At 60.2% G+C, this 57,671-nt stretch carries 50 protein-coding genes (1 of these 50 running past the window's edge); 49 read left to right on the forward strand and 1 reads right to left on the reverse strand.

Annotation, left to right across the window (positions count from 1 at the left end; translation table 11 throughout):
• The first annotated feature begins 50 nt into the window (after positions 1–50).
• The 43 genes from PBDP_RS07790 (at position 51) to flhB (ending at position 49,209) form a co-directional block, all read left to right on the forward strand.
• Positions 51–752 (forward strand): WbqC family protein, encoded by a 702-nt coding sequence (locus PBDP_RS07790; RefSeq protein WP_109751327.1) that lies wholly within the window; start codon positions 51–53, stop codon positions 750–752.
• A 52-nt stretch (positions 753–804) separates the two neighbouring features.
• On the forward strand, positions 805–4,347 hold the full coding sequence (locus PBDP_RS07795) for a glycosyltransferase (protein WP_212802056.1): 3,543 nt from the start codon (positions 805–807) through the stop codon (positions 4,345–4,347).
• 45 nt (positions 4,348–4,392) lie between these two features.
• Positions 4,393–5,121, forward strand: coding sequence for a class I SAM-dependent methyltransferase (locus PBDP_RS07800; RefSeq protein WP_109751329.1), 729 nt, complete (start codon positions 4,393–4,395; stop codon positions 5,119–5,121).
• The gene (locus PBDP_RS07805; protein ID WP_109751330.1) at positions 5,118–5,966 is read left to right on the forward strand and encodes an NAD-dependent epimerase/dehydratase family protein; all 849 of its coding nucleotides are present in this window, start codon (positions 5,118–5,120) and stop codon (positions 5,964–5,966) included. The genes PBDP_RS07800 and PBDP_RS07805 overlap by 4 nt, the downstream gene beginning before the upstream one ends.
• Positions 5,963–6,940, forward strand: coding sequence for an ATP-grasp domain-containing protein (locus tag PBDP_RS07810; protein WP_212802057.1), 978 nt, complete (start codon positions 5,963–5,965; stop codon positions 6,938–6,940). The genes PBDP_RS07805 and PBDP_RS07810 overlap by 4 nt, the downstream gene beginning before the upstream one ends.
• The gene (locus PBDP_RS07815) at positions 6,921–7,598 is read left to right on the forward strand and encodes a metallophosphoesterase family protein (RefSeq protein WP_109751332.1); all 678 of its coding nucleotides are present in this window, start codon (positions 6,921–6,923) and stop codon (positions 7,596–7,598) included. The genes PBDP_RS07810 and PBDP_RS07815 overlap by 20 nt, the downstream gene beginning before the upstream one ends.
• A gap of 51 nt (positions 7,599–7,649) precedes the next feature.
• On the forward strand, positions 7,650–8,801 hold the full coding sequence (gene rffA / locus PBDP_RS07820; protein ID WP_116831744.1) for a dTDP-4-amino-4,6-dideoxygalactose transaminase: 1,152 nt from the start codon (positions 7,650–7,652) through the stop codon (positions 8,799–8,801).
• Positions 8,802–8,975: 174 nt separating this feature from the next.
• Positions 8,976–9,713, forward strand: a complete 738-nt coding sequence (locus PBDP_RS07825) for a flagellar basal body rod protein FlgF (protein WP_060738660.1) — start codon at positions 8,976–8,978, stop codon at positions 9,711–9,713.
• Between the two features lie 49 nt (positions 9,714–9,762).
• Entirely contained in the window at positions 9,763–10,548 is a 786-nt protein-coding gene (flgG, locus tag PBDP_RS07830) for a flagellar basal-body rod protein FlgG (protein ID WP_053146447.1), read from the forward strand.
• A gap of 72 nt (positions 10,549–10,620) precedes the next feature.
• A complete protein-coding gene (gene flgH / locus PBDP_RS07835; protein WP_212802058.1) occupies positions 10,621–11,316 on the forward strand; it encodes a flagellar basal body L-ring protein FlgH in 696 nt (231 codons plus the stop codon).
• 45 nt (positions 11,317–11,361) lie between these two features.
• Positions 11,362–12,432 (forward strand): flagellar basal body P-ring protein FlgI, encoded by a 1,071-nt coding sequence (locus tag PBDP_RS07840; RefSeq protein WP_162893896.1) that lies wholly within the window; start codon positions 11,362–11,364, stop codon positions 12,430–12,432.
• 10 nt (positions 12,433–12,442) lie between these two features.
• On the forward strand, positions 12,443–13,747 hold the full coding sequence (gene flgJ / locus PBDP_RS07845) for a flagellar assembly peptidoglycan hydrolase FlgJ (RefSeq protein WP_109751335.1): 1,305 nt from the start codon (positions 12,443–12,445) through the stop codon (positions 13,745–13,747).
• 10 nt (positions 13,748–13,757) lie between these two features.
• Entirely contained in the window at positions 13,758–15,824 is a 2,067-nt protein-coding gene (gene flgK / locus PBDP_RS07850; protein ID WP_109751336.1) for a flagellar hook-associated protein FlgK, read from the forward strand.
• Between the two features lie 13 nt (positions 15,825–15,837).
• Positions 15,838–17,403 carry a flagellar hook-associated protein 3 gene (locus PBDP_RS07855; RefSeq protein WP_109751337.1) on the forward strand — a complete coding sequence of 522 codons (1,566 nt, stop codon included), beginning with the start codon at positions 15,838–15,840 and terminating at the stop codon, positions 17,401–17,403.
• A gap of 110 nt (positions 17,404–17,513) precedes the next feature.
• Positions 17,514–21,095 carry a glycosyltransferase gene (locus PBDP_RS07860; RefSeq protein WP_163858887.1) on the forward strand — a complete coding sequence of 1,194 codons (3,582 nt, stop codon included), beginning with the start codon at positions 17,514–17,516 and terminating at the stop codon, positions 21,093–21,095.
• Positions 21,096–21,156: 61 nt separating this feature from the next.
• Positions 21,157–24,048 carry a glycosyltransferase family 2 protein gene (locus PBDP_RS07865; protein ID WP_212802059.1) on the forward strand — a complete coding sequence of 964 codons (2,892 nt, stop codon included), beginning with the start codon at positions 21,157–21,159 and terminating at the stop codon, positions 24,046–24,048.
• 330 nt (positions 24,049–24,378) lie between these two features.
• Complete coding sequence (locus PBDP_RS07870) at positions 24,379–25,305, forward strand: ketoacyl-ACP synthase III (RefSeq protein ID WP_212802481.1); 927 nt, start codon at positions 24,379–24,381, stop codon at positions 25,303–25,305.
• Between the two features lie 276 nt (positions 25,306–25,581).
• Positions 25,582–26,430 (forward strand): flagellin domain-containing protein, encoded by an 849-nt coding sequence (locus PBDP_RS07875; RefSeq protein WP_109751339.1) that lies wholly within the window; start codon positions 25,582–25,584, stop codon positions 26,428–26,430.
• 72 nt (positions 26,431–26,502) lie between these two features.
• Positions 26,503–26,868, forward strand: coding sequence for a flagellar protein FlaG (locus PBDP_RS07880; protein ID WP_109751340.1), 366 nt, complete (start codon positions 26,503–26,505; stop codon positions 26,866–26,868).
• Positions 26,869–26,950: 82 nt separating this feature from the next.
• On the forward strand, positions 26,951–28,381 hold the full coding sequence (gene fliD / locus PBDP_RS07885; protein ID WP_109751341.1) for a flagellar filament capping protein FliD: 1,431 nt from the start codon (positions 26,951–26,953) through the stop codon (positions 28,379–28,381).
• A 131-nt stretch (positions 28,382–28,512) separates the two neighbouring features.
• On the forward strand, positions 28,513–28,908 hold the full coding sequence (gene fliS, locus PBDP_RS07890; protein ID WP_212802060.1) for a flagellar export chaperone FliS: 396 nt from the start codon (positions 28,513–28,515) through the stop codon (positions 28,906–28,908).
• An 11-nt stretch (positions 28,909–28,919) separates the two neighbouring features.
• Positions 28,920–29,216, forward strand: a complete 297-nt coding sequence (gene fliT / locus PBDP_RS07895) for a flagellar protein FliT (protein ID WP_109751343.1) — start codon at positions 28,920–28,922, stop codon at positions 29,214–29,216.
• Positions 29,217–29,385: 169 nt separating this feature from the next.
• The gene (locus PBDP_RS07900) at positions 29,386–30,861 is read left to right on the forward strand and encodes a sigma-54 dependent transcriptional regulator (RefSeq protein ID WP_003199076.1); all 1,476 of its coding nucleotides are present in this window, start codon (positions 29,386–29,388) and stop codon (positions 30,859–30,861) included.
• A 110-nt stretch (positions 30,862–30,971) separates the two neighbouring features.
• Positions 30,972–32,180, forward strand: coding sequence for a sensor histidine kinase (locus PBDP_RS07905; protein ID WP_109751344.1), 1,209 nt, complete (start codon positions 30,972–30,974; stop codon positions 32,178–32,180).
• 5 nt (positions 32,181–32,185) lie between these two features.
• Entirely contained in the window at positions 32,186–33,580 is a 1,395-nt protein-coding gene (gene fleR, locus PBDP_RS07910; RefSeq protein WP_109751345.1) for a sigma-54-dependent response regulator transcription factor FleR, read from the forward strand.
• A 215-nt stretch (positions 33,581–33,795) separates the two neighbouring features.
• Entirely contained in the window at positions 33,796–34,122 is a 327-nt protein-coding gene (gene fliE, locus PBDP_RS07915; protein ID WP_109751346.1) for a flagellar hook-basal body complex protein FliE, read from the forward strand.
• A 15-nt stretch (positions 34,123–34,137) separates the two neighbouring features.
• A complete protein-coding gene (gene fliF / locus PBDP_RS07920; RefSeq protein ID WP_109751347.1) occupies positions 34,138–35,922 on the forward strand; it encodes a flagellar basal-body MS-ring/collar protein FliF in 1,785 nt (594 codons plus the stop codon).
• On the forward strand, positions 35,915–36,934 hold the full coding sequence (gene fliG, locus PBDP_RS07925) for a flagellar motor switch protein FliG (RefSeq protein ID WP_003199086.1): 1,020 nt from the start codon (positions 35,915–35,917) through the stop codon (positions 36,932–36,934). The genes fliF and fliG overlap by 8 nt, the downstream gene beginning before the upstream one ends.
• Before the next feature lie 7 nt (positions 36,935–36,941).
• Positions 36,942–37,787 (forward strand): flagellar assembly protein FliH, encoded by an 846-nt coding sequence (gene fliH, locus PBDP_RS07930; protein WP_176688406.1) that lies wholly within the window; start codon positions 36,942–36,944, stop codon positions 37,785–37,787.
• The gene (fliI, locus tag PBDP_RS07935) at positions 37,777–39,135 is read left to right on the forward strand and encodes a flagellar protein export ATPase FliI (protein ID WP_109751349.1); all 1,359 of its coding nucleotides are present in this window, start codon (positions 37,777–37,779) and stop codon (positions 39,133–39,135) included. The genes fliH and fliI overlap by 11 nt, the downstream gene beginning before the upstream one ends.
• Positions 39,136–39,141: 6 nt before the next feature.
• Positions 39,142–39,591 carry a flagellar export protein FliJ gene (gene fliJ, locus PBDP_RS07940; RefSeq protein WP_003199091.1) on the forward strand — a complete coding sequence of 150 codons (450 nt, stop codon included), beginning with the start codon at positions 39,142–39,144 and terminating at the stop codon, positions 39,589–39,591.
• Positions 39,592–39,693: 102 nt separating this feature from the next.
• Positions 39,694–39,999, forward strand: a complete 306-nt coding sequence (locus tag PBDP_RS07945; protein WP_014337164.1) for an STAS domain-containing protein — start codon at positions 39,694–39,696, stop codon at positions 39,997–39,999.
• A gap of 5 nt (positions 40,000–40,004) precedes the next feature.
• The gene (locus tag PBDP_RS07950; RefSeq protein WP_116831747.1) at positions 40,005–41,711 is read left to right on the forward strand and encodes an ATP-binding SpoIIE family protein phosphatase; all 1,707 of its coding nucleotides are present in this window, start codon (positions 40,005–40,007) and stop codon (positions 41,709–41,711) included.
• A gap of 31 nt (positions 41,712–41,742) precedes the next feature.
• Positions 41,743–42,087 (forward strand): Hpt domain-containing protein, encoded by a 345-nt coding sequence (locus PBDP_RS07955; protein WP_109751351.1) that lies wholly within the window; start codon positions 41,743–41,745, stop codon positions 42,085–42,087.
• An 88-nt stretch (positions 42,088–42,175) separates the two neighbouring features.
• Positions 42,176–43,558 carry a flagellar hook-length control protein FliK gene (locus PBDP_RS07960; RefSeq protein ID WP_109751352.1) on the forward strand — a complete coding sequence of 461 codons (1,383 nt, stop codon included), beginning with the start codon at positions 42,176–42,178 and terminating at the stop codon, positions 43,556–43,558.
• Positions 43,559–43,789: 231 nt separating this feature from the next.
• Positions 43,790–44,293 carry a flagellar basal body-associated protein FliL gene (gene fliL / locus PBDP_RS07965; RefSeq protein WP_013692537.1) on the forward strand — a complete coding sequence of 168 codons (504 nt, stop codon included), beginning with the start codon at positions 43,790–43,792 and terminating at the stop codon, positions 44,291–44,293.
• A 9-nt stretch (positions 44,294–44,302) separates the two neighbouring features.
• Positions 44,303–45,271, forward strand: coding sequence for a flagellar motor switch protein FliM (gene fliM, locus PBDP_RS07970; RefSeq protein WP_003184019.1), 969 nt, complete (start codon positions 44,303–44,305; stop codon positions 45,269–45,271).
• Positions 45,272–45,343: 72 nt separating this feature from the next.
• Positions 45,344–45,802 carry a flagellar motor switch protein FliN gene (gene fliN / locus PBDP_RS07975; protein WP_109751353.1) on the forward strand — a complete coding sequence of 153 codons (459 nt, stop codon included), beginning with the start codon at positions 45,344–45,346 and terminating at the stop codon, positions 45,800–45,802.
• The gene (fliO, locus tag PBDP_RS07980; protein ID WP_116831749.1) at positions 45,803–46,240 is read left to right on the forward strand and encodes a flagellar biosynthetic protein FliO; all 438 of its coding nucleotides are present in this window, start codon (positions 45,803–45,805) and stop codon (positions 46,238–46,240) included. It begins immediately after the preceding gene.
• A complete protein-coding gene (gene fliP, locus PBDP_RS07985; RefSeq protein WP_053120292.1) occupies positions 46,240–46,989 on the forward strand; it encodes a flagellar type III secretion system pore protein FliP in 750 nt (249 codons plus the stop codon). The genes fliO and fliP overlap by 1 nt, the downstream gene beginning before the upstream one ends.
• A 23-nt stretch (positions 46,990–47,012) precedes the next feature.
• Entirely contained in the window at positions 47,013–47,282 is a 270-nt protein-coding gene (gene fliQ, locus PBDP_RS07990; RefSeq protein WP_038858957.1) for a flagellar biosynthesis protein FliQ, read from the forward strand.
• 4 nt (positions 47,283–47,286) lie between these two features.
• Positions 47,287–48,069: a flagellar biosynthetic protein FliR gene (gene fliR, locus PBDP_RS07995; RefSeq protein ID WP_109751355.1), complete on the forward strand. Its 783-nt coding sequence runs from the start codon at positions 47,287–47,289 to the stop codon at positions 48,067–48,069.
• Between the two features lie 3 nt (positions 48,070–48,072).
• Entirely contained in the window at positions 48,073–49,209 is a 1,137-nt protein-coding gene (gene flhB, locus PBDP_RS08000; protein WP_109751356.1) for a flagellar biosynthesis protein FlhB, read from the forward strand.
• 38 nt (positions 49,210–49,247) lie between these two features.
• On the opposite strand, the gene PBDP_RS08005 is transcribed toward flhB, so the two are convergent.
• On the reverse strand, positions 49,248–51,173 hold the full coding sequence (locus PBDP_RS08005) for a hypothetical protein (protein WP_212802061.1): 1,926 nt from the start codon (positions 51,171–51,173) through the stop codon (positions 49,248–49,250).
• A 257-nt stretch (positions 51,174–51,430) separates the two neighbouring features.
• Here PBDP_RS08005 and flhA point away from each other — a divergent pair, with 257 nt between their 5' ends.
• The 6 genes from flhA to PBDP_RS08035 form a co-directional block, all read left to right on the forward strand.
• Positions 51,431–53,560: a flagellar biosynthesis protein FlhA gene (flhA, locus tag PBDP_RS08010; protein ID WP_109751830.1), complete on the forward strand. Its 2,130-nt coding sequence runs from the start codon at positions 51,431–51,433 to the stop codon at positions 53,558–53,560.
• Positions 53,561–53,571: 11 nt separating this feature from the next.
• Positions 53,572–54,921, forward strand: coding sequence for a flagellar biosynthesis GTPase FlhF (gene flhF / locus PBDP_RS08015; protein ID WP_095973956.1), 1,350 nt, complete (start codon positions 53,572–53,574; stop codon positions 54,919–54,921).
• A 116-nt stretch (positions 54,922–55,037) separates the two neighbouring features.
• Positions 55,038–55,868 (forward strand): flagellar synthesis regulator FleN, encoded by an 831-nt coding sequence (gene fleN, locus PBDP_RS08020; protein WP_003184001.1) that lies wholly within the window; start codon positions 55,038–55,040, stop codon positions 55,866–55,868.
• A complete protein-coding gene (fliA, locus tag PBDP_RS08025) occupies positions 55,865–56,611 on the forward strand; it encodes an RNA polymerase sigma factor FliA (RefSeq protein WP_109751358.1) in 747 nt (248 codons plus the stop codon). Before fleN ends, fliA begins: the two co-directional genes overlap by 4 nt.
• A 167-nt stretch (positions 56,612–56,778) precedes the next feature.
• Complete coding sequence (locus PBDP_RS08030; RefSeq protein WP_003199125.1) at positions 56,779–57,150, forward strand: chemotaxis response regulator CheY; 372 nt, start codon at positions 56,779–56,781, stop codon at positions 57,148–57,150.
• An 18-nt stretch (positions 57,151–57,168) separates the two neighbouring features.
• Positions 57,169–57,671 carry the 5' portion of a protein phosphatase CheZ gene (locus PBDP_RS08035; RefSeq protein WP_060738635.1) on the forward strand. 283 nt of this gene lie beyond the right edge of the window, so only the first 503 of its 786 coding nucleotides appear in the window; its start codon is at positions 57,169–57,171; its stop codon lies beyond the right edge, outside the window.

Raw genomic sequence — 57,671 nt, forward strand, 5'->3', positions numbered from 1 at the left:
TTTTTGACAAGGGCAGAGCCCCGATTCCCGCTGCGTATGTGAGGTTCAGGATGCAAAAGAAGATAGCTGTGGTGCAGTCGAATTACATTCCCTGGAAGGGCTATTTCGATCTGATCCGCAGCGTCGACGCGTTCATCCTGTACGACGATGTCCAGTACACCCGGAGTGACTGGCGCAACCGCAACAAGATCAAGACTGCCCAGGGTGAGCATTGGCTGAGTATTGCGGTCAGGAAGAAGGGCCGTCTCGGACAGTTGATCAACGAAGTCCAGGTCAGCAGCCCGGATTGGGCCGCGGCGCACTGGAAGACCATTGAGCAGAGCTACCGGCGCGCACCGTGCTTTACCCAGATGGAGGCGCCGATTCGCGCGCTCTACGAGCAGGCTGCCGACCTCACCCATCTGTCCCGCATCAACCACCTGTTCATCGCCGGTTTGTGCCCCCTGCTGGGCATCCATACGCCGCTTCACCGTTCCGAGGATCTGGGGGGCGTAGAGGGCAAGAATGAACGCCTGATCCATCTATGCCAGGCCCTCGGGGCCAACGAATACCTCTCTGGGCCGGCGGCCAGTCACTACCTCGACGAAGCGGCGTTCGCCGCCGAAGGGATTGCCGTGTCGTACATGAGCTATGCCGGCTATCCCGAGTATCCGCAGGTGTACGGCGACTTCCAGCACGCGGTCAGCGTCATCGACCTGTTGTTCAATACCGGCGCGGATGCATCGGCTTTTCTGAATAAAAGGGCTGCCTGAGCGGGCCTTGCCACTGACAACCCTTTTGACTTGATTCTGGAGACTGCACCCGATGTCGAACCTTTCGCAGATGGACGCTTACTCGTTCGAACAGGCGTTGGCGCGTCTGCGGCTGATGTATGCCAAACCCGAGCATCCTTACTACTTCCTGGCGCCTGCTTACCGTGAATCGTCGTCGGGCGTCGTCTCGCTGCACTACCTCTGCCATATGCTCAATCTCAGTGGGCGTGAGGCCTACATCTGCGGCACCGAGGTAGTCAATCCAAACCTCAAGACCCCGGTGATCAATTCGGCAATCAAACAGCGCCATATCGCCGCGGGCAAGGTGCCAATCGCGGTTTATCCCGAGGTGTTCCCCGGCAATCCGCTCAACTGTTCGGTCGTGGCGCGTTTCCTACTGAATTTCGAGGGGTTTCTCACGGGAAAAGGCATGGACGCCGCGCCCACCGACTTGTTTTTCTATTACGCAGCCCGACTCGCCGAGCACCGTGGCGACCATGACGGTGATTTGCTGTGCCTGCCGGCGATCGATATCGAAATGTTCTCGACGGTGGGCGCTGGCGCCGTGCGCAAGGGCAGCTATCTCTACCAGAACCGCCACCCGTTGGATCAGATCGACTACTCGCAACTGCCGGCGGATATCCGTCTGCTGAGCATGGCCAATCCCCTGGCCCTGCCTGAGCTGGCCGAGCTGCTGCGCAATGCCGAGGTGATGTACAGCTACGAGTGGTCAATGACCTGCGTCATGGCCGTGCTGTGTGGCTGTCCGGTGATCTTCATTCCGGGGCATGGCGTCGACCAGCCACTGCTCGACACCAGTTTCTTCGGCAGTGTCGGTTTTGCCATGCTCGATCAGCCGGACCCGTTGGGACATGCGCGGGCAAGTCTCGGTGACGCGCTGCAACGTTACGTTGAACGCACCGCGTCTTTCTGGCAGCAACTGGACGTATTCATTGCCAAAACCCAGGCGACTGCCGCTCGTGAGGCGGTCGGCAACCGTCTGGGGGCGCTCGACTGGTTGCGCCAACGCTACCCTACGGCGCAGCAGTTGCGTCTGGTCAATGAACGGTTGGCGAACCCGGCGGCACCTGCCTTCACGGTCCTGGTTCGCGATGACGGCAATCAATTGGCCCTGGCTCACACCCTGGACAGCCTGGATCGACAGTTGTACCAACGCATCCATGTGTGCGTGATGGGTGATGCTGACCCGGGACGTGCCAACGTTCAATGGTTGGCGTGTGATCCGAAGCTACCTGCGGCCGCGATCAATGGTTTGCTCGAGAGCGTCCAGAGCGACTGGTTCATGTTGGTCGAGGCGGGGGAGGAGTTTGTCGCGGCGGGGTTGCTGGTGACGGCTCAGAATCTGCTTGAAGCGCCTGACAGTTGCCTGGCGGTATACGCCGACGAGGCGCTGCGCATGGGAGGGGTGGTCAACCTCTCGTTGCGGCCCGATCTGAATCTGGATCTGCTCTTGGCGTTCCCGGCCAGTCTTTCCCGGCACTGGATGTACCGCCGTGAGTCGCTGGTGCGCTTGAGCGGTTTTGACAATGCTTGCGGTGACGCCTTTGAATTGGCCTACCAACTGCGCCTGATCAGCGAGCACGGGGTGGCGAGTATCGGACATGTCAGCGAACCCCTGCTGATCGCCAACGACGTGCGGCAGTCACAATGCGCTGATGAGCGGGCGGTCATTGATGCGCACCTGCAAGAGCGTGGCTACGCTCAGGCGCAAGCGATTGCACTGGAAAAGGAGCCGGGCCGCTATCGCATCGACTATGGCCACGAGCGGCAGGCCTCGGTCAGTATTCTGATTTACCTGGATGGACAATTGGGACAGTTCCAGCGTTGCCTGGAAAGCCTGTTGATACAGACCAATGCTGTGGACTTCGAAGTCTTGCTGATTGAGCCGGGCGGCGACGACCCCGCGTTGCTGGAGTGGCTGGGGCTGGTCGAGGAGATGGGGGAAGGCCGCTTCCAGGTGTTGCGATTCATGCCGGGGCAGTCTCGTGCGGCCATGTGCAATGCGGCGGCGCAGGAGGCACGTGGCGAGTATCTACTCTGGCTCGATGCGCAAAGCACTGTGCTTGAGCCAGGGTGGCTGCAAGCTTTGCTCAATCATGCCCAGCGCCCGGAAGTCGGCGCCGTGGGAGGCAAGCTGCAGGATAGCCAGGGGCGCATACGCCAGGCGGGCCTGGTGTTGGGGCAGGGGGGGATTGTCGGTCGGGCTTTTGAAGGCTTGTCGTCCCTGGCGGAGGGTTACATGGGACGGCTTGAGCTTGAGCAGAACTGCTCCGCCGTGGGCGGTGAATGCCTGATGCTGCGGCGAGCGCTTTTCCTTGAGGCCGATGGCTTCGACACCGATCCGTTGCTGGCGCCCTGGGCACACGTTGACCTGTGTCTGAAGCTGCAGCAGGCGGGTTACCTGAACGTCTGGACGCCTTACGCACGTCTGTTAATCGACGCTGTGCCAGATACCCGTGCAAGTAGCGAGCAAGAGGACGCCATGCTCGCGCGCTGGTTGCCGCAGTTGGCCCGCGACCCTGCCTACAATGCCAACTTTTCGCTGCGCGCCGGCGAGGGTTTTGCCCGGGAAAACACCGACCTGTGCTGGTATCCGCTACAAGGCAGCGTGCCAAGGGTGCTGGTCTGCGTCACTGAACAGCAGGTGGGGGCATACTCGCGACTGGTTCAGCCGTTCAGCACATTGCTTGAAACGGGGCAGATCGAAGGCGCGGCTGTTTCGAGTTTGCTGTCGCCGGTGGAGATCGAACGCCTGGCGCCGACCACCGTGGTGTTGCAGCGCCCTCTGGATGACGCCGGGCTATTGGCCCTGAGCCGCTTGAGAGCGTTTTCCAAGGCGTTCACGGTCTACGATCTGGACGGTTATCTGCCGCAGATGGAATTGAAAGGCGATTACTCCACCGATGAGCTGCTGGAGCGCCTGCGGTTCGGGATGTTGCATGCTGATCGGGTGTTGGTCCCCACGCCGGCGCTGGCCGAGCTGTTGCAGGGCCAGCATGACGACATCCGCGTGCTGGAAACCCTGCTGCCGGCCGCCTGGGGGCGTGTACAAAGCAAGCGCCGCACGGGGGCCAAGCCGCGCCTGGGCTGGCTGGGCGGCAAGGATACCCAACTGCTGGCCGACGTGCTGCCCGCGTTCGCTGGCGAAGTTGACTGGGTGGTGCTCGGCGAGTGCCCCGCGTCACTGCAGCCTTTTCTGAAGGAACTGCACCCAGCTGTCGCGCAGCAGCAGTTGGCTGGGGCCATGGCAGCCTTGAATCTGGATCTTGCGCTGGTACCCATGGCTGAAACCCTGGGCAATGCCTGCTCGGGTGACCTGCGTGTCCTGCAGCATGCCGCGTGCGGCCATCCGGTCATTTGCAGCCGGGTGCCGGGTTTTGTCGGCGGCGAGGTATTGCCGTTGTCCCGGGTCAGTAATGAGGCGCAAGACTGGATTCGGGCGATTCGCTTGCATCTGGAAGACCGTGAGGCCTCCGCGACGCTGGGGGATGCCTTGCAGTCGACGGTGCGGGCGCAGTGGCTGCTCGAAGGCGAGCGCCTGGACGCCTGGCGACGGGCCTGGTTGGCCGATTGATGTGTACTAATGACTACCTTGGCCGCCCAGCGGAGTGCATGTGACATGAGCAACGATCTCGATACCTTCATCGCGGCCTACAGCGACAGCTTTGGCTACTCGTATGACAACAACATCATTCTCAATTGGTATCCCCAACGCATCATGGCGCTGTGTACCCAGGGGGAAAGCCTGCTGGAACTCGGTGTTGGCCATGGTTTCAGCACCCACCGCTTCTCGCAGTTCTTCAGTGAACACACAGTCATCGATGGCTCCGCATCGGTGATCGCCCAGTTCAAGGCCCAGTACCCGGACAATACGGCTGCGGTCGTCGAAAGTTATTTCGAGACATTCGACACCGACAAGCGTTTCGATCTCATCGTGATGGGGTTTGTCCTTGAACATGTCGATGACCCTCAAACCGTACTGCAAAGGTTCAAGCGCTTTCTTGCACCGGGTGGTCGTTGCTTCGTGCTGGTGCCGAATGGCGAGTCCCTGCATCGGCGGTTCGGTCATGCCGCCGGACTGCTTGACGACATGATGGCGCTGGGGCGTGGCGATCTGGAACTGGGTCATGTGCGCAGCTACTCGCTACAGACCTTGACCGCTGAACTGGAAGCCGCCGGGCTCCAGGTAGTGCGCAAGGAAGGTGTGTTTCTCAAGCCCTTCACCACTGGACAATTGAAAGACTTGAACTTGGGCCCGGACATCATTCAAGCCATGTGCACCGTGGGCATCGATTACCCAGAGCTGAGTTGTGCGCTGATGCTCGAAGCGACAGTCGCCGATTTATGAAAAGCCTGGTCATCGGAAGTACCTCGGTCGTAGGCAAGGCGGTCGCCCAAGCGTTGTCGCGCTGTGGGCCGGTCAAGTTGGCGGGGCGCCGGGAGGCGGATATCACCTTTGACTTGAGCAGCCCGGTGCCCTGCGCTTGCGACGAGCACTTCGACGTCGTCGTGCTGGCCGCTGCCGATTTCGGCGGCCGTCAGCCAGATGACCTGGTTCGCGCCGAACTGGTCAACAGTGTCGGTGCATTGGCGGCCTGCCGCCTGGCCGAACAATGCGGGGCGCGTCATTTTATTTTGTTGTCGTCGCGTTCGGCCTGCGACCAGACGACGGATCCCTACTTTGGCATCTACTCGCTGTCCAAGCGCCATGCCGAGGAAGTAGCGAGCCTGTATTGCCAGGAACGCGGTATGGCGTTGACTGTCCTGCGTATCAGTCAGGTCTACGATGACGGTGGGCAGTGCAGACTTCATCAGCCGTTGTTATACGCCATCGCCGACAAGGCGCAGGTAGGGCGAACCGTCGAGCTGTATGGCAGCAACGACGCCAGGCGCAACTACGTGCATCTGAGTGATCTTGCCGAGGTTTGCGCGCGGCTGGCAGAACGGGGCGTTGCTGGTTTGTACAACTGCGGCCATCCCGAATCTCTCCGTCTTTCCGAAATTGCCCAGGCCGCATTCGAGGCGTTTGGCAAGCCGGTGGATGTCCGCTTCCTACCGGAAAAAAGCGATATTCCCGATCTGCCGCCCTTTGACTGCGCGCATCAGCTGTACGAGCAAATAGGTTTTACTCCGCGAATAGATGTTCGCCGGGGCTTTGAGCTGATGAGGGCGCACCGGGAGAATCTGTCATGAAGACCGTCATGGTGACTGGCGTAGGCGCCATCATGGGCTACGGCCTGCTCAAGTCGTTGCGCGAGGAGGCCCCCTCTGTTCGGCTGGTCGGCACGGATATCTACGACGACGCTGTCGGCCGCGGCTGGAGCGATGTGTTCGTGCAGGCCCCTTTGACCGCTGACCCAGGCTACGGCCAGTGGTTGGGCGATACGCTGGCCAGGCACAAGGTTGACCTGCTGATTCCCGGGATTGAACAGGATGTCCATTGGCTGTCGGACAACCGTGCGTTGTTGGCGGCATTCGATTGTCAGGTCGTGCTCAACAACCAGGAGTTGATCGACCTTTCCAAGGATAAGTGGGCGATGCACCAGGCGCTGCTGGCGCTGGAGGATGCCAGTCGTATTCCTACCTTGCTGTCGGGTGATTTTCACTCACTCAAGGCTGCCCTGGGCCTGCCGTTTCTGCTCAAACCGCGTAGAAGCTACGCCTCCAAAGGGTTGGTCTGGGTTCGCGACGAGCGTGATTTTACGCCTCACGCGGCACTGCTCGGTGATTACCTCATGGCGCAACCCATCATTGGCAGCGCGGCCGACGAATTCACCGTGGCAGCGTTTGGCGATGGCCGTGGCGACACGGGGCCGATCATCGCTTTCCAGCGCAAGCTGGCCTCAGACGGCTCCACCGCCAAGGCTTGGGTGTACCAGGATGACTCACTGGACCAGGTGGTTAGCAGACTGTGCCGTGCCTTCAAACCGGTGGGGCCGACCAACTTGCAGTTCCGGCGTGGCAGCGACGGCTCCTGGAGCCTGCTTGAGATCAATCCACGAATATCCTCGACCAGTTCGATACGTCGCGCATTTGGTTACAACGAAGCCGCCATGTGCCTGGATTACTACCTCGATGGCAAGACACCGGCCCAGACAACCATTCGTAGTGGTTTCGCTGTTCGTTATATAGAGGATTTCATTGTCTATGATCGGAATCATTTCTGACGTACATGGCAATTACAGTGCCCTGCGGACAGTGCTTGCCAAGCTAGATGAACTGGGTGTGTCGCAGATTATCTGTCTGGGTGACACGGCCGGTTATTACAGCCAAGTCAACGAGTGTTGCGAGGCCCTGCGCGAGCGAAACATCTTCTCCGTAATGGGCAATCATGACTGGTATCTGGCCAGGAATGAGCGATGCCCCCGTTCCAATAGCGCCAATGCTTGCCTGGACTATCAACAGGGCATCATCACTGCGCGGAACCTGGCCTGGTTGGGATCGCTTCCGGAGCGCTCGATCCAGCATGGATTGAGCATTGTCCACGGCGGCTGGAACGATCCGCTGGATGAATATGTGCGGCCATCACTAGCGTATTTCGCGCCGTTGCCTGGCCGGTACTTCGCATCCGGCCATACCCATGTCCAGTACTTGTGGCGTGGCGAGGACAAGGTCTATTGCAACCCCGGTTCAGTCGGCCAGCCACGTGATGGTGATGCGCGGGCAGGTTTCGCGACCTGGGACGGTGAAGTCTTCGCCCTGCATCGGATTGAATACGATATTGGTGAAACCCAGCAGGCAATGCAGAGGGCCGGGTTCACCCCGTACTTCTACGAAAATCTTGATACAGGCAGTCAGATAGGTGGCCGGATCAGTGCGGTTTGAGGTTTTGTGCTGTGCGCCACTAATTACCATGCCCACCCAGGGAAGTTTGCAATGAGCAATGAAACGATATTATTCAACCGCCCGTATATGACCGGCAAAGAGCTGGATTACATTGCCCAGGCCAAGTTCGGCAACATGCTCGCCGGTGATGGCCCATTCACCAAGCGTTGTCACCGCTGGCTGGAGTCGCAAACGGGATGCAACAAGGCATTGCTCACCCACTCCTGTACCGCTGCGCTGGAAATGGCGGCCTTGCTGCTGGACATCCAGCCGGGCGACGAAGTCATCTTGCCTTCCTATACCTTCGTCTCCACGGCCAATGCTTTCGTATTGCGTGGCGCGGTGCCAGTCTTCGTCGATATACGTCCCGATACCCTGAACCTGGACGAGCGCCTGATCGAGGCGGCGATCACGTCACGGACCAAGGCGATCGTGCCTGTCCATTACGCCGGTGTGGCCTGCGAGATGGACACGATCATGGCCATTGCGCGCAAGCACGGACTGGCCGTGGTCGAAGATGCTGCGCAAGGAGTGATGTCAACCTATAACGGCCGAGCGCTGGGCAGTATCGGTGACCTTGGGGCGTTCAGCTTCCACGAAACCAAGAATGTCATTTCGGGGGAGGGCGGGGCCTTGCTGGCCAATGACCCAGTCATGGCATTGCGAGCCGAGATCATCCGGGAGAAAGGTACCGATCGCAGTCGATTCTTCAGGGGCGAGGTGGACAAATATACCTGGCAAGAGGTGGGCTCCTCGTTTCTACCCGGAGAAATGACCGCGGCCTTCCTCTGGGCCCAGTTGGAAGACGCTCAAGCCATCACCAATCGCCGCCTGGCGATCTGGGACAATTATCATGCGGCTCTGGCAGGGCTTGAGCGGCAAGGGGTATTGCGACGTCCGATAGTGCCTGAAAATTGCCAGCACAACGCGCACATGTATTACGTACTCCTCGCCCCTGGAGTGGAGCGCCAGGCTGTTCTCGAGGTACTCAAGAGCCACGCAATCTACGCAGTGTTCCATTACGTGCCGCTGCATTCATCGCCTGGGGGCGCACGCTATGGGCGTGCGCACGGCTCGATGGATATCACTGATGGTTACTCCGAGCGCCTGTTGCGTTTGCCAATGTGGCTCGGTTTGACCACTGAGCAGCAGGACCGGGTGGTGGATGTTCTCGGCAGTGCTTTGGCAGGCCTTGCCACTTAGCGGCATGACACCGCCGGTTTTTCGTCTTCGACACAACTCGACAGTGCCCCCTGAATACCCAGAGCCCTTTGTTTTTAGGGCCTGGGCCCGCCAGAAAAAAGTTGGTCTGCAAATTGCTTAAGGCTGTGCAACACAGCAGTGGGCGGCAAACGTCCGGCATGCAGAGGAACGACAGTGGACAAGTACCTTTATGTGGCAATGACCGGCGCCAGCCAGAACGCACTGGCGCAACGGGCCCATGCCAACAACCTGGCGAACATCTCCACCAATGGTTTTCAGAAAGACCTGGAGCAGGCTCGCTCGATGCCGGTGTTTGGCGACAGCTTTCCGGCGCGGGCCTTTGCCCTGTCCGAACGGCCTGCCACGGATTTCACCCCGGGGGCGCTGGTGGAAACCGGTCGTGACCTCGACGTCGCGGTCAGCGGCCCAGGCTGGATGGCCGTGCAGAACCCTGACGGCGGCGAAAGCTACGTGCGCACAGGAAGCCTCAACGTCGACGCCCTGGGCGTGCTGCGGGCCGGCAACGGCATGCCAGTGATGGGCAACGGCGGTCCGATCGCCGTGCCGCCCGAGCAGAAAATCGAAATCGGCCAGGACGGCACCATCAGCATCCGCGCCATGGGCGAAGGCCCGCGCGTGATGGCTGAAGTGGACCGCATCAAGCTGGTCAATCCGGATCTCAAGAACATGACCAAGGGCCTGGACGGTTCGATCCGTACCAAGGATGGCCAGCCGGCGCCCATCGATGCCAACGTGCAGTTGGTGTCGGGCTTCCAGGAGGCGAGCAACGTCAATGCCGTGGATGAAATGACCTCGGTGCTGGCCCTGGCCAAGCAGTTCGAGCTTCACGTCAAGATGATGAACACCGCCAAAGAAGGCGACGAGGCCATGGCTCGGGTCTTGCAGATCTAACCATTAATTAAAGCGTCGCGCCGAAAAACAGGCGTACGAGGAGAATCGAATGCTTCCGGCTCTATGGGTTGCCAAAACAGGTCTGTCCGCCCAGGACACCAACCTGACGACCATTTCCAACAACCTGGCGAACGTCTCGACCACGGGTTTCAAACGTGATCGCGCCGAGTTCCAGGACCTGCTGTATCAGGTAAAACGCCAGCCTGGTGCCCAGTCGACCCAGGACAGCGAATTGCCGTCGGGCCTGCAAGTGGGTACCGGTGTACGCATCGTCGGCACCCAGAAAAACTTCAACGCCGGTAGCCTGCAAACCACCGAGCAGCCGCTGGACATGGCCATCGACGGTCGCGGTTTCTTCCAGATCCTGCAGCCGGACGGCACCACGTCCTACACCCGTGACGGTACGTTCCACCTCGACTCCAATGGCCAGATCGTCAACGCCAGCGGTTTCGCCCTGGAGCCGGCCATCATCATCCCGAACGATGCCCAGACCTTTACCGTGGGCCGTGACGGCACCGTATCCATCACCGTGGCGGGCAACCCGGCCGCCCAGGTGATCGGCAACCTGCAGACCGCCGACTTCATCAACCCGGCCGGCCTGCAAGCGGTGGGCAACAACCTGTTCCTGGAAACCGCCGCAAGTGGCGCGCCGCAAGTCGGCACCCCGGGCCTGAACGGTTTCGGCACCACGCTGCAGAACACCCTGGAAACATCCAACGTGAGCACCGTCGAGGAGATGGTCAACATGATCACGACCCAGCGTGCCTACGAGATGAACTCCAAGGTGATTTCCACCGCCGACCAGATGCTCTCGTTCGTTACGCAGAACCTGTAATCGCGTCGCAACGTCCGTCATTACGTAGACAGGGCGGCCCCAGGGTCGCCTGCAACACCAAGAGGTAGGGTCATGAAACGCTTCGCATCTGTTCTGGCACTGAGTGGGATCACCGCACTCGCGGGCTGTGTCGCACCGACACCCAGGCCCAATGACCCGTATTACGCCCCGGTGTTGCCGCGTACGCCGTTGCCGGCTGCGGCCAACAATGGCTCGATCTACCAGGCCGGTTTCGAACAGAACCTGTACAGCGACCGCAAGGCCTTCCGGGTCGGTGACATTATCACCATCACCCTGAACGAGCGGACCCAGGCCAGCAAGAACGCCAACTCGCAGATCGACAAGACCAGCGAGACCAGCGTCGGCCTGACCTCGCTGTTCGGCTCCAGCCTGACCACCAACAACCCGATCGGGAGTAATGACCTGAGCCTCAACGCCGGTTACAGCGCCGACCGGGCTACCAAGGGCGATAGTCAGTCCGGCCAGAGCAACAGCCTGACCGGTTCGATCACCGTGACCGTCGCCGACGTGTTGCCCAACGGCATCATTGCCGTGCGGGGCGAGAAGTGGCTGACCCTCAATACCGGCGACGAACTGGTGCGCATCGCCGGTATGGTCCGTGCCGATGACATCTCCACCGACAACACTGTTCCGTCAACCCGTGTGGCCGATGCTCGCATCACTTACTCGGGTACCGGCGCCTTTGCCGATGCGAGTCAGCCGGGTTGGTTCGACCGTTTCTTCCTTAGCCCGAAGTTCCCTTTCTAGGTGGCCCAGTTGAATCTTAAGCAGCTGTTGATCGGAGCCCTGCTGATGTCGGCGGCCTTTACCGCTCAGGCCGAGCGCTTGAAGGACATCGCCAGCATTTCCGGCGTGCGTTCCAACCAGTTGATCGGCTACGGCCTGGTCGTGGGCCTGAACGGCACCGGCGACCAGACCACCCAGACCCCGTTCACCCTGCAGACCTTCAACAACATGTTGTCGCAGTTCGGCATCAAGGTGCCGGCCGGTTCCGGCAACGTACAGCTGAAGAACGTCGCGGCGGTGTCGATCAGTGCCGATCTGCCGGCGTTCGCCAAGCCTGGCCAGCAGGTGGATATCACCGTCTCGTCCATCGGTAACTCCAAGAGCCTGCGCGGCGGCACCTTGCTGCTGACGCCACTCAAGGGTATCGACGGCAACGTCTACGCCATCGCCCAGGGCAACCTGGTGGTGGGTGGTTTCGATGCCGAGGGGCGCGATGGTTCGAAGATCACCGTCAACGTTCCGTCGGCGGGTCGAATCCCTGGTGGTGCGATGGTAGAGCGTTCGGTGCCGAGCGGTTTCAACCAGGGCAACAGCCTGACGCTGAACCTCAACCGTTCCGACTTCACCACCGCCAAGCGCATCGTCGACAAGATCAACGACATGCTTGGCCCGGGCGTGGCCCAGGCCATTGACGGTGGCTCGATCCGCGTCACTGCGCCGCTGGATCCGAGCCAGCGAGTCGACTACCTGTCGATCCTGGAAAACCTTGAGGTCGATCCGGGCCAGGCGGTGGCGAAAGTCATCATCAATTCGCGCACCGGCACCATCGTGATCGGCCAGAACGTCAAGGTATCTCCGGCCGCCGTGACCCACGGCAGCCTGACGGTGACCATCACCGAAGACCCGATCGTCAGCCAGCCGGGGCCGCTGTCCAACGGCCAGACCGCCGTGGTCCCGCGTTCGCGGGTCAATGCCGAACAGGAAGCCAAGCCGATGTTCAAGTTCGGCCCGGGCACCACCTTGGATGAAATCGTCCGGGCGGTGAACCAGGTCGGCGCGGCGCCGGGCGACTTGATGGCGATCCTCGAAGCCTTGAAGCAGGCCGGCGCGTTGCAAGCCGACCTGATCGTGATTTGAGGGGCGAGCCATGGATATGCGCAAGGGCGCTTTGATCAGCGGGGATTCGGGTTCCTACTCGGACCTGAACCGCTTGAACCAGCTCAAGGTTGGCGACAAGAACAGCGACGGCAACCTGCGTAAAGTGGCGCAGGAATTCGAGTCGCTGTTTCTCGGCGAAATGCTCAAGTCCATGCGTTCGGCCACCGAGGCCCTGGGCAAGGACAACCCCATGAATACGCCCGAGGCCAAGCAATACCAGGAAATGTACGACCAGCAATTGGCCGTTTCCATGTCCCGCGAGGGCGGCGGTATCGGCCTGGCCGATGTGCTGCTGCGCCAGATGTCCAAGAACAAACCGCTGGCGCCCGGTGAGGCGGCCACGTTGTCGGCTGCCAAGCAACAAGAGGCGCTGGACAAGGTCGCCAAGGCACCGGTGCCGACACCGGTGGCTGCCGGGACCCTGCCTACTGACGGTCCATTGTCGCGTACCAGCGGCCAACGTCCATTGTGGGCGTCGCGGGCCGTGAGTGCGCCGCAAGGGGCCGAGGGTGTCCACCGCAACGACATGGAATTGCTCAACCAGCGCCGCCTGGCCTTGCCGCCGAAACTGGCTGACCGTCTGCTCGCCGGCCTGGTGCCTTCGGCGTCGGCCAATACCGATGTGCCCGCACAGAACCTGCTGCCGGATCGCACCATCGCCGCCGTCAAGCCGGCCACCGGCGAACTGGCCAATGGCGACTGGCTGGCCGCGCTCAAGGCTGCCGAGCCCAAAGGCGACATGCAGGTCTATGGTCGTGCCGTGGCCCAGCCACCGCTGGCCCCGGCGCGCAAGGCCTTCCGCGATGCCGATGAATTCGTCAACGCCATGCTGCCAATGGCCAAGGAAGCCGCCGACCGCATCGGTGTCGACCCGCGTTACCTGGTGGCCCAGGCTGCCTTGGAAACCGGTTGGGGCAAATCGGTCATGCGCCAGCCCGATGGCAGCAGCAGCCACAACCTGTTCGGCATCAAGGCCAGCGCCAATTGGAAGGGCGATTCGGCGCGGGCGATCACCAGCGAATTCCGCAATGGCGCGATGGTCAAGGAGACGGCCGAGTTCCGTTCCTATGCCTCGTATCGCGACAGCTTCCACGACTTGGTCAACCTGCTGCAAAGCAACAGTCGCTATCAAGATGTGTTGAAGTCGGCCGATAACCCGGAACAGTTTGTACGCGAGTTGCAGAAAGCCGGTTACGCCACTGATCCGCACTACGCCAGCAAGATTTCGAACATAGCCCGGCAGATGACGAGTTATCAAAACTACGCTTCCGCAGGCGCCACCACGACTTTATAAGGTCTGAACCATGAGTTTGCTCAATATAGGGATGTCGGGTCTGTCAGCAAGCCAGACTGCGTTGGTGACCACGGGTAACAACATCGCCAACGTCGATACCGCCGGTTATTCGCGCCAGCAGACCGTGCAGACCACCAAGGCGTCGAATCAGTACGGCAACGTGTTCATCGGTTCCGGCACGACCTTGGCCGATGTACGTCGGGTGTATAACTCGTATCTTGAAGCGCAACTGAAAACCACCACGTCGCTCAACAGTGACGCGGCGGCCTACCAAGGACAGATCACCCCGTTGGACTCCCTGCTGTCGGACAGCGGTACTGGCCTCAATGGCGCACTGACCAAGTTTTTCGCCTCGGTGCAGAACGTCAATGCCAAGCCCGGTGACGATGCGTCCCGTCAACTGCTGCTCAGCGATGCCCAGGCCCTGAGCAACCGTTTCAATTCGGTTGCCAGCCAGTTGACGGAACAGAGCCAGAACATCAACGGCAACCTGTCGAACATGGTCGACCAGGTCAATAACCTGGCCGCCACCGTTGCGCAGTTGAACAAGAAAATCGCCGAGGTCTCCAACGCCGGCGGCGCGCCGAACGACCTGCTAGACGCCCGCAGCGAAACCATCCGCCAACTGTCCACGTTCACCGGCACCCAGGTCGTCGAGAACGGCAGCAGCCTGGACATCTACCTGGGCTCCGGCCAGCCGTTGGTGATGGGCAATATCGTCAATACCCTGGAAGCGGTGCCGGACAAGAACGATCCGGGGCGTATTGGCATCCAACTCAACAGTGGTTCCAGCTCCATGGACCTGACTTCGGTGCTCACTGGCGGCGAAATTGGCGGTCTGATGCGCTACCGCAGTACCGTGCTCGACCCGGCCATGAACGAGCTGGGGCGCGTGGCCCTGGTGGTCGCCGACCAGATGAACAGCATCCAGGCCTCGGGCATCGACATGAACGGGGCCTTCGGCTCCAACCTGTTCAGCAACATCAACAGCGCCGCGCAGATCAGCCAGCGCAGCGTCGCCTCGTTGAACAACAGCGCTGGCTCCGGCAACTTCAACATCGCCATCGAAGACTCCGGCAAGTTGACCACCAACGACTACAAGGTGACGTTCACCAGCGGCACTGACTACACCGTCCAGCGCCTGCCCGACGGCACCTCGATGGGCGCGTTCAACACCGCCACCACGCCGCCACCGGTGATCGACGGTTTTTCGATGACGTTTGCCAACGGCACCGCAGCCGCCGGCGACTCGTTCAGGCTCACCCCGACCCGAAACGCTGCGGCCAACATCAAGACCGAGATGACCGACTCCAAGCGGCTGGCGATTGCCGCGCCGTTGGGTGCCGCCATCGTGCCAGGTGGCAGCGGTACGCTGACCATCCCGGCCAGCGGCCAGCCGAGCATGACCACCAAGCTGGACATCTACGACGCAGCCACCACGACCATCATCCAGAACGGCATCAAGAACTCCATGCCGGTCAAGGTGGTGTTCGGCGCGACGTCCGCCGATGGCACCAGCCAGGCTTACCAACTGCTCGATGCCAAGGGCTCCCCGATCAGCAGCGGGACGATCAAGCCCGGCGAAAGCAACACCCTGAGCCTGAGTGTTCCGCTCAAGGACGCCAGTGGCAACCCGATCATGGATTCGTCCGTACCGCCGGTGCAACGCACCGTCACGTTCGACATGTCCATTGCTGGAGCCCCGTCCAACGGTGCCTCCATCAATATCAGCCTCAGCCAGGCCGGTAGCCTGGACAACCGTAACGGCACCGTCCTGGCCGGCTTGCAGACTGCCAAGACCGTCGACACCGGTTCCTCCAGCAAGGGTATTTCCCTGAATGATGCCTACGGCAAGCTGGTGGAAGGCGTCGGCGCCAAGGCCGCCCAGGGCAAGCTCGACAGTGCCGCCACCGGTGCGATCCTGGACAACGCCAAGACCGCCCGCGATTCGTTGTCGGGCGTGGACCTGGATGAAGAAACCGGCAATCTGGTCAAGTTCCAGCAGTACTACACGGCGTCTTCGCAGATCATCAAGGCGGCGCAGCAAATCTTCAACACATTGATCAGCAGTCTTTAAGGAGCCGTAGCCCATGCGCATTTCTACCTCGCAGTTTTACGAATCTTCGGCTGCGAACTACCAGAAAAACTTCTCCAAGGTGGTCAAGACCAGCGAAGAGGCCAGCAGCCTGGTGCGGGTGAACACCGCCGCTGATGATCCGGTGGGGGCTTCGCGCCTGCTGCAACTGGGCAACCAGGCTTCGATGCTGTCCCAATATGAAGCCAACGTCACCACCATCAAGGCGACCCTGGGCACGACCGAAGCGGTCATGACCAGCATCGGCAACGTGCTGCAGCGCGCCAAGGAATTGGCTGTGAGTGCCGGTAACGCCGCTTACACCGACGCGGACCGTAAAGCGGTCGCTTCGGAATTGGGCTCGATCGAAGATCAGTTGCTGAGCCTGATGAACACCAAGGATGAAAACGGCAAATATATCTTTGCCGGTTCCAAGGGCGATGTCGTACCGTTCACCCGCAACGGTGATGGCACCTACAGCTACAACGGCGACCAGGTCACCCTTGACCTGCCGATCGGCGACACCATGACGATGGCCACCAACAGCACCGGCTGGGAAGCGTTCCAGCAAGCCGTCAACACCAGTCGTAGCCAAGTCACCATGACCGCGCCGGCGGTGGACGATGGGCGTGTTGTGTTGACCAACGGCCAAGTGTCGTCCAGCGTGACCTACAACAGCCAGTTCCGCAGTGGCGAGCCGTACACGGTGGAATTTGTCAGCGGCACCCAGTTGAAAATCACTGATTCGGGCGGCAACGATGTGACCGCCGAAGCCAGCAAGGGCGGTGTCATCGAGCCTAATAACCAGGTCGGGCAGACCGTGAGCTTTCGCGGCGTCGACCTGACCTTGAACGTCAACCTTCATGCGGGCGACGTTGCCGGCACGATACTGCCCGGCCATACCTTCACCCTGGCCGCCAAGCCCGATACGTTCACTCCGGCCCGCAGCCCGGGCAACGCCACCGCGACTCAGATCACCGGTAGCCAGATCACTGACCCGGTGGCCTACCACGCCAGTTTCCCGACGGGGGCGGCGGTGCTGAAGTTCACCAGTGCCACGGATTTCGACCTGTACGCAGCGCCCTTGAACGCGGACAGCAAGCCGGTGTCCAGCGGCACCCTGGCGGGCAACGTTGCCACCGCATCCGGCGTGAGTTTCACGCTCAACGGTGCTCCGGCCGCCAACGACCAGTTCAGCATTTCGGTCAATACCCACGAGACGCAGAACATCCTGGACACCGTGAACCAGTTGCGGACTGCTTTGAACACGCCGGCAGATGGCGACAACATCGCCATCCAGAAACTGAATGCGTCATTGGCTTCGGCTATAGGTAACCTGGCCAGCGGTACTGACCAGTTGACCAGTGCATTGAGTTCGGTTGGTGGTCGTGGCCAGTCGCTCGATACCCAGAGCGATACCAATCAGAGCTTCGTCCTTGCCAACTCGCAGACCCAGTCGGCGATTCGTGATTCCGATCCGGCCGAAGTGATGACGCGCCTGACCTTGCAGCAGACTATGCTGCAGGCGTCACAGTTGGCGTTCAGCAAAATCACTCAATTGGGATTGTTCAACAAAATCTGATCCAGGGCAGGGACCGTGACGCTATAAGCGGTCCCTGACCCGTTCCTTTATACGATTCAGGACGTCCTGCTCTCGCCTGAGTTGACGCCCGCCGGTTGAGAGCCATGCGTGTGAAATCAGCTCCTCTTGTCAGTATTGCCATCCCCGCGTTCAATCCACGCTTTTTCCGTCTCGCTTTGCAAAGCGCGCTCGAGCAGACCTACGAGAACCTGGAGATTGTCATCTGCGACGATTGCCGCAGCGATGAAATCGAGCAGATCGTCCAGGAACTGAGCGTTGGCGCCAATGTGGCGGTGCGTTACCTGTGCAACCCGACTCGGCTGGGGTTCCAGCAGAACCTGTTGCGCTGCCTTGAAGAGTCGCGGGGCGAGTACATCAAGTTCCTGTGTGATGACGATCAGTTGCTGGCGTTCTGCGTCAGTCAGCAGGCGGCCATCCTGCAGGAGCATGCGCAAGTATCGTTGGTGGTCAACAAGCATCACTTGATCGATGCCGACAATTACGCCTTGCCGATCCGCGTGGAAAACACGGGCATCACGCAGTTCGATGCGCTGTTCAACGGCACTGACATGCTGGCGTATTTTGAAAAGACCACCCGGAATATTCTCGGCGGTTTGAGTGGCGCATTGATGCGCCGCACCGATGTCGAGGCCTTGCTGCCGGCTTTGGCGCGGCCGGGTGAAGGCTTCGAGGCAGTGCTCGATTTTGCCTTGTTCATCTGCCTGTTGCGCCGGGGTAATCTGGTCCAGCTCTACGCCGAGGGAAGTGGCCAACGGTTGCATCCGGAGCGCTTGGCGCGTCAGGCCAAGATGCTTGATGCGGCTACGGTGGAGCTGACATGGCTCAAGGAAATGCTGGCCCAGCGCAGTGGCGAGCCGGCGCCCGCCAGTGGCTGGGTGCGCTACCAGACGCTGGGGCAGCCCAAGGAGCCAGGGGCATCGGAGTGGGAAGAAATCAACGTCTACTCGGTCATTGCGACTCGGCAGGGCGTCATCGGCTCGCAAGTCGGCACTGACATCGAAAGCTACGCGGACCTCTATGCCCAGTGGTTGACGTGTCGACGTTTCAGTCCATTGCGCAAGCAAGTCTTGTCCCGGCAGATCTCCCGCTGGGCCTATCGTCCGATGATCATCCCTATCATCATCGACGCGCAGGACGATCCTTATGCGTTGAGTATTACCCTGCAGAGTATCGCTGCCCAGGCCTATGCCTGCGAATCGGTGCTGCTACTGTCCAACGGTCGCCAGGCTGTGGACAACCATGTCCTGCGCCTTGGCCTGCAAGCGGACTGGGCACAACAGCTCAACGGGCTGTTGCCTCAACTGGACGGCGCCGACTGGTTCTACCTGCTGCGTGCCGGCGATCGCTTGACCGAGTCCGCGCTCCTGATAATGGCCGATCGGATTGTCAGCTCGCCGGCCGTTGCCTGTCTCTACAGCGATGAAGGTGCGCTGGTGGATGACAAGTCGGTGGAGCCGATCTTCAAGCCAGACTTCAATCTCGACCTGATGCGCGGTTATCCCTATGTCGGTCGGACACTGGCTTTCGAGCGTGCCCGATTCCTGGCCTCCGGTGGGTTCGATCCGAGCCTGGGCGAACTGGCGCCCCATGACTTGATCTGGCGACTGGTGGAGACGGATGGGCCGCAGGTCATCGGTCACATTCCGGAAGTCCAGGTCGAGTCGACGTTTTCGTTTGCCCAGTGGCTGTCGTTGCCGCAAGTCATCGAGCAAAACGCCGGGCTGATCGGCGCTCATCTACAGCGTATCGGCGTGCCGCACCGGCTTCATCCGGGGCCGATCCTGGCGTTGGTCCCGCGCATCGAATACCTGTTCGCCGAGCGCCCCCTGGTGTCGATCGTCATCAGCGTCAAGGATGACCTGGGCGCGCTGGAGCGTTGCGTCAACAGCCTGATCAGCACGACCGCGTATCCGCACTACGAAATCATCATTGTCGATAACGCCAGTGAAAACGCCGAGCTGCAGCATTGGCTGCGGGCCATGGCCGAGCTGGGCAGTGAAAAATTGCGAATATTCCTGCACCCGGCAAGCGGCAGCGAAGCCGTGATTCGCAATTTCGCCGCGCAACAGGCCCGCGGCGAATACCTGTTGTTGCTCAACCCCAATTGCATCGTGCTGGAAGCCACCTGGCTGGAAGAACTGCTCAATCATGGACAACGTCCCGAGGTCGGTATCGTTGGACCTCGCACACTCAACCAACAGGGCCGGGTCATTGACTCCGGCATGATCATGGGACTGGGTGGGTTGGCGGGCAGGGCTTTCGTCAACGAATCGGTAACGTCTGGCGGCTATATGCAACGCTTGCAGACGGTGCAGAACTGGAGCGCCGTCGGCGACCACTGTCTGTTGATACGCAAGCAAGTCCTGGAGGAGGCCGGTGGGTTCGATGAGTCGATCACCACGCAGCGCATCAACTCTCTGGAGTTATGCCAGCAGGTCGGAAAAAACGGTTACCTGCTCGTCACCACACCTTACAGTGATGTCGTGCTGGCATCCGGCGTGGAAACGAGTCGTGATTCTTCGTGGAAGCAGCGGTTGGAGCACGAACAAGAGGCGTTCTATCAGCGCTGGTTGCCCAGGATCGCCAACGATCCGGCCTACAACCGTAACCTGACCCTGACCGGGAAAAGCTTCAGTCTCGAGCCCGGGCCACGCACCGGATGGAATCCGTTGATTACCCGCAACGTACCTTCGATCCTGGGTATGGCGGTCAATACCTCGGCGGTGGGGCACTACCGGGTCAGCCAACCGTTATTCGAACTGGAAGCGGCTGGGCGAATCGTGGGGCGTGTTGCCTACGATACACCCTCGATCATCGACATCGAGCGCCAGTCACCGGATGTGATCATCCTTCAGGGTCGCTATAACGTGGGTAAGTTCAAGGACATCACTCAAGTCAAGACTTACTCCAACGCCATGCGCATCTACGAATTGGATGACTACATCGCCAGGGTCCCGGAAAAAAACGAACACCGCCGCAATATGCCGGACAACCTTGAGGACTTGCTGCGCCAAGGGATCGGCCTGTGTGATCGGGTCGTGGTGTCCACCCATCCGCTGGCGGACGTCTTGTCCAGCATGCACCACGACATCCGAGTGGTGCCGAACATGCTGGCTGCCGGCCTGTGGCACCAGCTCAGAAGCCAGCGTGCCACCTCAAGCAAACCGCGTATCGGTTGGGGCGGCGGCACCAGCCACCGTGGCGACCTGGAGCTCATTGCTGATGTCGTGCGCGAACTGGCTGACGAAGTCGAATGGGTGTTCTTCGGCATGTGCCCGGATCTGCTCAAGCCCTATGTCCATGAGTTTCATCCTGGCGTGAGCCTGGCGGCTTATCCGGCGAAGCTGGCCAGCCTGAATCTCGACCTGGCCCTGGCGCCGCTGGAATTCCATATTTTCAACGACTGCAAAAGCAACCTTCGCCTGTTGGAATACGGTGCGTGCGGCTATCCGGTCATTTGTTCGGATACCGAGGCTTACCGGGGGCACCTGCCTTGCACCCGGGTCCTTACCAACAGCACCGAAGAATGGCTGGAGGCCATCCGTATGCACCTGGCGGATCCGATTGCCAGTTATCGGATGGGCGATGAATTACGTGAAGTGGTGCTGCGCGACTTTGTATTGCGCGGCGATAACTTGCAGTACTGGGCCAATGGTTGGTTGCCGGATTGATGAGTTCGACCTCGAACTCCCGGTGTCGCTGATACGGCCATCCACTCGTTAAGGAATCAATATGCTAAGCAATGTCTCAACAGGATCGACTGCGCCGTTGAATGAACGGTTCACCCTGGTGCTGCTCGCCCACGACCAGTCGACTGCCCTGCGGCGGGCGTTGCGCTACTACAGCGAGAGTTCGTTCGCCGTATTGGTTATCGACTCATCGAGCCGGATCGACGCTGATATCGAGGCAGCATTCCCCGCTGTGCAGTATCTGCACGTGCCTGAGGCGAGTGGTTTCGGTGACAAGGTTCGCCAGGCTGTCGAGCGAGTCGCCACGCCTTACCTGGCGATTGCCGATGTCGAGAGTTTCCTGCTGCCCCAGGCACTCGAACAAGCGCTGAGTTTCCTGGACTCGCACTCCGAATACAGTGCCTGTCAAGGCTATAGCCTGGCGTTCGAAGCCCATGCCGACCGTATCGACTATTACTTGCTCGATCGCAAAGGGGCTGAAGACTACTGCGGAGGATCGGCCGATGCCCGGCTGGCCGTGTTTGCCGAGGATTGCCCATGGTTGGTGAGTGCACTCACGCGTACTGAAGCCTTGCGACGCAGTTGCGCTTCGCTGCCCGCCGGTTTTGATTCGCGGTTGCAGGAGGCCGGCCATTGCTATGGGCTGGTGGCAGATGCAAACGTCCGTTTGCTGGCCATTCCTTATGGCCTGCATGAACGCAGTCGCGTGGCGAAGCCGCCGAGCCTGGTCGCTACGGCGCCCGGCTCTCCGGACTTGCGTGCGGTCGCTGAACAGGAGCGTTTTGCCACGGCGTTGGCCAGTGCCTTTGGTACGGATCCTGCGCGAGAGTACGCCAGGGCCATCATCAAAAAGCTGGATGAGCGTTCGGTGCCGCAGACCCAAAAACTGCTTGAGTCGACCTGGGATTCGCGACGTGGCGAACCGGTTCGTCGTTTCGAACCAACGCAATACGTTGAAATGCCTTTCTATAACCAGGCTTTTTTTGACGTGCTCGCCACTCTGGAATTCCTGCTTCATGCGGCGCCAAGCGGGCTGGTGCAGTTGAAGGAGCTGGAAGCAGTCATGCTCAAGCAGAAAGAGCTGTCTCGCCCCCAGCGCAACACCAGCGCCGAGCCGCTTGATGAACAACTGGCGAGGGCTTTCCTGAGCTATGCCTTCAACCAGGATCTGGTGAAGCAACTGCTCGAGGTCATGCAGGCCAAGGGTGACACGCGCTACGTGCAAATGCTCCAGGCCTGGGAGCCACGGCTCAAGGCAGCGGCGTTTGAAAATACCGCAAGGTTGTTCGACGCTACGCGCTCCGGACAATTGCTGCACTGGCTCGAGGCGCGTGAGCCGAGCGCCAGTGAAGCCCAGAAAGTGTCTAAATACCTGGCCGCTCGCAACGGTGGCCCCACGTTTGGCATTTTGATCCTGGACCTGGACGCCGACGTCTTCAAGATGCAGGCCACTTTCGACAGCATCATTAATGGCTATTGCCGGGCGTTCAAGATCATCGTGTTTACCACCGGCGACCTGCCCGCCGAGACGACGCCACAGAACGTCCTGCATTTCGTCAAGGTCAACGAAAGCAATTACGTCGACAAGATCAATCAGGTGGTCAGCCACAGCGATTGCGATTGGATGGTATTGGCTGAGGTCGGTGACGAATTGACGCCGACCGGCCTGTTCCGCGCGGGTGTGGAATTGCTGGCCGCTCCACAGTGCCAGGCTGTGGCAATGGATGAGTTCCAGCGCCAGCCTGACGGGACGCTGGCCGATGTCTTCCGGCCAGGGTTCAACCTTGACTTGTTGCAAAGCGCCCCGGCCTTGATGGCCCGTCATTGGCTGGTACGCCGCGAGACATTGGTAAGGCTCGGCGGTTATTCGCGCGAGTTCAGGAACGCGATGGAGTTCGACCTGCTGTTGCGTTTGATCGAGCAGGACGGCCTGGAGGGGCTTGCCCATCTGGATGAGCCCCTGCTGATTTGCCAGGCGCCTGCGGTGGAAGATAACGCCGATGAGCGCAAGACATTGCTGCGTCATCTGGCGGTTCGGGGTTATCAGGCTGACGTGAGTGCGGTCGTGCCGGGCACGCACAAAATCGACTACCGCTTTGCCGAGCGCCCCCTGGTGTCGATCATCGTCCATGGCGTTGGCGATCTGCCGACGCTACAGCGTTGCCTGCTCAGCGTGCTGCAGCGCACCCGCTATCAGCGCTACGAGGTATTGCTCGGCGCCGTTGCGGCAGACAGCGCCGTGCTGCGCACCTGGCTTCAGGGGCAGGGGCACCAGGCCAGTCGCGTTCGCTTGTTGGATATCGAGCCGGACATGGCAACCGGGTCCTTGATCAACGCTGCCAGCCAGGAAGCCAAGGGCGAGTATCTGGTTACCCTGGCGGCGGACAGCGAAGTGCTCAACGTCAACTGGATCGAATCGTTGCTCAATCAGGCCTTGCGTCCGGAAGTGGGCGTGGTCGGTGCCAAGCTGACCGAACGCGATGGCCGTATCACCCAGGCCGGCCTGATCCTGGGCTTGAATGACGTCGTTGGCTCGGCTTTCATCGGCGAGCCGAAGACCGCCAGAGGCTACATGAACCGGTTGGTCGTCGAGCAGAATTGCTCGGCGGTGTCTTTTGCCTGCTTGATGATTTCCAAGCAGTTGTTCAATGCTGCTGACGGCATAGACAGCGATTTGTTCGACGCGGCCTTGGGTGACGTGGACCTGTGCCTCCGAGTCGGCCAGGCCGGGTACCTGACGGTATGGACGCCACACGTGCAGGTAATCCAGTCCGGCGTGCTGGCGAGTACGCCGCAGGCGCGTGCGGCGCTGCGTGAGAAGTGGTTCGAGGCACTCGCCCAGGATCGTTTCTACAATGGGAACCTGGCGTTGCAAGGTGCTGGTTTTACCCTGGGGCCGGTGCGCAACGTACCCTGGACCGAATTGCTGGCATAACTCCGCCTTGCAAGGCGTTCCATTGACGCCGGCAGGTAAGACTGCCGGCGTTCTTGCCCAATTGCACCGCCATCCTCAAGATTCCTGTCCAGTGTCCAATACCGTCGCGGGAAATGACATGGCTTCGTTTGTCATGAAAAAATGCCTTTCCAGAACAAAACGGCGTGACGCATAGGTCATAAAGTGCATCTTCACTGTATTGTATTCCCCGGAGTGGAGGCCTGTTCGTTTGCTGGACAAGGCGTCCGCCCCTTGGAAAATCAACTATTTTGAAGCGCCCCTGAGCTTTTGGGGGTGAACCTAGTCGCAGTACATGATCGGGAAGCCATGATGATTGGCATAAAAAGCATAGCGAGTTATGTGCCGACCGCTGGTGTGGATAACTACGCTCAGGGTGCCAAATTCGAGAAGGATGAAGAATTCATCCTTGGCAAGATTGGTTCGGCGTTCCTGCCGCGCAAAGACGCTGACCAGGAGACCTCGGACCTGTGTGTCGAGGCGGTGAATGCATTGTTCGCCAACAACCCGCAGCTTTCGCGCGAATCTATCGACGCGTTGATCGTTGTCACCCAGAACGGTGATGAAGAGGGGTTGCCGCATACTGCCGCCATCGTGCAGGACAAACTCGGGCTGCCGACCCATGTGGCGGCGTTCGATATATCGCTGGGCTGCTCGGGCTACGTATACGGCATCTATGCCCTGAAAGGCTTCATGGAGGCCGCAGGGCTGAAGAACGGGCTGCTGGTCACCGCCGACCCGTATTCGAAGATCGTCGATCCTGAAGACCGCAACACCACCATGTTGTTCGGTGACGCCGCCACGGCCACCTGGATGGCCGACGACGCGGCCTGGCAGTTGGGCAAGGCCAAGTTCGGCACCGATGGTTCCGGCGCGCCACACCTTAAGGTCAGCGACGGGGTGTTTTTCATGAACGGTCGCCAGGTCTTCAACTTTGCCTTGTTGAAAGTGCCCGCTCATTTGCACGAATTGCTGGACGAGTCGTCACTGCAAGCCAGTGATATCGATGCGTTCTGCATCCACCAGGGCAGCGCGGCGATTGTCGATGCCGTGGCGCGGCGTTTCGAGGGTGAGCCTGAGAAGTTCATCAAGGACATGGTCGAGACCGGCAATACCGTGTCGTCGAGCATTCCGCTGCTGCTGGAAAAGCACGTTCTGGATGCTGACTGGAAACGCGTGGCAATCAGCGGTTTCGGTGTGGGCCTGTCGTGGGGCTCGGCGATTCTTTATCGCGATTGACCGAATTACGTTTTTCCCAATAGCGCTTCAGGCTGGCCTGTGGCGCTTTTTTTTTGCCCGTGACTTTGTTTCGCGGTTTCTTGACGCCATTTTTCGGGCCTTTGCCCGCGGCTAAACCCTTGTTTCGCAAGGGGTGGCAGTCTGCTAGCAAATTTTTTGAAAAAAGCCCTCAAGCAAGTGCCTAACCCGACGATAACTATTACGAAGGTTCTCTAGGCCACACCCGGCGGTTGCCAGGGCCGGAAGCCGCAGTACCCAACCAACGAGGAATTCGTCATGGCTTTAACAGTAAACACTAACGTCACATCGTTGAACGTTCAGAAGAACCTGAACAAGGCTTCCGATGCTCTGTCCACTTCGATGACCCGCCTGTCTTCCGGCCTGAAAATCAACAGCGCCAAAGACGACGCCGCCGGCCTGCAGATCGCTACCCGCATGACCTCGCAAATCCGCGGTCAGAACATGGCGATCAAGAACGCCAACGACGGTATCTCCATGGCGCAGACCGCTGAAGGCGCGATGCAGGAGCAGACCAACATTCTGCAGCGTATGCGTGAACTGGCCATCCAGGCTCGTAACGATAGCAACAGCGCAGATGACCGTATCGCTCTGAACAAAGAGTTCTCGCAGATGAGCGACGAACTGACCCGTATCGCCAACAGCACCAACCTGAACGGCAAGAACCTGCTTGACGGTACCGCCAGCACCATGACCTTCCAGGTCGGTTCCAACAACGGTTCTGACAACCAGATCACCCTGACCCTGAGCGCCAGCTTCGACGCTGCTACCCTGGGTGTTGACTCGGCAATCACCATCGTTGGTTCCGACAGCGCTACTTCGGAAACCAACTTCTCGGCCGCCATGGATGCAATCACCAGCGCGATCGACACTATCAACAGTGCTCGTGCCGACCTCGGTGCTGCTCAGAACCGTCTGAACAGCACCATCTCCAACCTGCAGAACATCAACGAAAACGCCAGTGCTGCACTGGGTCGCGTACAAGATACCGACTTCGCTGCTGAAACTGCACAACTGACCAAGCAGCAGACTCTGCAGCAAGCGTCTACCTCGGTTCTGGCCCAGGCCAACCAACTGCCGTCCGCTGTACTGAAGCTGCTTCAGTAATAGCTGGATGAGTTTTAGCGGGGGAGTGCGCTTGCGTGCTCTCTCGCTTTTTCCGTTCAAGAGGTGATGGACATGGATATGAGCGTGAAGCTGAACTTGTCTTATCCAGCGGCGAAGCCAGCTCCCACGGTGGTCGACAAGCCGGTGGAGAAGCCTCAAGCCGACGCTGCTATCGTGGCTCCGGTGAAGGAAACTCCCAAAGACGCTGCCGCCGAGCAGGACAAACTGAAGAAGGCCGTTCAGGAAATCGAGAAGTTCGTCCAGTCGGTAAAGCGCAACCTGGAGTTCTCTATTGATGAGCCTTCAGGCAAAGTAGTGGTCAAAGTGATTGCCAGTGGTTCCGGCGAAGTGATTCGCCAGATCCCGAACGAAGAAGTTCTGAAGCTGGCCAACAGTTTGAATGATGCAAACAGCTTGTTGTTCAGCGCCGAAGCCTGACAACCGGCACGAATTTTGTTGTTATGTTCTTTTGGGCGTTGTAAAGGTCAAAAGGCCGGCGACACACTGAAGGGAGTCCCACATGGCAAGTCCAATTCTACCTGGCTTGGGTCTAGGCTCTGGCCTTGACACCACCGCGATCGTCAAGGCGCTGGTCGATTCCGACAAGGCCGCCAAGCAAGGTCAGATCACCCGAGCGACGACGACGACTACCAACAGCATCTCCGGGGTGGGAACCCTGAAGTCGCTGTTGGCGGCTTTCAATACCGCGATGAAGGACTTGTCCAGCACAACGACCCCGCAATTCTCGGGTTTTGCTGCGACTTCCTCGACCCCAACTGTTTTGACGGCAACCGCCAGCAACTCTGCGGTGGGCGGTACCTATGCAATCAAGGTCGAGAATATCGCGACGGCTTCCAAGGTCACCTCGGCGGCCTTCGCCGGTGGCGCTAGCAGTGCCATCCCGAGCGGCACGCTGACCATCGCGCAGAACGGTGTCAACTACAACCTCAATGTGGGGGCCGGTGCCACCCTGCAATCGGTTCGTGACGCGATCAATGCCGACACGTCGCTCAAGGCTGCGGGTTTCAGTGCCAACATCATCACCGACTCTTTCGGTTCGCGCCTGGTACTGGGTTCAAGCACGACCGGCGCTGGTTCCGACATCTCGGTGAGCGGCATTGCCGGGCTAGAGATCGATGGGACGAACGTCGTGGGTGCTGGTGGAGCTGCTCTGACGGCCACTTCGGCGGGTGCCATCGGTGCCCTGGCCCAGGATGCCAAGTTCTCCGTCGATGGCATGGCGCTGACCAGCAAGAGCAATACGGTCAGCACGGCGATTTCTGGGTTGACCTTGAATTTGCTCAGTGGCGGGCCGAGCGCCAGCTCAACCGTCACCGTCGCGCCAAACAACGATGGCCTGAAAGCCTCGATCCAGAAATTTGTCGATGCCTATAACGCGATCGCCAATAGCATCACCGCACTGACCAAGCCGTCGCTCGACGATGATGGGAAGCTGACGGTGTCGGCAAAATTGACCGGTGACGCGTTGCCTCGCTCGCTGCTGGCGGCGATTCGAACGCCCTTGTCTGAAACCGGCGCTGGCGACAAGCTGACGTCGTTGGCCCAGTTGGGTATTACCACTGATCAGAAGACGGGTGCGTTGAACTTCGATACCGTCAAATTCACCGCAGCGATGAACGATAAAAAGCTCAGCGGTGAAGTCCAAACGTTGTTCACGGGCACCAATGGCCTGCTGGAGCGCATGGGCAAGGCGATCGAACCCTATAGCCAGACCGGCGGCATCCTGGATCAGCGCACTAGCACGCTGACCAAGACCCAGACCCGCCTGAAGAACGATCAGGAGGCTCTGGATCGCCGGGTTGTGACCCTGACCGCCACACTGACCAAGAAGTACAATGACATGGATACCCTGGTCGGCAAGCTGAAGGCCACCGCCAGCAACATCACCTCGATGTTCGAAGCATTGACGGCACAACAGAAAAACAGCTGATTTTCGACCGATGCAAAAAGCCCGGCAACGTTTTGACAACGTTCCGGGCTTTCGGCTTTTCGACCTAAAGTTTTTTGACGCAGCGTCGATACGCTGTTTATACGAACCGAAGTTTTTTGATGAGGTAGAACATGAATCCGATGTTAGCCCTTCGCCAATACCAGAAGATTGGCGCCCAGGCGCAAACCTCCGAAGCAAGTCCCCATCGTCTGGTGCAGATGCTCATGGAAGGCGGGCTGGATCGTATTGCCCAGGCCAAGGGCGCGATGGAGCGCAAGGATATTGCAAACAGAGGCATTCTGATCAGCAAGGCCATCGGCATCGTCGGTGGTTTGCGTGAAGGCCTGGACCTGGAAAACCAGGCCGAGTCGGTCGCTGAGTTGGATACTCTTTACGCTTACATGATGAAACGTCTGGCCGAAGCCAACGTCAAGGCCGATCCGAAGATCCTCGACGAAGTCACCGATCTGCTTCGCACGGTCAAGGAAGGCTGGGATGCCATTGCCGCGCCTGGTCCGCAATTCTAAGGAGTGCTCTCATGAGTCTTGTCCTGCAGCGAATCGAACAAACCCGTGACGCCCTGGTTGATGCCCTGGCCGAGCGTAACTGGGAAGCCATCGGTCAGTTGGACCTGGCTTGCCGTTCCTGCATGGAAGACGTCCTGGGCGAGCCTCAGGTGGATGAGGCAGCCTTGCGAACAAATCTTGAGGAGTTGCTGGGGGTATATCGGCAATTGCTGGAGGCGGCGACGGGGGAGCGTCAGGCGATCGTCGACGAGATGCAACAGATCCATCAAGCACAGAACGCGGCAAAGGTTTACCATCTGTTCGGTTAATGCTCAGTTAATCCGAGCCCGTTGCGCCATAAATTTGACTGTGCACGGTTTTTTGACTTAACTAGTAGCTGTTTACAGATTTAAGGCGTCTACAGGCATGACAAGTCTGCAAGCGTCTAGCTTGCCCCCTAATTTCGGGCATTGGGTTGACTAGGGAAGTTGCTATTGCATGTGGCGTGAAACCAAAATTCTCCTGATCGATGACGATAGCGTCCGCCGCCGCGACTTGGCGGTGATCTTAAATTTTCTTGGCGAAGAAAATTTACCCTGCGGAAGCCATGACTGGCAGCAGGCCGTCGGCTCTTTGTCGTCCAGTCGTGAAGTCATTTGTGTCCTTATCGGGACCGTGAATGCTCCCGCAACGCTTTTGGGCTTGCTAAAGACACTCTCAACCTGGGATGAGTTCCTTCCGGTTTTGTTAATGGGCGAAAATTCTTCCCTTGACTTGCCTGAAGACCAGCGCCGACGGGTACTTTCCACGCTCGAAATGCCGCCCAGCTACAGCAAGCTGCTCGATTCGCTGCATCGCGCGCAGGTTTATCGCGAGATGTACGATCAGGCCCGCGAGCGCGGCCGGCATCGCGAACCCAACCTGTTCCGCAGCCTTGTCGGCACCAGCCGGGCGATCCAGCATGTGCGCCAGATGATGCAGCAGGTCGCCGATACCGACGCCAGCGTGCTGATCCTGGGCGAGTCGGGCACCGGCAAGGAAGTGGTCGCGCGCAACCTGCATTACCACTCCAAGCGCCGCGAAGCGCCGTTCGTGCCGGTCAACTGCGGCGCGATCCCGGCCGAGTTGCTGGAGAGCGAGCTGTTTGGTCATGAGAAGGGTGCCTTCACCGGCGCGATCACCAGCCGCGCCGGGCGTTTCGAACTGGCCAACGGCGGTACGCTGTTTCTCGACGAAATCGGCGACATGCCGTTGCCGATGCAGGTCAAGCTGCTGCGAGTGCTGCAGGAGCGCACCTTCGAACGCGTGGGCAGCAACAAGACCCAGAGCGTCGATGTACGAATCATTGCCGCCACGCACAAGAATCTCGAGAGCATGATCGAGGTCGGCAGTTTCCGCGAAGACCTCTATTACCGCCTCAACGTTTTCCCGATCGAAATGGCGCCGCTGCGTGAGCGGGTCGAAGACATCCCGTTGCTGATGAACGAGCTGATCTCGCGCATGGAGCACGAAAAGCGCGGTTCGATCCGCTTCAATTCGGCGGCGATCATGTCCCTGTGCCGCCATGGCTGGCCGGGCAACGTCCGTGAGCTGGCCAACCTGGTGGAGCGCATGGCGATCATGCACCCGTACGGGGTGATCGGCGTGAACGAGCTACCGAAGAAATTCCGCTACGTCGACGACGAAGACGAGCAAATGGTCGATAGCCTGCGCAGCGATCTGGAGGAGCGGGTGGCAATCAACGGCCACACGCCGGATTTCACTGCCAATGCCTTGCTGCCGCCCGAAGGCCTGGATCTCAAGGATTACCTGGGAGGCCTGGAACAAGGGTTGATCCAGCAGGCGCTGGACGATGCCAACGGTATCGTGGCCCGCGCCGCAGAACGCCTGCGCATCCGTCGTACCACCCTGGTGGAGAAGATGCGCAAGTACGGCATGAGCCGTCGCGAAGGAGATGAACAGGCGGATGATTGACGCCTGTTTTCCAACCGCCTGATTTTCAGGCGGTTTTTTTTCGGCACGGGTATTGCTATAGCCCTCGCAACGTTCCGTTTAACTGACGGTCAGCCAAGCGAGAGAGCCCGATGACCCAAGTCGCCCAGATGTCTCCTGTCCCCGAGCTGGAACACAGGCCGTCCGCCGAGCAGGCAAGCCGGCTTGGACTTGAGCAGGCATTTTCGCTGTTCAACCAGATGTCCAGCCAACTGACTGATTCCTACAGCCTGCTCGAAGCCCGGGTCACCGAGCTCAAGGGTGAATTGGCCGTGGTCAGCGCCCAGCGCATGCAGGAGCTGGCGGAAAAGGAACGCTTGGCCAATCGCCTGCAAAATCTCCTCGACCTGTTGCCCGGTGGCGTGATCGTCATCGATGCCCACGGCCGTGTGCGCGAAGCCAACCCGGCGGCTTGCGAATTGCTCGGCCTGCCGTTGGAGGGGGAGCTGTGGCGGCATGTCATCGCCCGTTGCTTTGCGCCCCGTGAAGACGACGGCCATGAAGTGTCCCTCAAGGACGGTCGGCGCCTGTCCATCTCGACGCGCTCGCTGGATGCCGAGCCTGGGCAGTTGGTGCTGCTCAATGACTTGACTGAAACCCGTCACCTGCAAGACCAGTTGGCTCGCCATGAGCGTCTGTCTTCCCTGGGGCGGATGGTGGCCTCGTTGGCCCACCAGATTCGTACGCCGCTTTCCGCCGCGCTGCTCTATGCCAGTCACCTGACTGAACAGCAATTGCCGATGGAAACCCAGCAACGCTTTGCCGGACGCTTGAAAGAGCGCCTGCATGAGCTGGAGCACCAGGTGCGCGACATGCTGGTCTTCGCTCGCGGCGAGCTGCCGTTGACCGACCGTGTCACCCCCAAGTCCTTGCTGCAATCGTTGCAGGCCGCGGCGTTGACTCATGTGCAGGATCTGCCGATTCGCTGGCAGTGCGACAGCCATGTCGGCGAAGTGTTGTGTAACCGCGACACGTTGGTGGGTGCGGTGTTGAATCTCATCGAAAACGCGATCCAGGCCAGCGGCGGCGACGTCCGGCTGAAAGTGCACTTGTATACCCGCGACAACATCTTGCGCCTGTGTGTCAGCGACAGCGGCAGTGGTATCGAGCCGGCCGTGCTGGCACGCCTGGGTGAGCCATTCTTTACCACCAAGACCACCGGCACCGGCTTGGGCCTGACCGTGGTCAAGGCTGTGGCCCGTGCCCATCAGGGAGAATTGCAACTGCGCTCGCGGCTGGGGCGTGGCACTTGTGCGACGGTGTGCTTGCCGTTGTTTTCCAATGCGCCAGGGGTGGAGTGAAAGCAATGGCGATCAAGGTGTTGCTGGTTGAGGATGACCGGGCGCTGCGTGAGGCGCTGGCCGATACGCTGGTCTTGGCTGGCCACGACTACGCCGCCGTCGGTTCGGCGGAAGAGGCGCTGCTTGCCGTGGGCCGCGAAGCGTTCGGCCTGGTGGTCAGTGACGTCAACATGCCGGGCATGGATGGCCATCAATTGCTCGGCCTGTTGCGCGCCCGTCAGCCGCAACTGCCGGTCTTGCTGATGACCGCCCACGGCGCCGTCGAGCGAGCGGTGGATGCCATGCGTCAAGGTGCCGCGGATTACCTGGTCAAGCCGTTCGAGCCCAAAGCACTGCTGGATCTGGTCGCGCGCCATGCCTTGGGTAGTCTCGCGGTCGAGGGTGAAGGTCCGGTGGCCATCGAACCGGCCAGTGCGCAATTGCTGGAGTTGGCCGCGCGGGTGGCCCGCAGCGATTCAACTGTGTTGATTTCCGGCGAGTCCGGTACGGGCAAGGAAGTGCTGGCGCGCTACATTCATCAACAGTCCCGGCGCGCCAACGAACCGTTCATTGCCATCAATTGCGCGGCAATCCCTGACAACATGCTCGAGGCGACGCTGTTTGGCCACGAAAAGGGCTCGTTCACGGGGGCCATTGCGGCCCAGGCTGGCAAGTTCGAGCAGGCTGACGGCGGCACGATTCTGCTCGATGAGATTTCCGAAATGCCGTTGGGCCTGCAGGCCAAGCTGTTGCGCGTATTGCAGGAGCGGGAAGTGGAGCGGGTCGGTGCGCGCAAACCCATCAGCCTGGATATTCGCGTGGTGGCAACCACCAACCGCGACCTGGCCGGCGAAGTGGCGGCGGGGCGTTTCCGTGAAGACCTCTATTACCGTCTGTCGGTCTTCCCGCTGGCTTGGCGTCCGCTGCGCGAGCGCACCGCCGATATCCTGCCGCTGGCCGAGCGTCTGCTGAACAAGCACGTCAATAAAATGAAGCATGCGGCGGCCCGGCTTTCGGCCGAGGCTCGGGCCTGCCTGGTTGCCTACCCATGGCCGGGCAATGTCCGAGAGCTCGATAACGCCATTCAGCGGGCCTTGATCCTGCAGCAGGGCGGCTTGATCCAGCCGGAGGACTTCTGCCTGGCCGGTCCGGTCGCTTGTGCACCATTGCCTGCATTGTCGCCGGTACCAACGGCGGCCTTCGCGCCCCCGCTGGAAGTCGAGGGTGAGTCGGCCGGCGCCTTGGGCGATGACCTGCGTCGTCGCGAGTTCCAGATGATCATCGACACCCTGCGCGCCGAGCGCGGTCGTCGCAAGGAGGCGGCCGAACGCCTGGGCATCAGCCCGCGCACCCTGCGCTACAAGTTGGCGCAGATGCGCGACGCCGGAATGGATGTCGAGGCCTATCTGTTCGCCAGTTGAGTGATGTGCACCGAATACCCCTTGTGGGAGCGGGCTTGCTCGCGAAAGCGATTTACCAGTCACCGTTGCATTGACTGAACCACCGCTTTCGCGAGCAAGCCCGCTCCCACACGCATTTGTTTTTTGCGGCCATGGAGCTGGCACCCTTGTTGCTAATACCTGAATACCCGCTGAGTAAGTGTCAAAAAAATGCGGGCCGCCAGAGAGAGTAGACCATGAGCCAAGGTATTGAATTTAATCGGTTGATGTTGGACATGCGGGCCATGCAGATGGACGCCATGGCCCAGCCTAAATCGGTCGCGGTCCCCCAGGTGGGTGGCAGCAGCTTTTCCGACTTGCTCGGTCAGGCCGTCAATAAAGTGAACGATACCCAGCAGGCATCGAATCAGTTGGCCAGTGCTTTCGAGATTGGCAAAAGTGGCGTCGACCTGACGGATGTAATGATCTCCTCGCAGAAAGCCAGTGTCTCGTTTCAGGCGTTGACCCAGGTTCGCAACAAACTGGTTCAAGCCTACCAAGACATCATGCAGATGCCGGTCTAAGGAAATTATTGAGTCATGGCAGAAGCAGCCGTTGATAACGTTCCAGCCAAGGCCACTCCGGTAGACGGCAAACCGCCGCTGTTCGGTCTGTCCTTCCTGGAAAATCTCTCCGAGATGACCATGCTGCGTCAGGTAGGCCTGTTGGTCGGCCTGGCTGCCAGCGTGGCGATTGGTTTTGCCGTGGTACTGTGGTCCCAGCAGCCGGACTACCGTCCGCTGTACGGCAGCCTGGCGGGCATGGACGCCAAGCAAGTCATGGAAACCCTGGCTTCCGCCGACATTCCTTATACCGTCGAACCTAATTCCGGCGCCTTGCTGGTCAAGGCCGATGACGTCGCCCGTGCGCGCCTCAAGCTCGCCGCGGCCGGCGTGACGCCTACCGATGGCAACATCGGTTTCGAGATCCTCGACAAGGACCAGGGCCTGGGCACCAGCCAATTCATGGAAGCGACCCGTTATCGTCGCGGCCTGGAAGGTGAGCTGGCGCGGACCATTTCCAGCCTGAACAATGTCAAGGGTGCCCGCGTGCACCTGGCGATTCCGAAAAGCTCGGTGTTCGTGCGCGATGAGCGCAAGCCCAGCGCTTCGGTACTGGTCGAGCTGTATTCGGGCCGCTCCCTGGAGCCAGGCCAGGTCGTTGCCATCGTCAATCTGGTGGCGACCAGCGTACCTGAGCTGAGCAAGTCGCAGATCACCGTGGTCGACCAGAAAGGCAACCTGCTGTCCGATCAGGCGGAGAACTCCGAACTGACCATGGCCGGCAAGCAATTCGATTACAGCCGTCGCATGGAAGGCATGCTGACCCAGCGGGTGCACAACATCCTGCAACCGATTCTGGGCAATGATCGCTATAAGGCCGAAGTGTCGGCCGATGTCGACTTCAGTGCCGTCGAGTCGACCTCCGAGCAGTTCAACCCGGACCAGCCGGCGTTGCGCAGCGAGCAGTCGGTCAATGAACAACGCACCGCCAGCAATGGCCCGCAAGGCGTACCGGGAGCCCTGAGCAACCAGCCGCCGTCGCCGGCCAGCGCGCCGCAGACCACCGGGGGCGCCACCGCGGCCGCTGGCATGGTGCAGCCAGGCCAGCCGCTGATCGATGCCAATGGCCAGCAGATCATGGACCCGGCCACCGGTCAGCCGATGTTGGCGCCGTACCCGGCCGACAAGCGTCAGCAGTCGACCAAGAACTTCGAACTCGACCGTTCCATCAGTCACACCAAGCAACAACAGGGTCGTTTGAATCGCCTGTCGGTCGCCGTGGTGGTGGACGATCAGGTCAAGGTCAACCCGGCCAATGGCGAAACCAGTCGTGCGCCGTGGAGCGCCGACGAATTGGCGCGTTTCACTCGCCTGGTGCAGGACGCCGTCGGTTTTGACGCCAGCCGCGGCGACAGCGTCAGCGTGATCAACGTACCGTTCTCCCTCGAGCGCGGTGAAGTGGTCGCCGATATTCCGTTTTATTCGCAACCCTGGTTCTGGGATGTGGTCAAGCAAGTATTGGGTGTGCTGTTCATCCTGGTACTGGTGTTTGGCGTGCTGCGTCCGGTGCTCAACAACATCACCGGTGGCGGCAAGAACAAGCAGTTGGCAGGTTTCGGTGATGTCGAGCTGGGAGGCATGGGCGGCCTGGATGGCGAATTGGCCAACGATCGCGTCAGCCTCGGCGGGCCGCAGAGCATCCTGCTGCCAAGCCCGAGCGAAGGCTATGACGCTCAGTTGAACGCCATCAAGAGTCTGGTGGCAGAAGACCCGGGTCGTGTGGCCCAGGTCGTGAAAGAGTGGATTAACGCAGATGAGTGATAATCGAGCCGCTGTTGCCAAATTGTCCCGGGTCGACAAAGCCGCGATCCTGCTGCTGTCCCTGGGTTCTACCGACGCTGCCCAAGTGCTGCGCCACATGGGGCCCAAGGAGGTCCAGCGCGTGGGCGTGGCAATGGCCCAGATGGGCAACGTGCACCGCGAGCAGGTCGAGCAGGTGATGAGCGAGTTCGTCGACATCGTCGGCGATCAGACCAGCCTCGGCGTCGGTTCCGACGACTACGTGCGCAAGATGCTCACCCAGGCACTGGGCGAGGACAAGGCCAACGGCCTCATCGACCGGATCCTGCTGGGTGGCAATACCAGCGGCCTGGACAGCCTCAAGTGGATGGAACCGCGGGCGGTTGCCGACGTGATCCGTTACGAGCACCCGCAGATCCAGGCGATCGTGGTGGCTTACCTCGACCCGGACCAGGCCGGTGAAGTCCTGGGCAACTTCGACCACAAGGTGCGCCTGGACATCATCCTGCGGGTGTCTTCGCTCAACACCGTGCAGCCGGCGGCCCTGAAAGAATTGAACCAGATTCTCGAGAAGCAGTTCTCGGGCAACTCCAATGCCTCGCGCACCACCTTGGGTGGTATCAAGCGTGCGGCGGACATCATGAACTTCCTCGACAGTTCGATCGAAGGTCAGTTGATGGACTCGATCCGCGAGTTCGACGAAGACCTGTCCGGTCAGATCGAAGACCTCATGTTCGTGTTCAACAACCTGTCCGATGTCGACGATCGTGGCATCCAGGCCCTGTTGCGCGAAGTGTCGTCCGACGTGCTGGTACTGGCCCTCAAGGGCTCGGACGAAGGCGTCAAGGAAAAGATCTTCAAGAACATGTCCAAACGGGCGGCCGAACTGTTGCGCGACGATCTCGAGGCCAAGGGCCCGGTGCGCGTCAGCGACGTGGAAACCGCACAGAAGGAAATCCTCACCATCGCCCGCCGCATGGCCGAAGCCGGGGAGATCGTTCTCGGTGGCAAGGGCGGCGAAGAGATGATCTAAGGTCGTTATGTCTGCCAAGAGTGATGAAGCACCCAGCGACCTGATCCGCGCCCGGGACGTCGGTGGTTTCGACGTCTGGTCGCTGCCCAGCTTCGATCCCCACGTGCCCGAGCCTGAGCCTGAGCCGGAGGAAGAGCTGCCGGAAATGGAGGAAGTGCCGCTGGAGGAAGTCCAGCCACTGACCCTCGAGGAAGTCGAGAGCATTCGCCAGGAAGCCTACAACGAAGGCTTTGCCGTGGGCGAAAAGGAAGGCTTCCACAGCACCACGCTCAAGGTCCGCCAGGAAGCCGACGTGGCGCTGACGGCCAAGCTTCGCGCGCTGGAATCGCTGATGCTCAACCTGTTCGACCCCATCGCCGAGCAGGACACCCAGATCGAGAAATCCCTGGTGGGGCTGGTGCAACACATCGCCAAACAAGTGATCCAGCGCGAACTGGCTATCGATTCGAGCCAGATCGAACATGTCATGCGTGAAGCGCTCAAGTTGTTGCCGTTGGGCGTGGGTAACGTGCGGTTGTACATCAATCCCCAGGACTTCGAGCTGGTCAAGGCCCTGCGCGAACGCCATGAAGAAACCTGGCGCATCGTCGAGGACGCGGCGCTGCTGCCGGGCGGTTGCCGTGTGGAAACCGAACACAGTCGCATCGACGCAACCGTTGAAACTCGCATCAGCCAGATCATGGCCAAATTGTTCGACCAGTTGCACGAACAGGCCTTGCACCCGGCCGCTGCCGACCTGAGCCTGGAGTTGCCGGACGAACCTCCGGTCAGTGCGGATGCCGCGCCGACCGATGCCGGGTTGGATGTACCTGAATTTGACGCCTCTGCACCGGACAGCCGCGATGCGCCTTGAGCGAACCAGCTTCGGCAAGCGCCTGGGCAGCTACGCCGAGGCCAGCGAACTGGCCGGTCAACCGATCCTGGAAGGGCGTCTGCTGCGCATGGTCGGCCTGACCCTCGAAGCCGAAGGCCTGCGTGCCGCCATGGGCAGCCGCTGCATGGTGATCAACGACGACAGTTATCACCCGGTGCAAGTCGAAGCCGAAGTCATGGGCTTCTCTGGCAGCAAGGTCTTCTTGATGCCGGTGGGCAGTGTCGCCGGCATCGCCCCCGGCGCGCGCGTGGTGCCCTTGGCCGACAACGGTCGCCTGCCCATGGGCATGAGCATGCTCGGGCGCGTGCTGGACGGAGCCGGACGGGCCTTGGACGGCAAGGGCGGTATGAAGGCTGAAGACTGGGTGCCGATGGACGGCCCGACGATCAACCCGCTCAAGCGCGACCCCATCAGCGTACCGCTGGACGTGGGTATCCGCTGCATCAACGGCTTATTGACGGTCGGACGCGGCCAGCGCCTGGGCCTGTTCGCCGGTACCGGGGTGGGCAAGAGCGTGCTGCTGGGCATGATGACCCGTTTCACCGAAGCCGACATCATCGTGGTGGGGCTGATCGGCGAACGGGGTCGTGAGGTGAAGGAATTCATCGAGCACATCCTTGGCGAGGAAGGGCTCAAGCGTTCGGTGGTGGTGGCTTCGCCAGCGGATGATGCGCCGTTGATGCGCTTGCGAGCGGCCATGTATTGCACACGTATCGCCGAGTATTTCCGTGACAAGGGCAAGAACGTCCTGTTGCTGATGGATTCGCTGACCCGTTTCGCCCAGGCCCAGCGGGAAATCGCCCTGGCCATCGGCGAACCGCCAGCCACCAAGGGCTATCCGCCTTCGGTATTCGCCAAGCTGCCGAAACTGGTGGAACGTGCCGGCAATGCGGAAAAGGGCGGTGGTTCGATCACCGCGTTCTATACCGTGCTGTCCGAAGGCGATGACCAGCAAGACCCTATCGCTGACTCGGCCCGGGGCGTACTCGACGGCCACATCGTGCTGTCCAGGCGCCTGGCCGAAGAAGGGCATTACCCGGCCATCGATATCGAGGCTTCCATCAGCCGGGTCATGCCGTCGGTCATCAGTGCCGAACACATGAAGCGGGCCCAGCAGTTCAAGCAGTATTGGTCGCGCTACCAGCAAAGCCGTGACTTGATCAGCGTCGGCGCCTATGTGCCTGGCGGCGACCGCGAGACCGACACCGCGATCAACCTGCACCCGTCGATGGCCGTCTACCTGCGCCAGAGCCTGAACGACAACATCGGCATGGGCGCCAGTGAGGCGCACTTGCAGACCCTTTTCGCCCCGATCTCAGGCACTTAACCGACCATGGCCACGAGTCGTGCGGCCCGCCTGGCCCCCGTGGTGGACATGGCGGAAAAGGCCGAGAAGACCGCCGTCCAGCGACTGGCGTATTTCCAGGGCCAGGTCAAAGTCGCCGAAAGCAAGCTGGCAGACCTCGAAAACTTTCGACTCGAATATCAGGAACAGTGGATCGCCCGTGGTGCCCACGGGGTTTCCGGGCAGTGGTTGTTGGGCTACCAAGGCTTTCTTGCGCAGTTGGGTACCGCTATCGACCAGCAGCGCCAGAGCCTGGTCTGGCACCAGAACAACCTAGAGAAGGCTCGCCAGAGCTGGCAAGAGGCGTTTGCCCGGGTCGAAGGGTTGCGCAAGCTGGTGCAGCGCTATATCGATGAGGCACGGCAACTGGAAGACAAGCGCGAACAGAAACTGCTCGATGAGTTGTCCCAGCGCCTGCCGCGGCAGAATCCCTATTGATGCGAAACCGGGATTTTGTCGGCAGATTCTGACAAAACCTTGCTCAGACCTTTACCAGATGCTACACCTTGTACACGTATGTCCATGACAAGGAAGCCGATCATGTCAGTCGTTACCGAAGTATCCCCCGATGGGCACAAGCTGACGATCTCGATCAAAGGTCGATTCGATTTCGGACGGCATCAGGAGTTTCGTGAGTCCTATGAACGGCTCAATCAGAAACCTGACTCCATCGTGGTGGATTTGAAAGAAGCCACTTATCTCGACAGTTCCGCCTTGGGCATGCTTTTGTTGTTGCGCGATCATGCCGGTGGCGACCAGTCGGATATCCGTGTCGTCAACAGCAGCAATGACGTCAAGAAAATCCTCGCGATCTCCAATTTCGACAAGCTGTTCGACATCAGTTGACGGCCATGCAATCGTCGTCGGAGCCGCTGACGGTCCTGATTGCCGAAGACAGTGCCGCTGATCGACTGCTGTTGTCGACCATTGTCCGCCGCCAGGGGCATCATGTGCTCACTGCGGCCGATGGCGCCGAAGCGGTCGATGTCTATCTGGAGCAACGTCCGCACCTGGTGCTGATGGATGCGATGATGCCAGTGATGGACGGCTTTGAAGCCGCGCAGAAAATCAAGCAGTTGGCCGGGGACCAGTTGGTCCCGATCATTTTCCTCACCTCGTTGACCGAGAGCGAAGCCCTGGCCCGTTGCCTGGAAGCGGGCGGTGACGATTTCCTGGCCAAACCCTACAACCAAGTGATCCTGGCGGCCAAGATCAAGGCCATGGACCGCTTGCGTCGGTTGCAGGCCACGGTGGTGGAGCAGCGCGACCAGATCGCCAGGCACCATGACTACCTGCTCAACGAACAACGGGTCGCCAAGGCTGTATTCGACAAGATCGCCCACTCCGGCTGCCTGAGCGCGCCGAACATCCGCTACTTGCAATCGCCTTATGCCTTGTTCAACGGTGATTTGCTGCTGGCGGCGTTCAATCCGGCCGGCGACATGCACGTCCTGCTGGGGGATTTCACCGGGCACGGTTTGCCGGCGGCGGTCGGTGCGATGCCGCTGGCGGAAGTGTTCTACGGGATGACCGCCAAGGGCTACGGCCTGGCGCAGATCCTGCGGGAGATGAATGCCAAGCTTAAACGCATCCTGCCAGTGGACATGTTCTGTTGCGCGACGTTGCTATGCCTGAGTTTCCAGCGGTGCACGGTGGAAGTCTGGAATGGCGGCATGCCCGAGGGTTACCTGCATGACAGCCTCAGCGGCGTGCGCACGCCATTGCCGGCGCGGCACCTGCCGTTGGGTGTGCTCTCGCCCCAGCTATTCGATGATCGCACCGAAGTGCACGCCATGTCGTTGGGGGACCGGGTGTTCCTGTTGTCTGACGGCGTAATCGAAACCAGTGACGACCATGATCGGCCGTTTGGCGTGGAGGGGTTGCAGCAGGTGTTTGCAGCCAACCGTGAGCCCGATCTTCTTTTCGAAGATATCCAGCAGGCCCTGCGGGACTTTCGCGGCGAGGCTCGGGACGACTTCAGTATGGTCGAGGTACGGCTGGTCGCACCGACGCAACTCAATCCGCCGCCGCCGGTCTATTCCGATAGCGGCCAGTCCAGCCCGCTGGATTGGTCGGTGAGCTTCGAGTTCCGGGCGCAGACACTCAAGCGCTTCAACCCGATGCCTTACCTGTTGCAGTTGTTGCTCGAGGTCCATGGACTCAGGGCGCAGAGTGGCGCCCTTTACAGCGTCATGTCGGAGCTCTACTCCAATGCCCTGGATCATGGGGTGCTGGGGCTCGACTCGAGCCTCAAGCGTGACGCGGCGGGTTTTGCCCGCTACTACCGGGAGCGCAATACGCGCCTGGATGAACTGAGCGACGGTTACGTGCGGGTGCATTTGCATGTTTCACCAGATGGCGAGGGTGGTCGCCTGGCCATCGAAGTCGAAGACAGTGGCGAGGGTTTTGATGTCGCCAGGGTGCTGGCGCGGCCCGTTGACAGTGATCGGTTGTCGGGGCGCGGCGTGAGCCTGGTACGCCAGTTGAGCCACCAGGCCAGTTGGTCAGACGATGGTCGTAGTGCGCGCGTGGAGTTTTTCTGGGAGGCTCTGGCATAATCGGGGCCATTCTTGATCAGGGAGCGAACAAGTGAACGAGATTCATCTGGACCGCGACGTGCTCAGCACGTTGAAGGAAGTCATGGAGGAGGGGTATCTGGAGTTGCTGGATACGTTTCTCAACGACTCCGAGGCTCGCTTGCGGGTGCTGCATGAAGCACGGGATGCTGAAAAACTGAGCGCCACGGCCCACAGCTTCAAGGGCAGCAGCAGCAACATGGGCGCCATCCGCCTGGCCGAGCTGTGCGGCGAGCTGGAACAGCGTGCCAAGCAACCGTCATTGGGCGGTATCGAAAAGCTGGTCAACGAAATCGACAATGAATTTGCTCATGTCCGCAAGCTTTGCAGGGAAGAGCGTGAAGGCTTTCACTGCTGAGATTCGACGGTCGGGCAGACGTTGGCCCGTGCCTTGCATTGCCTAGTCTCGACTGTACCTATGATTCCAGTGCAGCGGAGACCCTTTTATGCCTGTTACCCCCAACACACTGCTTCAGGCCTCTGTCCAGGCCAAGCCCCAGGTCGCCGTCAATTCACCGGCAGCGGCCCCGGAACTCGGGGATAGAGCCTCCAGCTTCGCTCAAGTCTTCGCCAAGCAGGCGCCTGCCAAATCGGCTGCGGCCCCTGAGCCATCGGTGAAATCGGTACGCGACAAGGCTGCCGACAACACCGTCAAAAAAGACACTGGCAACCAGACCCCTGCCGCCCCGGAGCCGACGGTTGCCGATAGCGGCAAACCCTTGCCCACGGAAAAACCGGCCAGCGCCGACGATAACGCCGCCAGTGACGACAACGCCGACCCTGCGCAAACGCCAGTTGCCGATGCTGCGCCTATCGATCCGAGCCTTGATCCAGGACTGCTGCCGGACATGGCGGTGCCGGTGGCGACAGCCACGGCGGAACCTGCACCTGTGGCGGTCACGACTGACACCCAGCTGGGTACGGCAGTAGCGGCGCCGGTTGCCCCCTTGGCCGCACCGGTCCAGGTGACCCAGGCGGCGGTCCCGGTGGATGATCCCGCCTTCGATCCTGAAGCCGACCCACTCGACGCGTTGCCAGCCTTGCGCTTGGCGATGGAGCAGGGCGGCCATGTTTCCGCCACCAGCCAGGCCCAACCCAAGAGCGCGGCCCCGGCGTCGCTCGATGGTGAGCCGACTTCGGCACAAACCTTTGCCGCCGGTATGGCGAGCATGCTTACTGTGCAAGCCGACCAGAACAGTACCGGGCCCGGCAGCCAGGGTGGCGACAAGGCATTCGGTGGCTTGATCAGCGAAGGCCTCAAGGACCTGGGCGCCGCTTCCAGTGATACTCGCGTGGACGATTTCGCCAACCGCTTGGCCGCACTGACCCAGGCCGCTACGCCCAAAACCGCCAATGCGGTGCCGGTCAACCAGCCTATCGCAATGAATCAGAACGGTTGGACCGAAGAGGTGGTCAACCGGGTGATGTACCTGTCCAGCGTCAATCTCAAGGCGGCCGATATCCAGTTGCAACCCGCCGAGCTCGGGCGCCTGGATATCCGGGTGAACATGGTTCCGGACCAACAGACCCAGGTCACGTTCATGAGCGCCCACTCCGGCGTTCGCGAAGCCCTCGAAGGCCAGTTGCATCGCCTGCGGGACAGTTTTGCCCAGCAGGGCATGGGCCAGGTCGACGTCAGTGTATCGGACCAGTCCCGTGGCTCGCAGAACCAGGGGCAGCAGGCCCAGCAGCAAGCCCAGGCGGGGCGCACCACGTCGTCCGGTGGGCGGGTGGATTCGGCGGACGACGCTGGCACGGCCAGCATTGCTGAAGCGGCCGTCAGCACGACCAGTGTCATCGGCACCAGCGCGGTCGATTACTACGCCTGACCCAACGATGCTCGCCCCTGTGGGAGCGAGCCTGCTCGCGATAGCGGATTGTCAGTCACCCTTGCGTGGGCTGATCCACTGCTATCGCGAGCAGGCTCGCTCCCACTTTGTTTTTATGGGGATTGAAGATCGCGTCTGCCCGTCATCTTAAGCGCCGACACTTCTGGCATAACACTTGCTCCTGCCTTGCCGTGCAACAGTGAAAACCCCGATTAGTGACGGATTATTGGCATGGCGAAGAGTGAAGCAGCAGCTGTAAAAGACCCTGCAACCAAAGGCAAACTCAAGCTGATCATCATGATCGTGGTGGGTTTGCTCCTGGCGATCGGCGTTTCGGTGGGGGCGACCTGGTATTTCATGCACAGCGCCCAAAGCAAGCCGGCGGTGGCGGTCGAAGCCGCACCAGTGGGCAAGCAACCGGCGATTTTCGAGCCGATGGCGCCAGCCTTCGTGGCCAACTACACCCAGAACGGTCGTCAACGCTACATGCAGGTCAGCATCACCCTGCTGGGTCGCAACCAGGCTGACCTGGAAGCGCTGCGGGTGCACATGCCGCTGATCCGCAATAACCTGGTGATGCTGTTTTCCGGACAGAATTTCGACACCCTGGCCACCCCGGTCGGTCAGGAAATGCTGCGTCAGAAAGCCACGGCCAGCGTGCAGGAAGTGGCTCAGAAAGAGCTTGGCAAAGTGGTGATCGAACAGTTGCTTTTCACTAACTTCGTATTGCAGTAGGAACACGACATGGCCGTGCAGGACCTGTTGTCCCAGGACGAAATCGACGCGCTGCTACATGGTGTCGACGATGGCCTGGTGCAGACCGAGAACGCTGCTGAACCGGGCAGCGTCAAAAGCTACGACCTGACCAGCCAGGATCGCATCGTTCGTGGACGCATGCCGACCCTGGAAATGATCAACGAGCGTTTCGCCCGCTATACCCGCATCAGCATGTTCAACATGCTGCGCCGCTCGGCCGACGTGGCCGTCGGTGGCGTGCAGGTGATGAAGTTCGGTGAGTACGTGCACTCGCTGTACGTGCCTACCAGCCTCAACCTGGTGAAGATCAAGCCGTTGCGCGGCACCGCATTGTTCATTCTTGACGCCAAGCTGGTGTTCAAGCTGGTGGACAACTTCTTCGGCGGCGACGGTCGTCACGCCAAGATCGAGGGGCGTGAATTCACCCCGACCGAGCTGCGGGTCGTGCGCATGGTGCTGGAGCAGGCTTTCGTCGACTTGAAGGAAGCCTGGCAAGCGATCATGGAAGTGAACTTCGAGTACATCAACTCGGAAGTGAACCCGGCCATGGCCAACATCGTCGGCCCGAGCGAGGCCATCGTGGTCTCGACCTTCCACATCGAGCTCGATGGCGGTGGCGGCGACCTGCACGTGACCATGCCGTACTCGATGATCGAGCCGGTGCGAGAAATGCTCGATGCCGGTTTCCAGTCGGACCTCGACGACCAGGACGAGCGCTGGATCAATGCGCTGCGCCAGGATGTGCTGGATGTCGACGTGCCGATCGGCGCGACGGTTGCCCGGCGCCAACTGCGCCTGCGGGACATCCTGCACATGCAGCCGGGTGACATCATCCCCGTCGAGATGCCGGAAGACATGATCATGCGCGCCAATGGCGTACCGGCCTTCAAGGTCAAGATGGGCTCTCACAAAGGCAACCTGGCGTTGCAGGTGATCGAGCCGATCGAACGCCGCTGAGCGGGGTCGAACCCCTTGAGTTTGTAACGGATTTTACGTTTTTAACTGATTTTTGCCCGCCGAGGACAAATGATGGCTGACGATATGAATACCCAGGATGACCAGGCGCTTGCCGACGAATGGGCCGCAGCCCTGGAAGAAACCGGTGATGCCGGGCAAGCCGACATCGACGCCTTGCTGGCGGCCGACAGTGGCGCTCATGCGTCCAGCCGCCTGCAGATGGAAGAATTTGGCAGCGTGCCGAAGAGTCATGAGCCGGTAACGCTCGATGGCCCGAACCTGGATGTGATCCTCGATATCCCGGTGTCGATTTCCATGGAAGTGGGCAGCACCGACATCAACATCCGCAACCTGCTGCAGCTCAACCAGGGCTCGGTGATCGAGCTGGACCGCCTGGCCGGCGAACCACTCGACGTGCTGGTCAACGGTACCTTGATCGCCCATGGCGAAGTGGTGGTGGTCAACGAGAAGTTCGGCATTCGCCTGACGGACGTGATCAGTCCGAGCGAACGCATCAAGAAGCTGCGCTGAGTGAAAGGTTTCTTCGCAGCAGCCGCGATGCTGCCATTGAGCGTGCTGGCGGCCGAGCCGGTTGCCACGGCCGCCGCTGCGCCGGCTGCCGGCAGTGGCGTGGCCGGGCAATTGGCACAGCTGGTGCTGGGTTTGCTGCTGGTGCTGGGCTTGATCTTCTTCCTCGCCTGGATGCTGCGTCGGGTGCAGCAGGCCGGGCCAGCCGGCAAAGGCCAGGTCATCGACATCATCGGCTCCCGCGCGCTCGGGCCGCGGGACCGGCTGGTGCTGGTGCAGGTCGGCAACGAGCAGATTCTCCTGGGCCTGAGCCCGGGCACCATTACCGCCTTGCATGTCCTCAAGGAGCCGGTGCAGGTGCCCTCCGCCGAGCAGGCAAGTCCCGAGTTTGCCCAGCGTCTCATGGAACTGTTGGGTAAAGACCAGAAGGATAAAAAGTAATGCCGTTGCGCATTCTGTTGGCATTGGCCCTGATGCTGGCCGCACCGTTGGCGTTCGCCGCCGATCCACTGTCGATTCCGGCGATCACCCTCGGAACCAACGCCGAAGGGGCCCAGGAATACTCGGTCAGCCTGCAGATCCTGCTGATCATGACCGCGCTGAGTTTCATCCCGGCGTTCGTCATGCTGATGACCAGTTTCACCCGGATCATCATTGTCTTTTCGATCCTGCGCCAGGCCCTGGGCCTGCAACAGACCCCCTCGAACCAGATCCTCACCGGCATGGCGCTGTTCCTGACCATGTTCATCATGGCGCCGGTGTTCGACCGGGTGAACCAGGATGCGCTGCAACCCTACCTGGCGGAAAAAATCACTGCTCAGGATGCCGTGGCCAAGGCTGAAGTGCCGATCAAGGATTTCATGCTGGCCCAGACTCGCAGCAGCGACCTGGAGCTGTTCATGCGCCTGTCCAAGCGCACCGATATCCCCAGTGCCGATCAGGCGCCATTGACCATCCTGGTGCCGGCGTTCGTGACCTCCGAGCTCAAGACCGCTTTCCAGATCGGCTTCATGATTTTCATCCCGTTCCTGATCATCGACCTGGTGGTCGCCAGCGTACTGATGGCCATGGGCATGATGATGCTCTCGCCGCTGATCATTTCCCTGCCGTTCAAGATCATGCTGTTTGTGCTGGTGGATGGCTGGGCGTTGATCATCGGTACCCTGGCGGGCAGTTTCGGCGGTGTTTAGGCCTTTTGTGCGGGTAGGACGATATGACGCCTGAAGTAGCGGTAGACCTGTTCCGTGAAGCGCTCTGGTTGACGACCATGATGGTTGCCATCCTGGTGATCCCCAGCCTCCTGGTCGGATTGCTGGTGGCGATGTTCCAGGCCGCGACCCAGATCAACGAACAGACCTTGAGCTTCCTGCCACGCCTGTTGGTGATGCTGGTGACGCTGATCGTCGCCGGCCCCTGGATGGTACAAACCTTCATGGAATACATCCTGCAGTTGTACGGCAGTATTCCGCAGTTGATCGGCTGACCGCATGTCGATGCTCGAGCTTACGGACACCCAGATCAGTTCCTGGGTGGCATCGTTCATCCTGCCGCTGTTTCGCGTCACCGCGGTGCTGATGAGCATGCCGGTCTTCGGCACGACCCTGGTGCCCCGGCGCGTGCGCCTGTATTTCGCCCTGGCGATCACGGTTGTCATCGCGCCCGGACTCCCGCCGATGCCGCCGGTCCATGCCCTGGACCTCAGTGCACTGATGCTGGTGGCCGAGCAAATTCTCATCGGCGCCTTGATGGGCTTCTCGCTACAGCTGTTCTTCCAGGCCTTCGTGGTGGCTGGGCAAATCATTTCGATCCAGATGGGCATGGCCTTCGCGTCGATGGTCGACCCCACCAATGGCGTGACGACGGCAGTGATCGGTCAGTTCCTGACGATGCTGGTGACCCTGTTGTTCCTCGCCATGAATGGGCATCTGGTGGTCTTCGAGGTCTTGACCGAGAGCTTTACCACCATGCCGGTGGGCAATGCGTTCCTGATCAATCATTTCTGGGAGATCGCCGGTAAGCTCGGCTGGGTCCTGGGCGCGGCGATGGTGCTGGTATTGCCGGCGATCACCGCGTTGCTGGTGGTCAACATCGCCTTTGGCGTGATGACCCGCGCGGCACCGCAATTGAATATTTTCTCCATCGGCTTTCCGCTGACCCTCGTGCTGGGCATGGTGATTTTCTGGGTCAGCCTGGGGGATATCCTCAACCAGTATCAGCCGCTGGCCACCCAGGCCTTGCAGCTTTTACGCGACATGGCACAGGCACGCTGAACCATGGCCGAGAGCGAGAGTGGTCAGGACAAGACAGAAGACCCTACGGAAAAGCGCCTGCGCGAATCCCGGGAAAAGGGTGAGACTGCCCGGTCCAAGGAACTCAACACGCTGGCGGTGATGCTGGCGGGGGCGGGCGGATTGCTGGTTTATGGCGGCGGGTTGGCCCTGGACCTGCTGGAAATCATGCGCCTGAATTTCTCCCTGCCCCGTGAGGTGCTGCTTTCTCCCGGTTCCATGTCCCAACACCTGCTGCACTCGGGCAAGATCGCGATCCTGGCGGTGCAGCCGGTCCTGATCTGTTTGCTGCTGGCCGCCGTGATTGGCCCGATTTCACTGGGCGGCTGGTTGTTCGCCGCCGGTAGCCTGGCCCCAAAATTCAGTCGAATGAACCCGGCCGCAGGCCTCAAGCGCATGTTTTCTACCTCGGCGCTGATGGAGTTGCTCAAGGCTTTCGGGAAATTCCTGTTGGTCCTGTTCGTCGCGCTGACAGTGTTGCAGGCCGATATCGATGATCTGCTGCGCATTGCTCACGAACCGCTGGAGCAGGCGATTATCCACAGCGTGCAGTTGGTGGGCTGGAGTACGTTGTGGATGGCTTGCGGCCTGATCCTGATCGCCGCCATCGACGTGCCGATCCAGCTCTATCAGAGCAAGCAGAAGCTGATGATGACCAAGCAGGAAGTGCGCGACGAGCACAAGGACTCGGAGGGCAAGCCAGAGGTCAAGCAGCGGATCCGGCAGTTGCAGCGTGAGGTCTCCCAGCGGCGGATGATGGCGGCGATTCCCGATGCCGATGTGGTCATCACCAACCCGACCCACTACGCCGTCGCCCTCAAGTATGACCCCGAGAAAGGCAACGCCCCCGTGTTGCTGGCAAAGGGCAGTGATTTCCTGGCGCTGAAGATTCGTGAAATCGCCGTGGCCAATGAAGTGATGCTGCTCGAATCCCCGGCGTTGGCGCGGTCGATCTACTACTCCACTGAACTCGACCAGGAAATCCCCGGGGGCTTGTATCTGGCCGTGGCCCAGGTGCTGGCCTACGTCTACCAGATCCGCCAGCACCGCGCGGGTAAAGGCAAGCGTCCAGAGCCGCTCAAGGACTTGCCGATTCCGCCGGATTTGCGGCGTGATTCCTGATAGGCCGTCGAGCCTGGGATGATTTTGAGCGCGTTCACCTAGTTCGAAGAGCGCCATTTCCGGGTGTTAGCAACGTATCTGAACTTGAGGGTATCCCCTTTTCTAAGTTGCATGGAGGTACCGGATACGAGATTAGTGCCCATGATGGTTGTCGTATAGGTGGCGTTGGAGGTCAAGGTGACTTCGTCGTTTTCCCAGGCTGTGAGGGGAAGGGTAATTTGCGCAATCCAGTCGCCATCCCGGAAATGCACCTGGGTTTTTTCGGTGCCGGTATCTTCCATTTGGGCTCCGGCCTTGGCTGCGCCGTAGGTATGTACGGGCGTCTGGAGGGGCCACCAACTGCCTTGTCCAAACCTGAAGAGATATTTGTCGCCTCGTTGGCAGCGGTAGACGCGCTCCGCGGGTTTGCGATGGATCTGGCTGTGCCAGCCTTCGACTGCCGTAATTACGGAAGATACCTCGATATAGCTACTGTCCGGTGCAGTGGTCGGCAGGCTGATATGTTCGGTCCAGTTGTAATCTGCTGTCTGGTATCTGACGAGTTTTTCATCGGTACGCGGGGTGGGAACCGTCTCCCCAGACGTGTTGGGGGAATAGGTAGGGACATCTTGCAACAGCCATTTTTGCTGGAAGCTATCGAACTGGAATAGCAGCACATCGCCTTGCACTAAACTCAGTTGGGGGAGCGGAAAGTCACTGTTGGAAACCCGCAGGTCTGTCGGTAAATTAGCTTTGCAGATGATGAGTACGGTGGCACCGTGGAATCCCGTTATCGGGAGGCCTATCGAGGATCTCCAATTACCATTATATGTCTCCAGGGCGACCGCCCGGTGTCCACGGGGAATGTAGCCGTCGGCGGCAAGATCCGTGGGATTGAGGTAAAGGGAGGTGCCTATTTTGCTTCTGAAACTGTTCGCATGAATGCAGTTGTCGATATGCCGGTGACGTAGCGACCAGTCGGTGTTGATGATGTGGAATTTCATGATGGGAGAATTGGCGTCGCCCGCCGCAAACCAGCTCATGACGTCCGATGACATATCGTCGGGTTGTCCGACCAGCGTGTATTTGTGGGCCTGGATGGCACGCAGTTCATACTCTGGCTTTGTCTCATTGCCGACGCGGTCGATAAAACTTTTCAGCTCGCTGCTGGAGGGTATGTCCTTTCCTATCCAACGCTGATTGACCCCCGGCCAGAACTGCGGGTCTCGTCGGTTATCGTCATAAACAATCACGACATTTTTCTGTAAGGCCCAGAGTTGCCTGAGCACCAGCGGCTTCCATTTGGGCTCTATCAATTTATCGCCGAAGGTCTGTTTTATAACGTTGGCCAGTTCGCGATGTGCGGCGTCGGTGAAGTTACTGAACTGATGAAAGTCCAGGATAACGACCTCTTTAGGGTAGGCCTTGTAAAGATTCATCGCTGCTTGCAGGATGTCGCCGCGGACGGTTCTTCCAGAGTCGAGACTGTGGTAAATCATGAATCTTTTCCAATCGCCTGCCGGGTAGCCCGGGTAAAATCGCACCCTCAGGTCGAGCACCCTGATACCTGTTTGTAATTGGGCATGAGGTGATACGTCCTGGCAAGTGTCATAGCTGTTGGTGTAGTCGGCTTGTTTGTCCGAGCCAGAGTTGTGGGTGCCGGGCAGTATCATTTCGTCAATCCGCAGACTGGCGGTGGCACCGGGGTAGTAGCCCATCCAATTCGGTCGCACATTGTTGAAAGGCGAACAGATACCGCCGCTGATGGAGCCACTGGGGCACCAGCCTATCCTGGGCGTTGAGAGCGGTTCATCGCCTGGAGCGGGTTCACAACGGGTGGGGTGTTCGGTATCGGGATATTCGGCGGGAGGATAGGGGGCTAACACTGTCGGCACATATGGTTTCAACACGCCATGTTCGTCCAGGTCATCTGGATGCACGCCCATTTGTTCTGCAAGTTCGTTAAGGGAGATATTCTCGGTCATGACAGGTCTCCGCAAGGTGCGCTGCAGTAGAGGCGACTTCATTGTCCGCGCAGCCGCTCAAGTGCTTATTCAATACCTCCATGTTGGCGCCAACCACTCTTAGAACTGTTAGGTTGACGCTGAGTTGATAAGGTGATAGCGGGTCGAGTGTTCTGCCGATTTTTCAGTTCCTGGCAAAGTTGGACGGGTTTTTGCAAAAGCAGGCCGTATGACGCTGCAGGCGTCAAAAGTTTGCTTAACAGGCACGGGGAATATTGGTGGATCGCTCTCAGTTACTCAGCACCGCGCGCAGCAATGTCGTAGACCTCAGCCGGGGTAATCTGGGCGTGCCGCTGTTGCTGCTGGTCATGCTCGCCATGATGATGCTGCCGGTACCGCCGTTCCTGCTGGACGTGTTTTTCACGTTCAACATCGCCCTGTCGATTGTCGTGCTGCTGGTGTGCGTATACGCCCTGCGGCCGCTGGATTTCGCCGTATTCCCGACCATCCTGCTGGTGGCCACGCTGTTGCGCCTGGCGCTGAACGTGGCGTCCACCCGGGTGGTCATGCTCCACGGCCAGGACGGGCACGCTGCCGCCGGTAAGGTGATCCAGGCCTTCGGTGAGGTGGTGATCGGCGGTAACTACGTGGTCGGTATCGTGGTCTTCGCCATCTTGATGATCATCAACTTCGTCGTGGTGACCAAGGGCGCCGGGCGGATTTCCGAGGTGAGCGCGCGTTTCACCCTCGATGCGATGCCGGGCAAGCAGATGGCGATCGACGCCGATCTCAACGCCGGCCTGATCGACCAGAGCCAGGCCAAGCTGCGTCGCCTGGAAGTGGCCCAGGAAGCCGAGTTCTACGGTTCCATGGACGGTGCCAGCAAGTTCGTGCGCGGTGACGCCATCGCCGGCCTGCTGATTCTGTTCATCAACCTGATCGGCGGCATGGCCGTCGGTATCTTCCAGCACGACATGACCTTCGGCGACGCTGGCAGGGTTTACGCCTTGTTGACCATCGGTGACGGTTTGGTGGCGCAATTGCCATCACTGTTGTTATCCACAGCGGCCGCGATCATGGTGACCCGTGCTTCGGGCTCCGAAGACATGGGCAAGCAGATCGGCCGGCAAATGTTCGCCTCGCCCAAGGCCCTGGCCGTTGCTGCCGGCCTGATGGCGGTGATGGGCCTGGTGCCTGGCATGCCGCACTTTTCCTTTCTGACCATGGCTGCCCTGGCGGCCGGTGGCGCCTACCTGTTCTGGAAGAAGCAGAACGTGCAGAAAGTCCAGGCCCTGCAAGAGGTCAAGCGCCAGCAGGAACTGCTGCCGTCGCCGGCTCGTGCCATGGAAACCAAGGAGCTGGGCTGGGATGACGTGACCCCGATCGACATGATCGGCCTGGAAGTCGGCTATCGCCTGATTCCTTTGGTCGATCGCAACCAGGGGGGGCAGTTGCTGGCGCGGATCAAGGGGGTGCGCAAGAAGCTCTCCCAGGACCTGGGCTTCCTGATGCCCACCGTGCATATCCGCGACAACCTCGACCTGGCGCCGAGCGCTTATCGCCTGACCTTGATGGGGGTGATCCTGGCCGAAGCCGAGATCTACCCCGACCGCGAACTGGCGATCAACCCCGGACAGGTCTACGGCAGCCTCAACGGCATCACCGCCAAGGATCCGGCTTTCGGCCTGGAAGCGGTGTGGATCGAAATCAGCCAGCGGGCCCAGGCCCAGTCCCTCGGCTATACCGTGGTAGACGCCAGTACGGTGGTGGCGACCCACTTGAACCAGATCCTGTACAAGCACTCCAGCGAGCTGATCGGCCACGAAGAAGTCCAGCAGCTCCTGCAAGTACTGGCAAAAGGCTCGCCGAAGCTGGCCGAAGAGCTGGTGCCGGGTGTGGTTTCGTTGTCGCAGTTGCTCAAGGTGCTGCAGGCGCTGTTGGCCGAACAAGTGCCTGTGCGCGACATACGCAGTATTGCCGAAGCTATCGCCAACAACGCTTCCAAGAGTCAAGATACCGCCGCCTTGGTGGCAGCTGTTCGGGTCGGCGTGTCCCGCGCAATCGTCCAAAGCATTGTAGGCACTGAGTCCGAGCTGCCTGTGATCACTCTGGAACCAAGGTTGGAACAGATATTGCTCAATAGTCTGCAGAAGGCAGGGCAAGGCTCGGAAGAGGGTGTCCTGCTGGAGCCAAGCATGGCCGAGAAGCTGCAGCGTTCGCTGATCGAAGCAGCCCAGCGGCAAGAGATGCAAGGCCAGCCGGTGATCCTGCTGGTGGCCGGTCCGATTCGCGCGATGCTCTCGCGATTCGGGCGCCTCGCGGTCCCGGGGCTGCATGTGCTGGCGTACCAGGAAATACCGGACAACAAGCAAGTGACCATCGTTGCGACAGTAGGGCCCAACGGCTGAGGTAGTGGTTTATGCAAGTGAAGCGTTTTTTCGCCGCCGACATGCGTCAGGCCATGAAACTGGTTCGTGACGAGCTGGGCGCTGAAGCAGCCATCATTGGCAACCGTCGTATCGCCGGCGGTGTCGAGCTGACGGCGGCCCTGGATTACAAACTGTCTGCGCTGGCCCCGCGGGTTCCGAACATGGAACTCGAAGATGAGCTGCGCAAGACTCAATCGCGCATCGCCAGCGCCCAGGCCGAACTGAGCCTGCGTAGCAGCGAAGGCGAGGGTGCCGCGGGCACCAATCGTCAATTGTTCGCCGGTCAGCCACTGACCGCCGGCTTGCCGTTGACCGCTGCCGAGCCGCTGATCGAGCAGGCCCAGGCCGAACCGCGTCGTCCAGAGCCGGCACCCGCCGCGCCTGCCCGTGGGGTCGATCCGCGCGCCCTGGACTCGATGCGCTTCGAGCTCAACAGCCTGCGCGAGCTGATGGAAGTCCAGCTCGGCTCCCTGGCCTGGAACCAGCTGCAAGGCAGTCGTCCAGCCCAGGCTAACCTGTGGCGTCGCCTGCAACGCATCGGCCTGTCCGGTCCGTTGTCCCGGGACCTGCTGGCATTGATCAATGGTATCGAAGAACCTCGCCAGGCCTGGCGCATGTTGCTGGCGCACCTGGCGCGGATGATTGCCACGCCGGAAGTCGAGCCGCTGGAAGAGGGCGGGGTGATTGCCATGGTCGGTCCTGCCGGCATGGGCAAGACCACCACCCTGGCCAAGCTCGCCGCCCGCTACGTACTCAAGTACGGCGCCCAGAGCATCGCCCTGGTGAGCATGGACAGTTTCCGCATCGGTGCCCAGGAGCAACTCAAGACCCTGGGACGGATCCTCAACGTGTCGGTGACCCATGTGGATCCGGGCCAGTCCCTGGCCCAGGCATTGGAACCGTTGCTGCGCAAGCGCGTCGTACTGATCGATACCGCCGGCCTGCAAGCCAGCGATCCGGCCCTGCGCATGCAGCTCGAAAGCCTGGCCGGACGCGGCATCAAGTCAAAAAATTATCTCGTGTTGGCAACCACCAGCCAGAAACAGGTTCTAACCGCCGCATACCACAGCTACAAACGCTGCGGGCTGGCCGGCTGCATCCTGACTAAGCTGGACGAAACGGCAAGCCTGGGCGAGGTGTTGAGCCTGGCGATCGGTCATGAACTACCGGTGGCCTACCTGACCGACGGGCCGCGGATCCCGGATGATTTGCATCTGCCGCGCCGTCATCAACTGGTCAGCCGTGCCGTGAGTGTGCAAATGCAGGAAGAACCCAGCGAAGAAGCCATGGCTGATATGTTCGCTGATATCTACCACAGCCCGACCAAGCAGGTTGGCTGAGGTAATCATGAATATTTTTTGTACCTACATCGATGGTCTGCCATGCATTGTTCCGTATGCGAACGCGCAGCCAGTAATGTGGCCTCCGTCTAAGTAAGACAAGGTAAAGAACGAACATGGGCAGCATGCATCCCGTACAGGTGATCGCGGTGACCGGCGGCAAAGGTGGCGTCGGGAAGACTAACGTGTCAGTGAACTTGTCCCTGGCTCTGGCAGAGCTTGGCCGACGGGTCATGCTGCTGGACGCCGACCTGGGCCTGGCGAACGTCGACGTGCTCTTGGGGCTTACACCCAAACGCACCCTGGCGGACGTGATCGAAGGCCGTTGTGAATTGCGCGACGTGCTGTTGCAGGGGCCAGGCGGGATTCGCATCGTGCCGGCTGCCTCCGGCACCCAGAGCATGGTTCACCTGACCCCGGCCCAGCACGCCGGCCTGATCCAGGCTTTCAGCGACATCGGCGACAACCTCGATGTGCTGGTGATCGACACCGCGGCCGGTATCGGCGACTCGGTCGTCAGTTTCGTACGCGCGGCCCAGGAAGTGTTGCTGGTGGTCTGCGACGAACCGACGTCCATCACCGACGCCTATGCCTTGATCAAGCTGCTGAACCGCGACTATGGCATGAACCGCTTCCGCGTCCTGGCCAACATGGCCCAGAGCCCGCAGGAGGGCCGCAACCTGTTCGCCAAGTTGACAAAGGTCACGGATCGCTTCCTGGACGTCGCCCTACAATACGTCGGCGCCGTGCCCTACGACGAAAGCGTACGCAAGGCCGTCCAGAAGCAACGTGCCGTTTATGAAGCCTTTCCACGTTCCAAATGCGCGCTGGCGTTCAAGGCGATCGCCCAGAAGGTCGATACCTGGCCGTTGCCGGCCAACCCGCGCGGGCATCTGGAATTTTTCGTCGAGCGTCTTGTGCAACAAACAGCAGGGCCCGTGCTATGACAGCCAGCGGTTACAACCATCTCTACAAAAAATCGGCACGGGACGCCCAGTACGAATTGATCGAGCGTTACGCGCCACTGGTCAAGCGTATCGCCTACCACTTGCTGGCGCGGTTGCCGGCCAGTGTCCAGGTCGAAGACTTGATCCAGGCGGGCATGATCGGCCTGCTCGAAGTGTCGAACAAATACGACGCGAGCAAGGGCGCCAGTTTCGAGACGTATGCCGGTATTCGCATTCGCGGGGCCATGCTCGATGAAGTCCGCAAGGGCGATTGGGCGCCACGCTCGGTGCACCGCAATACCCGCATGGTCAGCGATGCAATTCGGGCAATTGAAGCTAAAACCGGGCGTGACGCTAAAGATCACGAGGTTGCGGCCGAACTCCAGTTGAGTCTCGATGATTATTACGGGATTTTGAACGATACCTTGGGCAGCCGCCTGTTCAGTTTCGACGACCTGTTGCAGGACGGTGGTGAACACGAGGGACTGCACGAGGATGGCGCGAGTGCTCACATGGAGCCATCGCGTGACCTGGAAGATGAACGTTTCCAGAGCGCGCTGGCGGATGCGATTGCCAATTTGCCGGAGCGTGAGCGACTGGTCTTGGCGCTGTACTACGACGAAGAGCTGAACCTCAAGGAAATCGGTGAGGTCCTGGGGGTCAGCGAATCGCGGGTCAGCCAGTTACACAGCCAGTGCGCGGCCCGTTTGCGGGGGCGTTTGGGGGAGTGGCGAGCGCGTTGACAGGCAGTGTGGGGACACTGCGAACGAGGCTGGCCTGGCAAGTACTGCGCCAGTCTCCATCCGTTGTGCTCCAGACCGTTGTCGAGTGTTGTGCCGGATTGATTGAAATGGCGCGTCCAGGTGCTGGGCGCGTTTAAGACTGCTTGGAGGTCGAATTGGACAAGAACATGAAAATCCTCATCGTTGATGACTTCTCAACGATGCGGCGGATCATAAAAAACCTGTTGCGTGACCTTGGGTTCACCAACACGGCCGAGGCAGATGACGGGACCACTGCGCTCCCGATGTTGCACAGTGGCAACTTCGATTTTCTGGTCACCGACTGGAACATGCCGGGCATGACCGGTATCGACCTGCTGCGTCAGGTGCGTGCCGACGAAAAACTCAAGCATCTTCCGGTGCTGATGGTCACTGCCGAAGCCAAGCGCGAGCAGATCATCGAAGCGGCCCAGGCCGGTGTCAACGGCTATGTGGTCAAACCCTTCACGGCCCAGGCGTTGAAAGAGAAGATCGAAAAAATCTTCGAACGCATCGGTTAACGGCGCCACGGGGGAGCTATGGACAACGAATCTTCAATGGGCGATTTCGAATCGACCCTGAAAAAACATGCCCGCGAACTGGTCGACAGCCTTGAAAAAGGTCGCTTTGGCGATGCGGTTCAAATGATCCATGAGCTCAACCAGACCCGTGACCGCGGTCTGTATCAGGAAGTGGGCAAGCTCACGCGTGAACTGCACAGCGCGATTGTCAATTTCCAGATCGACCCGCATATGCCGCAGGCCGAGGAAGTCTCGCAGATCACCGACGCCACCGAGCGTCTGGGGTATGTGGTCAAGCTGACCGAGGCCGCGGCCAACCGCACCATGGACCTGGTGGAAAGCGCAACGCCGCTGGTCAATGGCCTGAGCGAAGAAGCCCAGGCCTTGAGCACCGACTGGGGTCGGTTCATGCGTCGAGAAGTCGGCGCTGAAGAGTTTCGGGAACTGGCCCGTCGGGTCGACGGTTTCCTGACGCGCAGCAGCACCGAGAACCGCGCCGTAGCAAGCAACCTCAACGACAT

This window comes from Pseudomonas sp. St290, assembly GCF_018325805.1.
Taxonomy (GTDB): Bacteria; Pseudomonadota; Gammaproteobacteria; order Pseudomonadales; family Pseudomonadaceae; genus Aquipseudomonas; species Aquipseudomonas bijieensis.

What these genes read in the sequence shown, in the direction of transcription:
- flhF (WP_095973956.1), top strand. Translation starts at nt 53,572, where the DNA reads ATGCAAGTGAAGCGTTTTTTCGCCGCCGACATGCGTCAGGCCATGAAA.
- fliE (WP_109751346.1), top strand. Translation starts at nt 33,796, where the DNA reads ATGAGCCAAGGTATTGAATTTAATCGGTTGATGTTGGACATGCGGGCC.
- flgK (WP_109751336.1), top strand. Translation starts at nt 13,758, where the DNA reads ATGAGTTTGCTCAATATAGGGATGTCGGGTCTGTCAGCAAGCCAGACT.
- fliP (WP_053120292.1), top strand. Translation starts at nt 46,240, where the DNA reads ATGCCGTTGCGCATTCTGTTGGCATTGGCCCTGATGCTGGCCGCACCG.
- PBDP_RS07795 (WP_212802056.1), top strand. Translation starts at nt 805, where the DNA reads ATGTCGAACCTTTCGCAGATGGACGCTTACTCGTTCGAACAGGCGTTG.
- PBDP_RS07800 (WP_109751329.1), top strand. Translation starts at nt 4,393, where the DNA reads ATGAGCAACGATCTCGATACCTTCATCGCGGCCTACAGCGACAGCTTT.
- PBDP_RS07900 (WP_003199076.1), top strand. Translation starts at nt 29,386, where the DNA reads ATGTGGCGTGAAACCAAAATTCTCCTGATCGATGACGATAGCGTCCGC.
- flgJ (WP_109751335.1), top strand. Translation starts at nt 12,443, where the DNA reads ATGGATATGCGCAAGGGCGCTTTGATCAGCGGGGATTCGGGTTCCTAC.
- fliR (WP_109751355.1), top strand. Translation starts at nt 47,287, where the DNA reads ATGTCGATGCTCGAGCTTACGGACACCCAGATCAGTTCCTGGGTGGCA.
- PBDP_RS07880 (WP_109751340.1), top strand. Translation starts at nt 26,503, where the DNA reads ATGGATATGAGCGTGAAGCTGAACTTGTCTTATCCAGCGGCGAAGCCA.
- PBDP_RS07790 (WP_109751327.1), top strand. Translation starts at nt 51, where the DNA reads ATGCAAAAGAAGATAGCTGTGGTGCAGTCGAATTACATTCCCTGGAAG.
- PBDP_RS07950 (WP_116831747.1), top strand. Translation starts at nt 40,005, where the DNA reads ATGCAATCGTCGTCGGAGCCGCTGACGGTCCTGATTGCCGAAGACAGT.
- PBDP_RS07840 (WP_162893896.1), top strand. Translation starts at nt 11,362, where the DNA reads ATGTCGGCGGCCTTTACCGCTCAGGCCGAGCGCTTGAAGGACATCGCC.
- fliN (WP_109751353.1), top strand. Translation starts at nt 45,344, where the DNA reads ATGGCTGACGATATGAATACCCAGGATGACCAGGCGCTTGCCGACGAA.
- fliA (WP_109751358.1), top strand. Translation starts at nt 55,865, where the DNA reads ATGACAGCCAGCGGTTACAACCATCTCTACAAAAAATCGGCACGGGAC.
- rffA (WP_116831744.1), top strand. Translation starts at nt 7,650, where the DNA reads ATGAGCAATGAAACGATATTATTCAACCGCCCGTATATGACCGGCAAA.
- flhB (WP_109751356.1), top strand. Translation starts at nt 48,073, where the DNA reads ATGGCCGAGAGCGAGAGTGGTCAGGACAAGACAGAAGACCCTACGGAA.
- fliM (WP_003184019.1), top strand. Translation starts at nt 44,303, where the DNA reads ATGGCCGTGCAGGACCTGTTGTCCCAGGACGAAATCGACGCGCTGCTA.
- PBDP_RS07855 (WP_109751337.1), top strand. Translation starts at nt 15,838, where the DNA reads ATGCGCATTTCTACCTCGCAGTTTTACGAATCTTCGGCTGCGAACTAC.
- fleN (WP_003184001.1), top strand. Translation starts at nt 55,038, where the DNA reads ATGGGCAGCATGCATCCCGTACAGGTGATCGCGGTGACCGGCGGCAAA.
- PBDP_RS07810 (WP_212802057.1), top strand. Translation starts at nt 5,963, where the DNA reads ATGAAGACCGTCATGGTGACTGGCGTAGGCGCCATCATGGGCTACGGC.
- fliI (WP_109751349.1), top strand. Translation starts at nt 37,777, where the DNA reads ATGCGCCTTGAGCGAACCAGCTTCGGCAAGCGCCTGGGCAGCTACGCC.
- PBDP_RS08030 (WP_003199125.1), top strand. Translation starts at nt 56,779, where the DNA reads ATGAAAATCCTCATCGTTGATGACTTCTCAACGATGCGGCGGATCATA.
- fliT (WP_109751343.1), top strand. Translation starts at nt 28,920, where the DNA reads ATGAGTCTTGTCCTGCAGCGAATCGAACAAACCCGTGACGCCCTGGTT.
- PBDP_RS07870 (WP_212802481.1), top strand. Translation starts at nt 24,379, where the DNA reads ATGATTGGCATAAAAAGCATAGCGAGTTATGTGCCGACCGCTGGTGTG.
- PBDP_RS07875 (WP_109751339.1), top strand. Translation starts at nt 25,582, where the DNA reads ATGGCTTTAACAGTAAACACTAACGTCACATCGTTGAACGTTCAGAAG.
- PBDP_RS07815 (WP_109751332.1), top strand. Translation starts at nt 6,921, where the DNA reads ATGATCGGAATCATTTCTGACGTACATGGCAATTACAGTGCCCTGCGG.
- PBDP_RS08005 (WP_212802061.1), bottom strand. Translation starts at nt 51,173, where the DNA reads ATGACCGAGAATATCTCCCTTAACGAACTTGCAGAACAAATGGGCGTG.
- PBDP_RS07865 (WP_212802059.1), top strand. Translation starts at nt 21,157, where the DNA reads ATGCTAAGCAATGTCTCAACAGGATCGACTGCGCCGTTGAATGAACGG.
- flgG (WP_053146447.1), top strand. Translation starts at nt 9,763, where the DNA reads ATGCTTCCGGCTCTATGGGTTGCCAAAACAGGTCTGTCCGCCCAGGAC.
- PBDP_RS07945 (WP_014337164.1), top strand. Translation starts at nt 39,694, where the DNA reads ATGTCAGTCGTTACCGAAGTATCCCCCGATGGGCACAAGCTGACGATC.
- fliF (WP_109751347.1), top strand. Translation starts at nt 34,138, where the DNA reads ATGGCAGAAGCAGCCGTTGATAACGTTCCAGCCAAGGCCACTCCGGTA.
- fliG (WP_003199086.1), top strand. Translation starts at nt 35,915, where the DNA reads ATGAGTGATAATCGAGCCGCTGTTGCCAAATTGTCCCGGGTCGACAAA.
- fliQ (WP_038858957.1), top strand. Translation starts at nt 47,013, where the DNA reads ATGACGCCTGAAGTAGCGGTAGACCTGTTCCGTGAAGCGCTCTGGTTG.
- flgH (WP_212802058.1), top strand. Translation starts at nt 10,621, where the DNA reads ATGAAACGCTTCGCATCTGTTCTGGCACTGAGTGGGATCACCGCACTC.
- PBDP_RS07805 (WP_109751330.1), top strand. Translation starts at nt 5,118, where the DNA reads ATGAAAAGCCTGGTCATCGGAAGTACCTCGGTCGTAGGCAAGGCGGTC.
- fliJ (WP_003199091.1), top strand. Translation starts at nt 39,142, where the DNA reads ATGGCCACGAGTCGTGCGGCCCGCCTGGCCCCCGTGGTGGACATGGCG.
- fliL (WP_013692537.1), top strand. Translation starts at nt 43,790, where the DNA reads ATGGCGAAGAGTGAAGCAGCAGCTGTAAAAGACCCTGCAACCAAAGGC.
- fliS (WP_212802060.1), top strand. Translation starts at nt 28,513, where the DNA reads ATGAATCCGATGTTAGCCCTTCGCCAATACCAGAAGATTGGCGCCCAG.
- fliD (WP_109751341.1), top strand. Translation starts at nt 26,951, where the DNA reads ATGGCAAGTCCAATTCTACCTGGCTTGGGTCTAGGCTCTGGCCTTGAC.
- PBDP_RS07905 (WP_109751344.1), top strand. Translation starts at nt 30,972, where the DNA reads ATGACCCAAGTCGCCCAGATGTCTCCTGTCCCCGAGCTGGAACACAGG.
- PBDP_RS07960 (WP_109751352.1), top strand. Translation starts at nt 42,176, where the DNA reads ATGCCTGTTACCCCCAACACACTGCTTCAGGCCTCTGTCCAGGCCAAG.
- fleR (WP_109751345.1), top strand. Translation starts at nt 32,186, where the DNA reads ATGGCGATCAAGGTGTTGCTGGTTGAGGATGACCGGGCGCTGCGTGAG.
- fliH (WP_176688406.1), top strand. Translation starts at nt 36,942, where the DNA reads ATGTCTGCCAAGAGTGATGAAGCACCCAGCGACCTGATCCGCGCCCGG.